Annotated in this window: 55 protein-coding genes (2 of these 55 cut by a window edge); 35 read left to right on the top strand and 20 right to left on the bottom strand. The window is 62.8% G+C overall.

Features of this window, described 5'->3' with window-relative positions; genetic code table 11:
- The 4 genes from IE125_RS11175 to speB all read left to right on the top strand — a co-directional run.
- Positions 1-540, top strand: partial view of an isopenicillin N synthase family dioxygenase gene (locus IE125_RS11175; RefSeq protein WP_189444729.1) — the 3' portion only. The gene continues 528 nt to the left of window position 1, outside the view; the window shows 540 of its 1,068 coding nt (coding positions 529-1,068); its start codon lies beyond the left edge, outside the window; the stop codon is at positions 538-540.
- A 75-nt stretch (positions 541-615) separates the two neighbouring features.
- The gene (locus IE125_RS11170) at positions 616-1,503 is read left to right on the top strand and encodes an ABC transporter substrate-binding protein (protein ID WP_229809058.1); all 888 of its coding nucleotides are present in this window, start codon (positions 616-618) and stop codon (positions 1,501-1,503) included.
- Between the two features lie 68 nt (positions 1,504-1,571).
- Positions 1,572-3,095: an amino acid ABC transporter permease/ATP-binding protein gene (locus tag IE125_RS11165; protein WP_189444728.1), complete on the top strand. Its 1,524-nt coding sequence runs from the start codon at positions 1,572-1,574 to the stop codon at positions 3,093-3,095.
- A gap of 44 nt (positions 3,096-3,139) precedes the next feature.
- Positions 3,140-4,108, top strand: coding sequence for an agmatinase (gene speB, locus IE125_RS11160; protein ID WP_189444727.1), 969 nt, complete (start codon positions 3,140-3,142; stop codon positions 4,106-4,108).
- A 112-nt stretch (positions 4,109-4,220) separates the two neighbouring features.
- Here the strand turns inward: speB and IE125_RS11155 are convergent, their stop codons facing one another.
- Positions 4,221-5,015, bottom strand: a complete 795-nt coding sequence (locus IE125_RS11155; RefSeq protein WP_189444726.1) for an inositol monophosphatase family protein — start codon at positions 5,013-5,015, stop codon at positions 4,221-4,223.
- Between the two features lie 148 nt (positions 5,016-5,163).
- Between IE125_RS11155 and IE125_RS11150 the strand changes: the two genes are divergently transcribed.
- The 13 genes from IE125_RS11150 (at position 5,164) to der (ending at position 18,293) form a co-directional block, all read left to right on the top strand.
- Positions 5,164-5,928, top strand: a complete 765-nt coding sequence (locus tag IE125_RS11150; RefSeq protein WP_189444725.1) for an RNA methyltransferase — start codon at positions 5,164-5,166, stop codon at positions 5,926-5,928.
- A 200-nt stretch (positions 5,929-6,128) separates the two neighbouring features.
- Positions 6,129-6,614 (top strand): Fe-S cluster assembly transcriptional regulator IscR, encoded by a 486-nt coding sequence (gene iscR / locus IE125_RS11145; protein ID WP_189444724.1) that lies wholly within the window; start codon positions 6,129-6,131, stop codon positions 6,612-6,614.
- A gap of 115 nt (positions 6,615-6,729) precedes the next feature.
- Positions 6,730-7,935, top strand: coding sequence for an aminotransferase class V-fold PLP-dependent enzyme (locus IE125_RS11140; RefSeq protein WP_189444723.1), 1,206 nt, complete (start codon positions 6,730-6,732; stop codon positions 7,933-7,935).
- 43 nt (positions 7,936-7,978) lie between these two features.
- Positions 7,979-8,305: a HesB/IscA family protein gene (locus IE125_RS11135; RefSeq protein ID WP_189444722.1), complete on the top strand. Its 327-nt coding sequence runs from the start codon at positions 7,979-7,981 to the stop codon at positions 8,303-8,305.
- A 265-nt stretch (positions 8,306-8,570) separates the two neighbouring features.
- Positions 8,571-8,999, top strand: coding sequence for a nucleoside-diphosphate kinase (gene ndk / locus IE125_RS11130; protein ID WP_189444721.1), 429 nt, complete (start codon positions 8,571-8,573; stop codon positions 8,997-8,999).
- 87 nt (positions 9,000-9,086) lie between these two features.
- The gene (rlmN, locus tag IE125_RS11125) at positions 9,087-10,223 is read left to right on the top strand and encodes a dual-specificity RNA methyltransferase RlmN (RefSeq protein WP_189444720.1); all 1,137 of its coding nucleotides are present in this window, start codon (positions 9,087-9,089) and stop codon (positions 10,221-10,223) included.
- Between the two features lie 196 nt (positions 10,224-10,419).
- Positions 10,420-11,175 carry a type IV pilus biogenesis/stability protein PilW gene (pilW, locus tag IE125_RS11120; RefSeq protein WP_189444719.1) on the top strand — a complete coding sequence of 252 codons (756 nt, stop codon included), beginning with the start codon at positions 10,420-10,422 and terminating at the stop codon, positions 11,173-11,175.
- A gap of 51 nt (positions 11,176-11,226) precedes the next feature.
- Complete coding sequence (locus tag IE125_RS11115; RefSeq protein ID WP_189444718.1) at positions 11,227-12,300, top strand: RodZ domain-containing protein; 1,074 nt, start codon at positions 11,227-11,229, stop codon at positions 12,298-12,300.
- An 8-nt stretch (positions 12,301-12,308) separates the two neighbouring features.
- Positions 12,309-13,424: a flavodoxin-dependent (E)-4-hydroxy-3-methylbut-2-enyl-diphosphate synthase gene (gene ispG / locus IE125_RS11110; RefSeq protein WP_189444717.1), complete on the top strand. Its 1,116-nt coding sequence runs from the start codon at positions 12,309-12,311 to the stop codon at positions 13,422-13,424.
- Positions 13,425-13,486: 62 nt separating this feature from the next.
- On the top strand, positions 13,487-14,764 hold the full coding sequence (gene hisS, locus IE125_RS11105; protein WP_189444716.1) for a histidine--tRNA ligase: 1,278 nt from the start codon (positions 13,487-13,489) through the stop codon (positions 14,762-14,764).
- A gap of 81 nt (positions 14,765-14,845) precedes the next feature.
- On the top strand, positions 14,846-15,502 hold the full coding sequence (locus IE125_RS11100; protein ID WP_189444715.1) for a YfgM family protein: 657 nt from the start codon (positions 14,846-14,848) through the stop codon (positions 15,500-15,502).
- Positions 15,502-16,665 (top strand): outer membrane protein assembly factor BamB, encoded by a 1,164-nt coding sequence (bamB, locus tag IE125_RS11095; RefSeq protein WP_189444714.1) that lies wholly within the window; start codon positions 15,502-15,504, stop codon positions 16,663-16,665. The genes IE125_RS11100 and bamB overlap by 1 nt, the downstream gene beginning before the upstream one ends.
- Positions 16,666-16,889: 224 nt before the next feature.
- Positions 16,890-18,293: a ribosome biogenesis GTPase Der gene (gene der, locus IE125_RS11090; RefSeq protein ID WP_189444713.1), complete on the top strand. Its 1,404-nt coding sequence runs from the start codon at positions 16,890-16,892 to the stop codon at positions 18,291-18,293.
- Between the two features lie 54 nt (positions 18,294-18,347).
- Here der and IE125_RS11085 read toward each other — a convergent pair whose 3' ends face one another.
- The 4 genes from IE125_RS11085 to IE125_RS11070 form a co-directional block, all read right to left on the bottom strand.
- Positions 18,348-19,982, bottom strand: coding sequence for a diguanylate cyclase (locus IE125_RS11085; RefSeq protein WP_189444712.1), 1,635 nt, complete (start codon positions 19,980-19,982; stop codon positions 18,348-18,350).
- Positions 19,972-20,361 carry a response regulator gene (locus IE125_RS11080; protein ID WP_189444711.1) on the bottom strand — a complete coding sequence of 130 codons (390 nt, stop codon included), beginning with the start codon at positions 20,359-20,361 and terminating at the stop codon, positions 19,972-19,974. The genes IE125_RS11085 and IE125_RS11080 overlap by 11 nt, the downstream gene beginning before the upstream one ends.
- 240 nt (positions 20,362-20,601) lie before the next feature.
- Positions 20,602-24,108 (bottom strand): ATP-binding protein, encoded by a 3,507-nt coding sequence (locus IE125_RS11075; RefSeq protein WP_189444710.1) that lies wholly within the window; start codon positions 24,106-24,108, stop codon positions 20,602-20,604.
- 175 nt (positions 24,109-24,283) lie between these two features.
- A complete protein-coding gene (locus tag IE125_RS11070; RefSeq protein WP_189444709.1) occupies positions 24,284-25,156 on the bottom strand; it encodes an ATP-binding protein in 873 nt (290 codons plus the stop codon).
- 364 nt (positions 25,157-25,520) lie between these two features.
- On the opposite strand from IE125_RS11070, the gene IE125_RS11065 reads away from it, so the two are divergent.
- The 3 genes from IE125_RS11065 (at position 25,521) to IE125_RS11055 (ending at position 28,016) form a co-directional block, all read left to right on the top strand.
- Positions 25,521-26,255 carry an SDR family oxidoreductase gene (locus IE125_RS11065; protein ID WP_189444708.1) on the top strand — a complete coding sequence of 245 codons (735 nt, stop codon included), beginning with the start codon at positions 25,521-25,523 and terminating at the stop codon, positions 26,253-26,255.
- Positions 26,256-26,465: 210 nt separating this feature from the next.
- A complete protein-coding gene (locus IE125_RS11060; RefSeq protein ID WP_189444707.1) occupies positions 26,466-27,083 on the top strand; it encodes a hypothetical protein in 618 nt (205 codons plus the stop codon).
- 126 nt (positions 27,084-27,209) lie between these two features.
- Positions 27,210-28,016 (top strand): M48 family metallopeptidase, encoded by an 807-nt coding sequence (locus IE125_RS11055; RefSeq protein WP_189444706.1) that lies wholly within the window; start codon positions 27,210-27,212, stop codon positions 28,014-28,016.
- Between the two features lie 78 nt (positions 28,017-28,094).
- On the opposite strand, the gene aroE is transcribed toward IE125_RS11055, so the two are convergent.
- The 3 genes from aroE to tsaC all read right to left on the bottom strand — a co-directional run bounded on the left by aroE (position 28,095) and on the right by tsaC (position 30,500).
- A complete protein-coding gene (gene aroE / locus IE125_RS11050) occupies positions 28,095-28,919 on the bottom strand; it encodes a shikimate dehydrogenase (RefSeq protein WP_189444705.1) in 825 nt (274 codons plus the stop codon).
- Between the two features lie 63 nt (positions 28,920-28,982).
- Positions 28,983-29,897: an oxygen-dependent coproporphyrinogen oxidase gene (hemF, locus tag IE125_RS11045; protein ID WP_189444704.1), complete on the bottom strand. Its 915-nt coding sequence runs from the start codon at positions 29,895-29,897 to the stop codon at positions 28,983-28,985.
- 54 nt (positions 29,898-29,951) lie between these two features.
- Complete coding sequence (gene tsaC, locus IE125_RS11040) at positions 29,952-30,500, bottom strand: L-threonylcarbamoyladenylate synthase type 1 TsaC (protein WP_189444703.1); 549 nt, start codon at positions 30,498-30,500, stop codon at positions 29,952-29,954.
- Positions 30,501-30,755: 255 nt separating this feature from the next.
- Between tsaC and IE125_RS11035 the strand changes: the two genes are divergently transcribed.
- Positions 30,756-31,661: a 5'-nucleotidase, lipoprotein e(P4) family gene (locus tag IE125_RS11035; protein WP_189444702.1), complete on the top strand. Its 906-nt coding sequence runs from the start codon at positions 30,756-30,758 to the stop codon at positions 31,659-31,661.
- Between the two features lie 108 nt (positions 31,662-31,769).
- Here the strand turns inward: IE125_RS11035 and dprA are convergent, their stop codons facing one another.
- Complete coding sequence (gene dprA, locus IE125_RS11030) at positions 31,770-32,936, bottom strand: DNA-processing protein DprA (RefSeq protein WP_308430139.1); 1,167 nt, start codon at positions 32,934-32,936, stop codon at positions 31,770-31,772.
- The gene (locus IE125_RS11025; RefSeq protein ID WP_189444701.1) at positions 32,933-34,042 is read right to left on the bottom strand and encodes a LysM peptidoglycan-binding domain-containing protein; all 1,110 of its coding nucleotides are present in this window, start codon (positions 34,040-34,042) and stop codon (positions 32,933-32,935) included. Before IE125_RS11025 ends, dprA begins: the two co-directional genes overlap by 4 nt.
- Before the next feature lie 189 nt (positions 34,043-34,231).
- On the opposite strand from IE125_RS11025, the gene def reads away from it, so the two are divergent.
- From def to IE125_RS10980, 9 genes are all read left to right on the top strand, one after another.
- Entirely contained in the window at positions 34,232-34,738 is a 507-nt protein-coding gene (def, locus tag IE125_RS11020; RefSeq protein WP_189444700.1) for a peptide deformylase, read from the top strand.
- Positions 34,739-34,822: 84 nt separating this feature from the next.
- The gene (fmt, locus tag IE125_RS11015; protein WP_189444699.1) at positions 34,823-35,818 is read left to right on the top strand and encodes a methionyl-tRNA formyltransferase; all 996 of its coding nucleotides are present in this window, start codon (positions 34,823-34,825) and stop codon (positions 35,816-35,818) included.
- The gene (gene rsmB, locus IE125_RS11010) at positions 35,815-37,167 is read left to right on the top strand and encodes a 16S rRNA (cytosine(967)-C(5))-methyltransferase RsmB (protein WP_189444698.1); all 1,353 of its coding nucleotides are present in this window, start codon (positions 35,815-35,817) and stop codon (positions 37,165-37,167) included. The genes fmt and rsmB overlap by 4 nt, the downstream gene beginning before the upstream one ends.
- 112 nt (positions 37,168-37,279) lie before the next feature.
- On the top strand, positions 37,280-37,975 hold the full coding sequence (pncA, locus tag IE125_RS11005; protein WP_229809057.1) for a bifunctional nicotinamidase/pyrazinamidase: 696 nt from the start codon (positions 37,280-37,282) through the stop codon (positions 37,973-37,975).
- A gap of 52 nt (positions 37,976-38,027) precedes the next feature.
- Positions 38,028-38,234, top strand: a complete 207-nt coding sequence (locus tag IE125_RS11000) for a dodecin (protein WP_189444697.1) — start codon at positions 38,028-38,030, stop codon at positions 38,232-38,234.
- 360 nt (positions 38,235-38,594) lie between these two features.
- On the top strand, positions 38,595-39,968 hold the full coding sequence (gene trkA, locus IE125_RS10995) for a Trk system potassium transporter TrkA (RefSeq protein WP_189444696.1): 1,374 nt from the start codon (positions 38,595-38,597) through the stop codon (positions 39,966-39,968).
- A 79-nt stretch (positions 39,969-40,047) separates the two neighbouring features.
- Positions 40,048-41,496, top strand: coding sequence for a TrkH family potassium uptake protein (locus tag IE125_RS10990; protein WP_189444695.1), 1,449 nt, complete (start codon positions 40,048-40,050; stop codon positions 41,494-41,496).
- A 104-nt stretch (positions 41,497-41,600) separates the two neighbouring features.
- Positions 41,601-42,815, top strand: coding sequence for a TraB/GumN family protein (locus IE125_RS10985; RefSeq protein ID WP_189444694.1), 1,215 nt, complete (start codon positions 41,601-41,603; stop codon positions 42,813-42,815).
- 577 nt (positions 42,816-43,392) lie between these two features.
- Positions 43,393-43,869: an Hsp20 family protein gene (locus tag IE125_RS10980; protein ID WP_189444693.1), complete on the top strand. Its 477-nt coding sequence runs from the start codon at positions 43,393-43,395 to the stop codon at positions 43,867-43,869.
- A gap of 115 nt (positions 43,870-43,984) precedes the next feature.
- Here IE125_RS10980 and IE125_RS10975 read toward each other — a convergent pair whose 3' ends face one another.
- A complete protein-coding gene (locus IE125_RS10975) occupies positions 43,985-45,571 on the bottom strand; it encodes a BCCT family transporter (protein WP_189444808.1) in 1,587 nt (528 codons plus the stop codon).
- 242 nt (positions 45,572-45,813) lie between these two features.
- On the opposite strand from IE125_RS10975, the gene IE125_RS10970 reads away from it, so the two are divergent.
- Positions 45,814-46,092, top strand: coding sequence for a hypothetical protein (locus IE125_RS10970; protein WP_189444692.1), 279 nt, complete (start codon positions 45,814-45,816; stop codon positions 46,090-46,092).
- Between the two features lie 26 nt (positions 46,093-46,118).
- Here the strand turns inward: IE125_RS10970 and IE125_RS10965 are convergent, their stop codons facing one another.
- Complete coding sequence (locus tag IE125_RS10965; RefSeq protein ID WP_189444691.1) at positions 46,119-46,421, bottom strand: hypothetical protein; 303 nt, start codon at positions 46,419-46,421, stop codon at positions 46,119-46,121.
- Between the two features lie 157 nt (positions 46,422-46,578).
- On the opposite strand from IE125_RS10965, the gene IE125_RS10960 reads away from it, so the two are divergent.
- On the top strand, positions 46,579-46,839 hold the full coding sequence (locus IE125_RS10960) for a type B 50S ribosomal protein L31 (protein ID WP_189444690.1): 261 nt from the start codon (positions 46,579-46,581) through the stop codon (positions 46,837-46,839).
- Positions 46,840-46,896: 57 nt separating this feature from the next.
- Here IE125_RS10960 and IE125_RS10955 read toward each other — a convergent pair whose 3' ends face one another.
- From IE125_RS10955 to IE125_RS10945, 3 genes are all read right to left on the bottom strand, one after another.
- A complete protein-coding gene (locus tag IE125_RS10955; RefSeq protein ID WP_189444689.1) occupies positions 46,897-47,403 on the bottom strand; it encodes a GNAT family N-acetyltransferase in 507 nt (168 codons plus the stop codon).
- Positions 47,404-47,586: 183 nt separating this feature from the next.
- Entirely contained in the window at positions 47,587-47,790 is a 204-nt protein-coding gene (locus IE125_RS10950) for a cold-shock protein (RefSeq protein ID WP_189444688.1), read from the bottom strand.
- A 274-nt stretch (positions 47,791-48,064) separates the two neighbouring features.
- The gene (locus IE125_RS10945; RefSeq protein WP_189444687.1) at positions 48,065-48,478 is read right to left on the bottom strand and encodes an SRPBCC family protein; all 414 of its coding nucleotides are present in this window, start codon (positions 48,476-48,478) and stop codon (positions 48,065-48,067) included.
- 217 nt (positions 48,479-48,695) lie between these two features.
- Between IE125_RS10945 and IE125_RS10940 the strand changes: the two genes are divergently transcribed.
- Together IE125_RS10940 and IE125_RS10935 are read left to right on the top strand one after the other, a co-directional pair.
- Positions 48,696-49,340: a LysE family translocator gene (locus tag IE125_RS10940; protein ID WP_189444686.1), complete on the top strand. Its 645-nt coding sequence runs from the start codon at positions 48,696-48,698 to the stop codon at positions 49,338-49,340.
- Complete coding sequence (locus IE125_RS10935) at positions 49,337-50,143, top strand: AraC family transcriptional regulator (RefSeq protein ID WP_189444685.1); 807 nt, start codon at positions 49,337-49,339, stop codon at positions 50,141-50,143. The genes IE125_RS10940 and IE125_RS10935 overlap by 4 nt, the downstream gene beginning before the upstream one ends.
- Positions 50,144-50,522: 379 nt before the next feature.
- Here the strand turns inward: IE125_RS10935 and IE125_RS10930 are convergent, their stop codons facing one another.
- The 4 genes from IE125_RS10930 to IE125_RS10915 form a co-directional block, all read right to left on the bottom strand.
- A complete protein-coding gene (locus IE125_RS10930) occupies positions 50,523-52,544 on the bottom strand; it encodes a DUF3732 domain-containing protein (RefSeq protein WP_189444684.1) in 2,022 nt (673 codons plus the stop codon).
- Entirely contained in the window at positions 52,541-52,993 is a 453-nt protein-coding gene (locus IE125_RS10925; RefSeq protein ID WP_189444683.1) for a three component ABC system middle component, read from the bottom strand. Before IE125_RS10925 ends, IE125_RS10930 begins: the two co-directional genes overlap by 4 nt.
- Entirely contained in the window at positions 52,990-54,117 is a 1,128-nt protein-coding gene (locus IE125_RS10920) for a hypothetical protein (protein ID WP_189444682.1), read from the bottom strand. Before IE125_RS10920 ends, IE125_RS10925 begins: the two co-directional genes overlap by 4 nt.
- A 620-nt stretch (positions 54,118-54,737) precedes the next feature.
- Positions 54,738-55,136, bottom strand: a complete 399-nt coding sequence (locus IE125_RS10915) for a MerR family transcriptional regulator (RefSeq protein ID WP_229809056.1) — start codon at positions 55,134-55,136, stop codon at positions 54,738-54,740.
- A 65-nt stretch (positions 55,137-55,201) separates the two neighbouring features.
- Here IE125_RS10915 and IE125_RS10910 point away from each other — a divergent pair, with 65 nt between their 5' ends.
- Positions 55,202-55,903: a cation efflux transmembrane domain-containing protein gene (locus tag IE125_RS10910; protein ID WP_189444680.1), complete on the top strand. Its 702-nt coding sequence runs from the start codon at positions 55,202-55,204 to the stop codon at positions 55,901-55,903.
- Here the strand turns inward: IE125_RS10910 and IE125_RS10905 are convergent.
- Positions 55,889-56,754, bottom strand: partial view of an alpha/beta fold hydrolase gene (locus IE125_RS10905; protein WP_189444679.1) — the 3' portion only. Its footprint extends 19 nt past the window's final position; only the last 866 of its 885 coding nucleotides appear in the window; its start codon lies off the right edge, out of view; the stop codon is at positions 55,889-55,891. The two genes, IE125_RS10910 and IE125_RS10905, sit on opposite strands and share 15 nt — an antisense overlap.

Raw genomic sequence — 56,754 nt, 5'->3', positions numbered from 1 at the left:
GAGAACTATTTCGAATCGCTGGTGACGGCCCCGCCCTCCAAGCTGCGCCTGATCCACTACCCGTTCGACGGCGAGGCCCAGGATGCCCCCGGTATCGGCGCCCATACCGATTATGAATGCTTCACGATCCTTTACTCGCGCACCCCGGGCCTCGAGGTCATGAACGATCTCGGCGAGTGGATCGACGCCCCGCCGGTCGACAACGGCTTCGTGGTCAATATCGGCGACATGCTCGAGATCATGACCAACGGCGCCTTCGTCGCCACGGCGCACCGCGTGCGCAGTGTCAAGGAGGAGCGCTACTCCTTCCCGCTGTTCTACGCCTGCGACTACCACACCCAGGTGAAGCCGCTGCCACAGTTCGCCGAGAGCAGCACGAACTACGAGGCCGTCGCCGTCGGCGATCACATGTGGAGCCAGGCACTGCAGACCTATCGCTATCTGCAGCGCAAGGTCGCGAACGGTGAGCTGGCGCTGCCGGAGGGCTCACGCAAACCCTCGAGCTTCGGCCACCTCAAGCATGCACAGACCGATGAGTAAACGCCGCCCCCGCGGCACTGCGACCTCGCGCGCGGCGAAAGGCCGAACGGCCCCTCGTCGGGGCCGGCCTCGGCAATGACAGCGCACCAGACAGACAACGCTGGATCCCATAGCCAACAACAAGCCAACAACAAGCCAACAGGAACCACTGCCATGACATTCGACATTCGCAAGACCGCTCTCTCCGCCTTCAGTGCCGGCCTAATCGGCCTGCTCACCGCCGCGCCGAGTCTAGCAGTCGAGACGCCGCCGACGCTGAACGACGGTGTACTGACCGTGGGCATGGAGATCGCCTATCCGCCGTTCGAGTCCTACGACGGCGACGACGTGGTCGGCTTCGACCCGGAAGTCTCCGAAGCACTCGCCGATCGCCTGGGCCTCGAGGTCGACTACTTCGACACCCGCTTCCCCAACCTGATCCTGGGTCTCAATAGCGGCCGCTTCGACACCATCATTTCCGGCATGTATATCCTGCCCGATCGCACCAAACAGGCCGATGCCATACCTTACGCAAAAACCGGGGCAGCGATCATGGTCCTGGCCGACAGCAGCGTACAGCCAAAGGAGCCCGAAGATCTCTGCGGTCTGACAGTCGGTCTTCAGCAGGGTACATCTTGGGTCGCCAAGCTCAGTAAACTCTCGAGCGACTATTGTGAGCCCAATGGCAAGGGACCGGTTCAGGTTCGTGAATATCCGACTTCGTCGGAGACTTCTCAGGCGCTTCTGTCCGGCAATATTCAAGCCCACATGGAGATCGTGAGTGCATCTAACGCCATCGCCGAAAAGTCTCGCGGCCGCATCACTATCAGTTCGGACCATGCTCTCTATCCGGAAACTCTCGGCATCTACGTCAAGAAAGGAAACCAGCCTCTCTATGACGCTTTGAAAGACGCCGTCGAAGCCTTCAAGGCCACCGATGAGTACCGAACGCTGTTAAAGAAGTATGACCTAGAACCTGCCTGATTCCGGTTCTTGTCCAGCCGCTCGTTTGCGGCTGGAGCCTGCTCATCCAACACGTTTCGGGACCTCTGATGCAATTCGATTGGCCCTACTTCCTGTCGCTATTCTCGGTGGGCGATTTCTGGCGCGCCTGCCTGACCGTCATCCAGCTGAGTCTGCTCTCCTGGCTTATCGGCATGGGCATAGGTTTCGTGCTGGCCCTCGCCAAGCAGTCTCGCCACGCGTGGCTGCGCTGGCCCGTTTCGCTCTACATCTGGTTTTTCCGCAGCGTACCGCTGCTGGTGCTGCTGATCTTCGTCTACAACTTGCCTCAGCTAGTGCCCTCATTGCGTGGCTTGCTGTCGCAGTCGTTCTATGCCGGCCTTATCTCGCTGATTCTGACTGAAGCGGCCTACATGGCGGAGATTCACCGGGGCGGCCTGCTCTCGGTGCCACAAGGTCAGCGTGAGGCCGCCCGTGCCCTCGGTATCCGCGCCCTCGGCATGCAGCGGCTGGTGGTGCTGCCGCAGGCGTTTCGCATCGCGCTGCCGACGCTGACCAACGAATACATCACCATCGTCAAGCTGACTTCGCTGGTCTCGGTGATTTCCCTGACAGAGATCCTGCTCGTCGGTCAGCGCCTCTACGCCTCCAACTTCCTGGTCCTGGAGACGCTGGCAGCAGTGGCCATCTACTACGTGATGATCGTCACCGTGGTCGGCTGGCTGCTGCAGTGGCTGGAGCGTCATCTCGACCTGCAGAAGCGCCGCGCCCCGACCCTGAGCGACGCCCAGGTAGCAAAGCTTCGTGACCAGCTTCCGCCGCCGCCGCGTGCCGCCGGCGTGACCCCCAGCGCCGGGCAGCCCCCCGCCCTGCAGCTGCGCGATATTCATAAGCGCTACGGCGATAATGAAGTCCTCAAGGGCATCGATATCCAGGTCGGCGCTGGTGAGGTAATCACGATCATCGGCCCGTCCGGCAGCGGCAAGACCTCGCTGATTCGCACCGTCAACGGGCTCGAGCCACTGGATGGGGGCGAGATCGTGCTCTTCGGCGAAAGCTTCCTGAAGGCGGGTGAGCGCCAGTCGGCCAGTTTCCGTGCCGGCATCCACCGCGTCGGCATGGTGTTCCAGGGCTTCAATCTGTTCCCGCATCGCACCATCGCCGACAACGTTCTAATGGGGCCGCGCTACCACGCCATGGGCGAGGGGGCCGCCAAGCGAGACACGGCGCTTGCGCTGCTCGACAAGGTCGGCCTGCTGGCCCACGCCGACAAGTACCCGCACCAGCTCTCCGGTGGCCAGCAGCAGCGCGTCGCCATCGCCCGGGCGCTGGCTATGCAGCCCGACATCATGCTGTTCGACGAGCCGACTTCGGCGCTCGACCCGGAGCTGGTCGGCGACGTGCTCAAGGTCATTCGCGATCTGGCGGAAGAAGGGATGACGATGCTGATCGTCACCCATGAGATGGAGTTCGCGATGTCGATCGCCGACCGCGTGGTGTTCATGGAACACGGCGAGGTACAGACCGACGCTCCGCCCGCCGCCATTCGCACCAGCGCGGATGCGCGCCTCAAACGCTTTATCGGACTCGAGTCGACGCTCGCCGACGCGTGACACAAGACACGGCGGCACCGACGTGCCGCCCCAGGAGAATCCCCATGATAACCCCACATCCGGACGCCTCGAGCCTCAACCAGCCCTTGGGCGGCAACGAGATGCCTCGCTTCGGCGGCCCCGCCACCATGATGCGCCTACCGACACAGAAAGATGCCACCGGGCTGGATGCCTGCTTCGTCGGCATCCCCATGGACATCGGGACCTCCAACCGCCCCGGCACCCGTTTCGGCCCGCGCCAGATTCGCGATGAATCACGCATGCTGCGGCCGTTCAACATGGCGACCCGCGCCGCCCCCTTCGAAAGCCTGCAGGTGGCGGACATCGGCGATGTGCCGATCAACACCTTCGATCTCAAGAAGAGCGTCGGCATCATCGAGCGCTACTATAACGACCTGCTGACGCACGACGTCATTCCCCTGACCCTGGGCGGCGACCACACCATCGCCCTGCCGATCCTGCGCGCCATGGCCAAGAAGCACGGCCCGGTCGGCCTGATTCATGTCGATGCCCACGCCGATATCAACGAGCATATGTTCGGCGAGGAGATCGCCCACGGCACGCCGTTTCGTCGCGCGGTCGAAGAGGGGCTGCTGGATACGAACCGGGTCGCCCAGATCGGTCTGCGCGGCACCGGCTATTCCGCCGAGGAGTTCGACTGGGGGCGCGAGCAGGGTTTTCGTGTCGTCCCCGCCGAAGAATGCTGGCACCAGAGCCTGACGCCGCTGATGACGGAGATTCGAGACAAGGTCGGCGGCGGGCCGGTCTACTTGAGTTTCGATATCGACAGCCTCGACCCCGCCTACGCGCCGGGCACCGGCACGGTCGAGATCGGCGGCCTGACCATCCCGCAGGCGCTGGAGATCATTCGCGGGGCGTACGGTCTCGATATCGTCGGCTGTGATCTGGTCGAGGTCTCACCGCCCTACGATGCCCACGGTCAGACGGCCGTCGTCGCCGCCAACCTGCTGTTCGAGATGCTCTGTATTCTGCCGGGCGTCGCTCGCCGCTAGAGCCTTGCGCCCTGACGGGACCATGAACCGGCATTGCCGCCAACGAAAACACCCCGCCGGCAGTCGCCGACGGGGTGTATGAGCAGTTACGCGGCCATTCGACAGTCCTGAATCAGACGCTCGCCTTCAGCTGCTGCGCCAGCGCCTTGTAGAGCCTCGGCCCGGCGGCCATGAGGCTGCCGCCGTCTTCCAGACTGGGCGAGCCATCGATACCGCCGGCCAGCGCGCCAGACTCTTTCAGCAGCAGCGAGCCGACCCAGCGATCCTGCTCTTCCAGACCCAGCACGAAAGCGGCATCGGTACGGCCAGCGGCGAACTCGATGATGTCGAGCAGGGCACAGCCGCTGCCGATCAGGGAGTCGATCTGCGGGCCGAGGCGCTCGACGACCGTGAGGTACTGAGGCAGCCAGCGCGAGCGGTACTCGACGGTCGGCCATGAGAGCGAGACACGAGCACCGTTGACGCCGCCCGCTTTCGAGACGCGCATGCGCTTGCCGTTGCCCTGAGCGCCGCGCCCGCGGCTGATCAGGAACTCGTCATCGCTGAACGGACAGACGACGATGGCGTGCTCGGGACGCCCCTTGACCAGACAAACCATCGAGATCGCGAACTGGCGGCTCGCCACGCCGAGATTGGACTCGCCGTGGAAAGGCTCGATGTGCCACACCGTGTCACGCTCTTCGCCTTTGCCTTCACGATAGGGCGTGAAACGTCCGGCGACGCCGTGCTGGGGATAGCCACGGGAGAGCTGATGCACGATCAGCGTTTCGGCGTTGCGCGCCGTATCCTCGAGCAGACTGGCGGTCGCCTGCTCGTCGTGGCTGACTTCGAGTCGGTCGCGAATGCGAACGAACTGCTCAGCGGCGCTGCGAGCGGCACGCAGCGCGTATTGAACCATAGGATGCATGGATCTGGCCTTGGGGTGTCGAGAGCTGTTAAAGAACGCGCGCAGTCTAGCAGAATCGACTCATGCTAGACTACGGCTTTTGCCGGCGCCCCGCCCGCAACGGGTCGCGCCATCCCGTCATTTTTCATCGGACCTGCTCTCGCCTCCCATGCTCGACCGACTTCGTATCGTTCTCATCGGCACCAGCCACCCCGGCAACATCGGCGGCGCCGCCCGCGCCATGCGCAACATGGGCCTTGACGATCTCGCCCTGGTCACGCCGCGCTGCGACCCTCAAGACCGTGAGGCCTACTCCCGCGCTTCCGGGGCCAACGCGATCGTCGAATCCGCCAGCGTATTCGAGTCGCTGGAATCAGCGGTCGAGGCCTGCACACTGGTCGTCGGCGCCAGCGCGCGCTCGCGAACCCTGCCGTGGCCGATGATCACGCCCCGCGCGCTGGCCGAGAGCCTGCCCGAATCGCTGGCTCAGCCATCGAGTCGCGTCGCGCTGGTCTTCGGCCGCGAAGATACCGGGCTGACCAATGCCGAATTGCAGCGCTGTCATCGGCATGTGCACATCCCGACCAACCCCGAATTCAGCTCCCTGAACCTGGCCGCTGCCGTGCAGGTTATCGCTTATGAATGCCGACAGGCGTTTCTCGCCCATGAAGAGATCACGGCCCAAGCGACCGATCCGGAAACCGCGCAGCCCTTCGGCGTCGCATGGGACAACCCACCGGCGACGCACGCCGACATGGAGCGTTTCTTCGATCACCTGGAAAAGACGCTGATCGCGCTCGAGTTCCACGATCCGGATAACCCTCGCCAGCTGATGGCCCGTCTGCGCCGGCTGTTCATGCGCGCGCATCTCGACAGCATGGAGATGAACATCCTGCGCGGGATACTCGGCACGATCGACAAGCGCCTGCGCTAGCGGCGACAACCGCCAGCGCTGGCGAGCAGGCGAGCAGGCGAGCAGGCGAGCAGGCGAGCAGGCGAGAATCGTCGTCATCATGAGCACAGGTGATCGGCACTGATGATCGGCGCTCGTCGGGCCGCCGGCAGAATGGTTGACCGTTTCACTCGGTTTTTCCATAATGCCGGCATCTTTTCCGCGACCGCCGATCTCCGCCGATGCGTCTGACCACGAAAGGCCGCTACGCCGTCACCGCCATGCTCGATCTAGCACTCAACGCCGATCAGGGCCCTGTCTGCCTGGCTGATATTTCCAGGCGCCAGGACATATCGCTCTCTTATCTCGAGCAGCTCTTCGCCAAGCTGCGCCGTGCCAAGCTGGTGACCAGTGTGCGCGGTCCCGGTGGTGGCTATCGGCTCGGCCGCGAGACCGCGGAGATCTCCGTGGCCGGCGTCATCGACGCCGTCAACGAGTCGGTGGACGCGACTCGCTGTCATGGGCAGGCCGACTGCCAGCAGGGCAGTAAATGCATCACGCACCATTTGTGGTGCGATCTATCCGACGAGATCCAGCGATTTCTGAGCGATATCAGCCTGCAGGAACTGGTGCGCCGCGAAGAGGTCCGCACCATCGCCCAGCGCCAGAAAGCAGCGCTAGACTCGCTCGAAAACGACCCGGCCACCATCACGGTATCGTCATCGTGACCCTTCACGTGAGCTACGCAGCAAGCCGCTTGAGCTACGCTGAAGCGAGACCCGGCTGGACCGGGCAACAGCACCTTGCGCCGCGCGCGACCGTCCGTCAGGAAACTCTCTTGCCATGAGCGCTCCGATCTATCTCGATTATGCCGCGACCACACCTGCCGATCCTCGTGTGGTCGACAAGATGATGCGTCATCTCGGCCAGGATGGTGTCTTCGCCAATCCGGCCTCGCGCAGCCACATGCCCGGCTGGCTCGCCGAGCAGGCGGTCGAGGGCGCTCGCCGACAGGTCGCCGATCTGATCAACGCCGACCCGCGCGAGATCGTCTGGACCTCCGGCGCGACCGAGGCGGACAACCTTGCCCTGATCGGTTTCCTGCGCGCCAACCGAGCACGGGGCCGCCACCTGGTGACCTCGACGATCGAACATAAGGCGATCATCGACACCGCCATCGCACTCGAAGCCGAAGGCTTCGAGGTCAGTTGGGTCGCACCGGAGAGCGATGGCCGTGTCTCGCCCGAGGCGCTGCGCCGCGTCATGCGTCCCGACACGGCGCTGGTGTCGCTGATGGCGGTCAACAACGAGCTGGGCAGTATCAACGACCTCGCCGCGCTGTCAGCCGTCTCGCACGAGTTCGGCGCCCGCTTCCACGTCGATGCCGCTCAGGCTTCCGGACGCCTGGCGCTGGATGTCGAGGCGATGGGGATCGATTTGATGTCGCTCTCCGGCCACAAGGTCTACGGGCCCAAAGGGGTCGGCGCGCTCTATGTCAGACGCGACCCGGATCTGCGACTCGAAGCACTGATCCACGGCGGCGGCCACGAACGCGGCATGCGCTCCGGTACGCTGCCGACCCACCAGATTGTCGGTATGGGCGAAGCCTTCGAGCTGGCGCGCGACGAACGCGAGCGCGATGCCAGGCATGTCGACGCCCTTCGTCAGCGTTTTCTCGATGGGCTCAGCGAGTGCCAGGGCATTCACAACCACTCGCCACTGGCTGACAGCGTGCCGAACATCGTCAATCTGGCGTTCGACGGTGTCGATGGCGAATCGCTGCTGATGGCGCTGCGCGGGCTCGCCGTCTCGACCGGCTCGGCTTGCAACTCGGCCAGCGTCGAGCCCTCCTATGTGCTCAAGGGCATCGGAATTCCCCGGACCCAGGCGCTGGCATCGATCCGTTTCAGCTTCGGTCGTTTCACGACGGCAGACGAGATCGATCGCGCCGTCGACGAGATCCGGCGCGCACTTGCCGGGTTGCGCCGGGAATCCGAAACGCTTGCCGACACTGTGCCCAACCGTCAGACAGCCACGAATCACCGTTGAGAGGCGGCGATCGGTCGCCGCCTCTCACGCAGGGAGAAATGCCATGCAAAACATCACGATCAGCGAAGCCGCTGCCGACCAGATTCAGCAAGTGCTCAAAGAGCGAGGCAGCGGTCTCGGACTACGCGTCGCGGTCAAGCCGAGCGGCTGTTCCGGCTTTAGCTACGTGCTCGACATCGCCGATGAGCTCCAGGAAAGCGATGTGGCCTTCGAGGCCCGCGGCGTCAAGGTGCTGGTGGACAGAGAGGCTCTCGAGATCCTCGATGGCACCGAAGTCGACTACGTCAGCGAAGGCCTGAATCGCTTCTTCCGCTTCAACAACCCGAACGTGACCGACGAATGCGGATGCGGCGAGAGCTTCAACGTCTAGGTTCACCGGAGGACCGCCAAGGCGAAGCCCGATCGCGCGGAGGCGGCCCTCTTCAAGGCAGCGTCGCCCGGGGTGCGCAAGTCGAGCGCTTGGGCTACAATGGCGCGCTTTTCCGGCTGGCGCGCCCTCGACGGTAGCGTCACCGACATGAGGATTTCGAACGACGCGCCACCGCTCTCGATGGCGCGTCGTCTCACATCATCCGATCGAAAATCGCGAGCGCGACCGTCGCACTCGCTTCATCATCAGCCAGGAGACCGAAGTCATGGCCACCGAGCGTACGCTTTCCATCATCAAGCCCGATGCCGTTGCCAAGAACGTGATCGGCGATATCTACAGCCGTTTCGAAAAAGCCGGTCTGCAGATCGTCGCTGCCAAGATGCTGCACCTCTCCAAGGCGCAGGCAGAGGGTTTCTACGCCGAACACGCCGAGCGCGGCTTCTTCAACGACCTGGTCGCGTTCATGACGTCCGGCCCGGTCATGGTCCAGGTGCTGGAAGGTGAAGGCGCCATTGCCAAGAACCGCGAGCTGATGGGCGCGACCAACCCGAAAGAAGCCGCACCCGGCACGATCCGCGCCGATTTCGCCACGTCCATCGACGCCAACGCGGCTCATGGTTCCGATGCACCGGAATCCGCGGCACGCGAAGTCAGCTACTTCTTCAGCGACGACGAGATCTGCCCGCGCGGCTGAACCTTGCGCTGAGCGAGATCCGGGCCGGCGCCTAGCGCCGGCCTTCGTCGTCCTCCCATACCTCCAACCCCATCCCGAGCCGTTGCCATGAGCGCTGCTACCGCCACCACTCCCCGCACCAATCTCCTGGGGCTCTCTCGCGAGCAGATGGAGACCTTCTTCGTCTCGCTGGGCGAGAAAAAGTTTCGCGCCGCCCAGGTCATGAAGTGGATTCACCAGGAGGGTTGCAACGACTTCGAGTCGATGACGAACCTCTCCAAGCCGCTGCGCGCGCGCCTGGCCGAGCACGCCGAGATTCGCGGACCGGGCGTGGTGTACGAGGGCACATCGAGCGATGGCACCCGCAAATGGGTGCTCGAGGTCGAGGACGGCAGCTACGTCGAGACGGTGCTGATTCCGGCGGACAATGGCACGCGGCGAACGCTGTGTGTCTCGTCCCAGGTCGGCTGCTCGCTGGACTGCAGCTTCTGTTCGACCGGCAAGCAGGGGTTTCAGCGCAACCTGACCAGCGCCGAGATCATCGGCCAGGTATGGGTGGCGCAGCAGCGTGCCGGTGGCCGCATGAGCGCCGCGGATGGCCGCCGTGCGATCACCAACGTGGTCATGATGGGCATGGGCGAACCGCTGCTCAACTATGACAACGTGGTGCCGTCGATGAAGCTCATGCTCGACGACAACGCTTACGGTCTATCCAAGCGCCGGGTCACGCTGTCGACTTCCGGCGTCGTGCCGATGATCGACAAGCTCGGCGACGAGATCGACGTCAGCCTGGCGATCTCGCTGCACGCGGCCAATGACGAGTTGCGCAACGAACTGGTGCCGCTCAATCGCAAGTACAACATTCAGATGCTGCTCGAAGCGTGCAAACGCTACCTTGGCAAGCTCGGTGACGCGCGCCACATCACCATCGAGTACACCTTGATCAAGGACATCAACGATCAACAGGAACACGCACGGCAGCTGATCGAACTGCTAGCCGACATTCCGTGCAAGATCAACCTGATCCCGTTCAACCCTTTCCCCCATTCGGGTTACGAGAAGCCATCGCGCAACCAGGTCATGCGCTTCCAGAGCTGGCTCTACGAGCTGGGACACACGGCAACGGTGCGCACCACCCGCGGTGACGATATCGATGCCGCCTGCGGCCAGTTGGTCGGCCGCGTCAAGGATCGCACTCGTCGTCATGAGCGCTACATCCAGTCCATTCAGCTCGACGCCGACTGAGGCAAGGGGGCGCCAAAGTCGTCAGTGCGGCGCCTGACGTAGGATCGAGCGGGTTCCAGCGCTAGCGCCGACGGTCCGTCGCCTTGACTTCGACCGGGCTCGGCGCTTTGATGGGAGCCCCAAAACTGCTTTATTTTCAGCCGCTCGGGACACGACATGCACCGCCGTCGTCGTTTCGGCTCCGGGAGAGTCTTACATGGTCCGTCATTTCACCCCATCCTCGATACGCGGTGCCGGTATCGCGATGGGCGTGGCGTGGCTGTTGAGCGGCTGTGCCACGGCGGTCTCCTCCAACGGCCCGAAGCCGAGCGACCCGCAGGATGCTGCGGCGGCCTATACCCGATTGGGCAAGGCCTACCTGGCGGAGAACAATCAGCCCCGGGCCCAGCAGGCGCTCGAACACGCGCTGGAGCTGGATCCGGGCGACGGAGATGCGCTCGAAGGATTGGCGCTGCTCTATCAGCGTCAACGCGAATTCGAACTGGCCGACACCTTCTTCCAGCGCGCGCTCGAGGCGGCGCCGGAAACGACCCGTATCCGCAACAACTACGCCGCACTGCTCTATCAACTCAAGCGCTACGCGGCCGCATGCGAACAGCTGGACATCGCAAGCCAGGACATTACCTATACCAACAGAGCCCAGCTCTTCGCCAATCTGGGCCAATGCCGGATGACCACCAACGATATCGACGCCGCGCAGGCCGCCTACCGGCGCGCGCTCGACATCAACGGCAGCGACGCACGCAGCCTGCTGGCTCTGGCAGAGATCGATCATACGCAGGGCGACGACGAACGCGCCTGGGAACGCTTGCAGCGTTATTTCACCGTGGCCGGCACCAGCGCCGACAGCCTGCGCCTGGCGAGCGACATCGCCAGCGCCCAGGGGGACGCAACGCGTGCCGCCTTTTATCGTCAGCAGCTAGACGGTTCCCGTGGCGAACAGACCCCGTAATCGAGAGCGGGCCGAACCCGGCCTCGAGAGAGATCAGAAGGATTTTCGCCCATGAGCGAAACGAACGAGTCGACACCGAAGATCAACGAAACGCCCCGCGACGCGCACGAGACGGCGGGCATCATGCTCAGACGCGAACGCGAGCGCCAGGGACTGAGCCTCGACGAGATCGCGCTCCAGCTCAATCTGCGCCCCATCGTCGTCACCGGCCTCGAGGAAGATCAGTTCGACCAGGTGCCGATTGCCGCCTACCGACGCGGCTACGTACGGGCCTACGCGCGCCTGCTCGGCATGGACGAAACCCTCGTGGTCGGCGCCTACGACGCCAAGCACGGGCGCGCCGACATCGACCGCAAGCTGTCGCCGGTCAACACCGCGCGACCGCCTTCACGCGTCGGCGCCTGGGTATTCCGGCTCTTCACGCTGCTGGTGATCGTCGGGCTTATTGCCCTGACACTGCTGTGGTGGCAGAGCCGCGAAGGCAATGATGTCTTCGGCGGTGGCGACTCACCTGCCGCCACCGACTCGCTGGGCAGCGGTGACAGCACGATGACGCCCAACAGCGACACCGCCCTGCCGCCGACCTCGACCCCGCAGAATACGCCGGCCGCCACTGACGCAAGCGACCTCGATGCGCCCGGCACCGGCAATCTCGACAGCGGCGGTGTGGCGGCCAGTGCCGAGACTTCCACTCCGGACGCCGGCGAGCGGCAAGCCGAGCAGATCGACGACAGCGCCGTGAGTGGCACCGCGACGACGGCAGACTCGACAGCCGCGAACAGCGACGGCACCGCCGAGAGCGGCAGCGATGGCGAATCGAGCGATACGACTGCCAATGCCAGCACCAGTAGCGAAACGACCGATCAGGCTGCCACCGCGAGCGCCAACACGCTGTCCCTGACCTTCAACGAAGAGTCATGGACGGAAATCTATGATGCCAACGACGACCGGATCTTCAGCGGCTTGCAGTCCGCCGGCAGCCAGGCGACGGCCGAAGGCACTCCGCCCTTCCGCCTGACCATCGGCAATGCCAGCGGCGTCTCGCTCGAATACCGCGGCGAGCCGGTCGACCTTGGCCAATACACGGGCGGCAACAACGTCGCCCGCTTCACACTGGGAGACTGAGAAGCGCCATGCATACGCCATCTCCGATCACCCGCCGCCCTTCCCGACAGATTCACGTCGGCAAGGTCGCCGTCGGCGGCGGCGCACCGATCGCCGTGCAGAGCATGACCAACACCGACACGCTCGACGTCGACGCCACGGTCGCCCAGATCGAGCGTCTGGAACTGGCCGGCGCGGACATCGTGCGCGTGTCGGTACCCGACATGGATGCCGCGGAAGCCTTCGGCAAGATCAAGCGCCGCGTCAACGTGCCGCTGGTCGCCGATATCCACTTCGACTACCGGATCGCGCTGCGCGTGGCGGACCTGGGCGTCGACTGCCTACGCATCAATCCCGGCAATATCGGTCGCGAGGATCGCGTGAAAGCTGTCGTCGATGCCGCCCGCGCCAACGGGATCCCGATCCGTATCGGCGTCAATGCCGGCTCGCTCGAGAAGGACCTGCAGAAAAAATATGGCGAACCGACGCCGGAAGCGCTGGTCGAATCGGCGATGCGGCATATCGATCATCTCGACCGGCTCGACTTCCCGGACTTCAAGGTCAGCGTCAAGGCCAGCGATGTGTTCATGGCGGTCTCCGCCTACCGCCTGCTCGCCAAGCAGATCGAGCAGCCGCTGCACCTCGGCATCACCGAGGCCGGCGGCCTGCGCTCGGGCACGGTCAAGTCGTCCATCGGACTCGGCATGCTGCTGATGGATGGCATCGGCGATACCATTCGCGTATCGCTCGCCGCCGACCCGGTCGAGGAGATCAAGGTCGGTTACGACATGCTCAAGAGCCTCAAGCTGCGCGCCAAGGGCATCAACTTCATCGCCTGCCCGAGCTGTTCGCGCCAGAATTTCGATGTCATCGGCACCATGAATGCGCTCGAGGAGCGCCTCGAAGACGTCATGACCCCGCTGAACGTCTCGGTGATCGGCTGCGTGGTCAACGGCCCCGGCGAAGCCAAGGAGACCGATGTCGGTCTGACCGGCGGTAGCCCGGCCAACCTTGTCTACATCGACGGCAAACCGGCGAGCAAGTTGCGCAACGATCATCTGGTCGACGATCTCGAAGCGCTGATTCGCGAGAAAGCGAAAGAGAAGGAAACCAGGGACAGCGCCGTGATCACCCGCGAGATCTGATCGACCCAGCGTCAACGATCGCCCCCGAGAACACCAGGTTCCGTATTGAGTCAGGAGTGTCAGTGAGCAACAAGATACAAGCCATTCGCGGCATGAACGATCTGCTGCCGGATCGATCGCCCGTGTGGCAGTACGTCGAGCGCCAGCTGCGCTCCCTGGTCGATCGCTACGACTACCGCGAGATTCGCACCCCGATCGTCGAGCAGACGGCGCTGTTCGCGCGCTCCATCGGCGAAGCCACCGACGTGGTCGAAAAGGAGATGTATACCTTCGACGACCGCAACGGCGAAAGTCTCACCCTGCGCCCGGAAAACACCGCCGCGGTAGTCCGCGCGTCGATGGAACATGGACTTCTGCACAACCAGACCCAGCGGCTCTGGTACATGGGGCCGATGTTCCGCTACGAGCGTCCGCAGAAAGGCCGCTATCGGCAGTTCCATCAGATCGGCATCGAAGCCTACGGCATGACCGGCCCCGACATCGACGCCGAGATCATCCTGTTGACCGCCCGTCTGTGGCGCCAGCTGGGCATGTCCGATCAGGTCACGCTGGAGCTCAACTCGCTAGGCTCGCCGGAGGCCCGCGCGGCTTACCGCCAGACGCTGGTCGACTACTTCGAGGCGCACCGCGACGTCCTCGACGAAGACTCTCTACGCCGCCTGGTCAGCAATCCACTGCGTATTCTCGATTCGAAAAATCCGGCCATGGCCGACATGCTGGCCGGCGCGCCTCGATTGCTCGAACATCTCGACGATGCGTCGCGCGAGCACTTCGAACAGCTCAAGGCAACGCTGGATGCCGCCGGCATCGAATACCGCATCAACCCACGGCTGGTGCGCGGGCTCGATTACTACTCCCGTACCGTGTTCGAGTGGACCACCACGGCATTGGGCAGCCAGGGCACCGTCTGCGGCGGCGGTCGCTACGATGGCCTGGTCGAGCAGCTCGGCGGCAAACCCACCCCGGCGGTCGGTTTTGCGATCGGCCTCGAGCGATTGATTCTGCTGCTGGAAACGCTCGACCTGATTCCGCAAGAGGCCCAGGCCGGCGCCGACGCCTATTTGCTCGCCATGGGCGAGGCGGCCGAGCGCCAGGCCCTGCTGCTCGGCGAGCGCCTGCGCGACGCTCTGCCTGACCTGCGACTTCAGGTACACTGCGGCGGCGGCAGCTTCAAGAGCCAGATACGGCGCGCCGATCGCAGCGGGGCGCGGGTCGCGCTCATTCTGGGCGAGGACGAGATCGCCAATGGTCAGCTGACGCTCAAGCCGCTGCGCGATGACGGCGAGCAGCAGACGCTCTCCATCGACGATGCCATCGCCGAACTGTCACGGCATGCGTAGCTTGTGCTCGTAGCGATTATCTACCGCGCCCCGGAACCGGCGCAGTCGAAGCTCGTAGTCAATTGTGTAAGGAGACCGCCCGTGGCGGAGCTGAGAACCGAAGAAGAGCAGTTGGATGCCATCAAGCAGTGGTGGAAATCCAACGGAACCGCGCTGCTGATCGGCATCGTTGTCGCCGTGGCGGTCGTGCTCGGCTGGCACGCCTGGCAGCGCCATCAGGAGAGCCAGTCTGCCGCAGCCTCCGTGGCGTATCAGCAGCTGCTATCGATTGCGGCCGCCGACGATGTCGACGACCATGCCCGCGACGAGGCCTACAACCTGGCCGACGGCTTGCAGAGCGACCATGGCGGCACGCTCTATGCCGATCTCGCCGGCCTGCTGGAAGCCAAGATCGCGGTCAATGCCGATGACGATACACGTGCGACCCAGGCCCTGAACGACGTGCTCTCGAACAGCGAGCGGCCCTACATGCAGGGCGTGGCACGCCTCGACCTGGCGCGCCTGCAGATCGCCGGCGGCAGCCCGGATGCCGCGCTGGACACGCTCAATGATAACGTGCCGGATGCGCTCGAAGCCCAGCGCCAGAGCGTGCTTGGCGACGCCTACGTCGCACTCGAGCGCCCCGACGACGCTCGTGACGCCTATCAACAGGCCCAGACGCTGGCGCAGGATGCGGACCAGACGATCTACGGCCTTCAGTTCAAGCTCGACGACCTCGGTGTGGAGGACGCCTCCTGATGAAATTGACTCACCTGCTTCTGCCTCTGGGCCTGACCGCAACGCTGCTGACCGGCTGTGCCGGCAGCGTTGAACCGCAGTATCCGCCCAAGGAACTGAAGGACTTCACCGCCAAGGTCGACCTCGACGAGCGTTGGGACCAGAGCATCGGCGAAGGTCTTGGCCGCGCTCGCTATCCGCTGGTGCCTCTGGTCGACAGCGGCACCATCTATGCCGTCGACGAAAACGGCGACCTGCGCGCGATCGCCACGGACAGCGGCGACACCGAGTGGGAAGTTCAGCTGGGCACGCAGATCTCCAGCGGCATCGGTGGCGATTCCGGTCGTCTCTACCTCGGCACCCGCAACGGCGAAGTCATGGCCGTCGATCGCGACGATGGCAGCGTCGAGTGGACCTCGCGAGTCTCCAGCGAAGTGCTGGCGCCGCCGCAGGTCAACAGCCAACTCGTCGTGGTTCAGAGCGTCGACGGTGCCGTCACCGCGCTCGATCGCGCCAGCGGCGAAGAGCGCTGGGTCTACTCAAGCTCCCAACCGGCGTTGACACTGCGCGGCACCGGCGCGCCGCGCACCATCGAGCCCGTCACATTTGCAGGCTTCGCCAACGGACGCCTGGTGACCCTCGACAACCGCAGCGGCCAGACACTCTGGGACATGCGTGTTGCCGTGCCCAAAGGCCGTACCGAAGTCGACCAGCTCGTCGATCTCGACGGTCAGCCGGTGCTGACTCAGGACGGGCGTCTGTTCGTGACCAGCTACAATGGCCGACTGCTGGCGCTCGAGGCGACATCCGGCAAGGTGCTGTGGGAGCGCGACGAATCCAGCTATCTGACACCGCTGGTCGTCGGCAACTATCTGTTCACCGTCAACGCAGCAAGCCACGTTCTCGCGATCGACGCCGATACCGGTCGCGTGATGTGGGATTCCGACACGCTGGAAGGCCGCTCGCTCACGGCGCCGGCGTTCGTCGACGGCAATATCGCCGTGGGCGACTACGAGGGCTATATCCACCTGCTCGACGCTTCCACCGGCGAACTCACCGGCCGTGTCGAGCTGGGCGATGACGGCCTCAGCGTACCGCTGCTGACCGGCGAGCGCCGCATCTATGCCCTCGGTAACGATGGCACGCTGGCGGCCTACGATCTCGAGGATGTCTCGAGCGACTGAGCACGAGCCCGCGCCTCGAGTGCAAGCATGCGTCGAAGCCGACGCAGCCAATAGAGACCCCGCCCCGGCGGGGTCTCTGTCGTTGGGCCGCGGCATCGGGGTCCGGGCGCCGCGCCGACAATCCATCCACGCGTCTCCCGGTTCGCTTGTGCTAGAATCGCCGGTCAACGCCGTCGGCCTGGCCGCCGGTGACACTTCGATCAAAGCCCCATTTGCGAATCGCCATGACCCCCGTTATCGCCCTGGTTGGCCGACCCAACGTCGGCAAGTCGACGCTTTTCAATCGCCTGACTCGCTCCCGCGATGCGCTGGTAGCCGATTTTCCCGGCCTCACCCGTGACCGCAAGTACGGGAATGGCCAGCTGGGCGACAAGGTCTATACGGTCATCGATACCGGGGGGATCAGTGGCGACGAACAGGGCATCGATGCCGCCATGGCCGAGCAATCGCTGACGGCGATCGACGAGGCGGATATCGTGCTGTTCATGGTTGACGGCCGCGCTGGCGTGATGCCGGCCGATCAGGCGATCGCCAACCACCTGCGCGTCAACCAGAAGAAGACCTGGCTGGTGGTCAACAAGACCGACGGCCTGGATGAGCTGACCGCGACGGCGGATTTCTTCAGCCTCGGGCTCGGTGAGCCACACCCGATCGCCGCCGCCCATGGTCGCAACGTGACCGCGCTGATCGACGAGGTGCTCTCACCCTTCCCCGAGCGCGACCCGCTGGCCGGCCCTGCCGGCAGCCATCCCGGCGTGCACATCGGTGTCATCGGCCGGCCAAACGTCGGTAAGTCGACGCTGGTCAACCGCATGCTGGGGGAGGATCGTGTCGTCGTCTTCGATGAGGCCGGCACCACCCGCGACGCGATCGAGATCCCGTTCGAACGGCGCGGCAAGCCCTATGTGCTGGTCGACACCGCCGGGATTCGCCGACGCAAGAACGTCAGCCTGATCGCCGAGAAGTTCTCGATCATCAAGACACTGGATGCGATCAAGGAGTGTCACGTCGCGATCATGGTGCTCGACGCGCGCAGCGGCCTGGTCGAGCAGGATCTGCACCTGCTCGACTACGTACTGTCGAGCGGCCGGGCACTGGTGCTGGCGGTCAACAAGTGGGACGGGCTGGAGCAGGAGGCGCGCGAGAAGATGCGTGCCGACATCAAGCGCCGCCTCGGTTTCGCCGATTACGCCGATCTGCACTTCATCTCGGCACTGCACGGCACCGGCGTTGGCGATCTCTACAAGTCGGTCGACAAGGCGTTCGACAGCGCCAACAGTCACTGGTCGACCAATCGCCTCACCACGATTCTGCAGGACGCGGTCAGCGAGCATCAGCCGCCGATGATCAACGGTCGCCGCATCAAGCTGCGCATGGCCCACCAGGGTGGCAGCAACCCGCCGATCATCGTCGTCCACGGCAATCAGACGAGCTCGCTACCGGAGGCCTACAAGCGTTACCTGACCAACACCTTCCGCAAGGTGCTCAAGGTCAAGGGCACGCCGATTCGTTTCGAATTTCGCTCGGGCGACAACCCCTACGACAACCAGGCCGGCGCCAGCGACCGCGAGAAGGCACGCTCGCGTCAGCTCAGCCGCACCCGCGAGGCGCGCAAGAACCGGCGCTAGGCCGGTTCCTCCATCACTGTCTTCAGGTCGCGGGAATCGAACTTCACGCCGGACTCAAGCCTCGGGCTTGGCGAGACGCACCTGGTTGCGTCCGCCCTGCTTGGCCTCGTACATTGCCCTGTCCGCCGCCTCGAGCAGCAGTTCCGCATCTGCCCAGCCAGTAGTGCTGGCAATTCCCGCGCTGAACGTGACGTTGAACGTCTGCTCGGCCGCCACGCACTCGAGCTGCGAGAAACTCACGCGAATCCGCTCGATCGCCTCGCGCGCGTTTTCCAGCGAGCAGCCAGGCAGCACGGCGACAAACTCCTCCCCGCCATAGCGCCCGACGTGGTCGACCCGGCGTAGACGCTGGCGCAGCAGGTTGGCCAGCAGCCGAATGACATAGTCGCCGGTCCCGTGGCCGTAGGTGTCGTTGATCGACTTGAAGCGGTCGATGTCGATCATCACCACGCACGCCTCGGAGTGGCTGCGCTGGGAGCGCGACATCTCGATCTCGATGAGTTCCTTGATCGCCGGATGCTTGATCAGTCCGGTCAAGCCATCACGCGCCAGCGCCAGGCTCAGCTGGCGCGAGCGCTGCGCCCGCGCCGTGACCGCCGTGACCAGCGCAATATCCGAGATGGGCTTGACCAGGAAGTCGTCGCCGGCCTGCGCCAGTGCCTGCGCCTGACGGTGAGTATCCGATTCGGCGGAGAGATAGACGAGCGGAATGCGCAGCCAGTCATCGTCGAAGCGGATGATGCGCGCCAGCTCCGGCCCCGAGCAGCCCGGCATGTTGATGTCGATCAGCACCAGATCGGGGACGAAGTCGCGAAGCCCCTGCAGAACGTGACGCGGCTCATCGATCACCCGCGACTCGATGCCGGCGCCCTTGAGAATCAGGCGGAAGTGCTCCGCCAGATCGACGTCATCGTCGACGATCAGCACCCGGTAAGGGTCCTGCTGCGGCAGATTGACGAGGTAGCGCAGGCGGTGCTCGAGCGAGGGCACGTCGATCGGATGGGTGAAGAAACCGCGAGCGCCATCACGCACGGCCTTTAGCCGCGTCTCGAAATCACCCGAGGCGCTGAGCATGATCAGCGTCGCTTGCGGCACGCTGGCGACCGCCGGTTTCCAGGCGGATTCGGCAATCTTTGCGGTGTCGACGATGATCACGTCCGGCGCGCTGTCGGCCCAGGCGTCGGCCGCCGAAAGCGTGCGGCAGTCGTAGCCGAAACCGCCCAGTGCCTGCATCAGTGTCTCGGTATCGCCATCGGCCATGATCGCCACGCGTATCGCGCGCTCTCCGCTGGCCAGGTCGTAGCTGCCCCCCGGCTCGCTCACCGCTGGCGTCGCGCCCACTTCGAGCTGCCGATAGCAATCCTCGAGCCGATCGAACAGCGCGGTGAGCATCGCCGGCGTCGGCTGCGTGGCTTCTTCGATCACGGTCTGGACCCACAGCTCCATCTCGCGGGCGTCACGACTCAGAGCCGGATAACCGAAAGTCCCCGCCGAGCCGGCGATACGGTGAAGCCCCTGGCGCAGCGTCTGCATCGACTCGACATCCACACCGGTCTGGCGTGTACTGAGCTCGCGTGCCTGCGCCATCAGCGTCTGCAGATCGTCGCTCAATCGACGACTGTACTGCTCACGCAGCGCCGCCAGCCGGGCGGCGACGTCGGCCGCGGCGGGTGTCTTGCTATCCGACATCGGAACGCTCCCAGATCTCGCGAAGCTGCTCGGCCAGCGTCATGGGATCGAACGGCTTGATGACCACATCCAGCCCGCCGATCGCACGGTAGTGCTCGATCTCGCTGGGCTGCACCTTGGCGGTCATGAACACGACCGGAATGGCCTGGGTCGAGGCCTGCTCGCGTAGCTTGGCAAGCGTCGTCGGGCCATCGATACCCGGCATCATCACGTCCAGAAGAATCAGATCGGGCTGCCACTCGGCGGCTTGCGAGAGCGCCGCCTGCCCGTTGTCACAGCTCGAGACCTCGAACCCACCGACGATCTCGAGCGCCACTCGCGCAACTTCCTGAATTGAGACGTCGTCCTCGACGTGCAGGATGCGCTGAAGGGGTTTCATGCTGAAGCTCTCCTATCCAGTCCTTATTCAACTGCCTGTATCGGGTCATTATCCCACGGTCTGTCTCTGGTCCTCGACCACGGCCTGTCTCTGGTCCTCGACCCACAGCCTGTCTCTGGTCCTCGACCCACGGCCTGTCTCTGGTCCTCGACCCACGGCCTGTCTCTGGTCCTCGACCCACGGCCTGTCTCTGGTCCTCGACCCACGGTCTGTCTCTGGTCCTCGACCCACAGTCTGTCTCTAGTCCTTGTCCGAACGACCGGACTCGGGCGACGCGACCGAATGCGCATGGTTGAGTTGCCGATCGAAGGCTTCCATCAAGGCCTCGGCCGACAGCCCGGGCTTGGCAATCGCCGTATCGACCTTGCCCAGCAGCGATGGCGCCAGGGCCTGGTCGGAAAGAATGATCACCGCCGGCTGCTGCGTGGTCTCGCTGAGCAGCGGTATCAGCTCCCAGCCCGGCCCGTGGGTGCCGGTCAGGTCCAGCGAGATGAGTCCGTACTCGTTGCTGTCCAGCAGGTAGCGGGCTTCCTGCATCGAGCGCGCCACGTCCAGCGTCATGCTCGGCGCCAGCTGTGCCGCGATACGCCGGGTCAGCTCGGCGTCGCTCTCGACATGCATGATGCGCTGACGACGACTGCTCAAGCGCAGCGACGACTGTAGCGAGGCGGCCAGACGCTTTTCATCGAACGGCTTGGCCAGCCAGTCGACCGCGTTGAGCTGGCCGCCGATCTCGAGCTGCCCCTCTTCCGCCGTCGCCGACACGACCAGCACCGGCAAATCCCGTGTCTGCGGCTGCTCCCGCAGCTGACGCAGTAGTGTTAATCCGTTGCCGTCCGGCAGCATCAGATCGAGCGTGATGGCATCGAAACTGCGCCTTTCGAGCCAGCCTAATGCCTCGTCCAGCGTGTGCGCGACCTCGGCGCGATAACCCCACTGGCGCACGAGGATCGCCAGCAGCGTGGCGGTGTCGGGGTCGTCCTCGACGATCAGCAGGCGTGACCCGGGCGCGGGAAGCGTCTCGGCGGCCTCGACTCTCTCCGGGTCGCCCGTGACTGATGCCGCGCCCGCTGGAGCGGGCTGCCGGTCGAGGCGCGGCAGCTCGATGAAGAAACAGGCGCCGTGCCCCTCTTCGGAGAAGAAGTTGATCGTACCGCGCATGCGCTCGACCAGCTCCCGCGTGATCGCCAGCCCCAGACCGGTGCCGCCCTGCTTGCGGGTGCTGGAGCCGTCCGCCTGCGAGAATTTCTGGAAGATCCGGTGGTGGAACGCTTCGGGAATGCCCGGACCGTGATCGATCACGCTCACCCTCACCCGATCAGCGATCGGCTCGACGCGCACCTCGACCTGACTATCCGGCGGCGAGAATTTGGCGGCGTTGGATAGCAGGTTGCTCATGACCTGCTGCAGGCGCATGGCATCGACATTGACGTCGACGTGATCCATGCGCTCGGTGACCACGTAGTGCGCCCGGTACTGATCGGCGTAGGCCTGATTGGACTCGATGGCGTGATCGATCAGCGCCATCAGCGGCTGTTCCTGCATCTGGAACGTCATCTTGCCGGCGACCAGCTTCTCCATGTCGAGCAGGTCGTTGATCAGCAGGATCAGGCGCTGGGCGTTGCTGTGGGCAACGGTGAGCATCGAGCGCATGGTCTCCGGCGGCTGCCCCAGCGCCCCGCCCTGGATCAGGCCGAGAGAGCCGGAAATCGATGTCAGCGGCGTGCGCAACTCATGACTGACCGTCGAGATGAACTCGCCCTTCAGGCGTTCGTTGCGCTTGCGCTCGGTCACGTCATGGAGGAAGCCGTGCCACAGCGTACCGCCATCCGGCTCGCGTTCGGGAATCGACTGCCCCGCCAGCCAGATGAGGTCGCCATTCTCCTTGCGCACCCGGTACTCGCCGTTCCAGGTGGTCAGCGTCACTCTCGACTCCTCGATCGACGCGGACACGCGTTCGAGATCTTCCTCGACGATGCGTTCGAACACCTGCGATGCATCGGCTGCCGCCTCCGCCGGGGTCAGGCCGTAGAACGTCTTGATGGCATCACTGGCATAGGGAAAAGAGGGCCGACCATCGGCATCCTGACGATACTGGAAGATCATGCCCGGCGTCTGCGACGCGATCTTGGCCAGTCGCCGTGAGATCTCTTCGCGAGCCTGCACGTCGCGCCAGCGCGTCAGCGTCGCGCCGACCCAGCGAGCGAGCAGGCGCACGAACTCCTCGTCGATTTCGTCGAAGCGACGCGGGTGAGGCTGGTCGCTGCTGAATGCCAGCGCGCCGAATCGCTTGCCCTGCACCCAGATGGGCGCGCCAATGTAGCTCTTGAGTTCGTAGCGCAAGCGACACCGATGATCGGCGAGCCCATCCGCGTCGGCGTCGGCGAACGCGACGACGTCATCGCTCGCCATAGTGAGCGAGCAGAAGGTGTCGCTGGTCGCCAGATGCTGACCTGGTTCGAAGCGCTGGTCCGGCGAGTAGGCCGCCTCGATCAGATAGTCCTCGCCCTCGATGCGGTTGGCCACCGCAAACGGCATGCCGAGATGCTCGGCACCCGCCTGCAGCGCTTTCTCGACGAGACGCTGGAATGAGGTCTCCTGCAGCGCGGCGATATCGTTGAGTGTCTCGAGCGTCTCCTTCTGCGCCTCGAGTCGACGATTGAGCGACTCCAATGCCTGCGTCTGGCTCTCGAGCCGCCGCTGATGCGCCAGCATGGTGTCACGCGTGGCGCGGCGCGTGCCCCACAGCAGGAGCAGAAGGCAGGCTTCGGCGATCAGCCAGGCGAGCCCCCAGCGCACCCAAGTGTTGACGACCAAACCATCACGCTGTGCTACTTGTGTCGTAATGTCCTTCCACACCGCCACCGCGGCTACCGGCGAACCCTGCGCGTCTCCGCTCTGTGTCAGCGGAATCAACGTCAGCAGATAGCTGGCACCTTCGGGAGACTGGCGTTCGAGATGGGTCTGGGCATTGCCGATCGCCAGATCTTCGCGAAGCCACGTTTGGATCAGTGGGCCCGATGTCTGGCTGATCCGCCAGTCACCGGCATCACCATCCGTACCGTCCGCCGCCGAGCGGTGGCGCAACACGGCTACGCCACCACCGAGCTGCTGGGCCAGGAGATCGACGTTGGGAATGACATCGAACCGCAGCGCCAGCAGCCCCGCCACTGTGCTCTCCTCGTCGTCCTCGACGCCGCCCATGATCGGCGCCACGCCGATGGTGCTCGCATGGCGCCCGTCGTAGCCGATACCGAAAACCGTCTGCTGCTGAGACCGACTCTCGCGCAGCAGGTGGTCGCTGCCCCGGTCATTGACCAGACCGCCATCGATCATCGGCCGGTCCAGCTCGAGGAACGGCCGTGTGACGTCCCCGGCCTGACGGGCTACCGCCAGCGAGAGCGCACCGCTCGACTGCAGCGTCTGCCAGTAGGGCGAGAGCTGCGCCGCCAGTTGTCGGCGCAGAGTGGCCAGTTGTGCGGTGGAGTCGACGCCAGCCGCCTGCTCGACGATCGACCGCACCGCCGGGTCGGTGGCGAGCGTCGTCGCCAGCGCCTTGACCCGGCGTTCGAGCCCCGCGCGCGAAGCGCTGACGGTGATCCCCTGCTCCTGCGCCTGGAATTCGAGGTCACGCTCGTAGGCTCTATCGTCGTTGTGCAGCGCCTGCCACAGCATCCAGCCGAAGAAGATCGTCAATGCCAGACTGCCAAGCAGAATCAGCAAGGTCGGTAAACGGGAAGCTTTCACAGATTCGGTTCCTTAACGCCGCCGCGACAAGGCCGATGGCGCTCCCGCCGCTGCCTCGTCATTCGATTGCCGCTCATCCCCCGTCAGGACGGCGCCGATGAGCGCCTCCGCGAGATTCACTGAAGCCGGGATAGATGACTGGATGAGAAAACTCATCCAAGCCTAACGCATTCGCTCAGCTTTTGGACGCACGAATAGCACGAGAACCGACCCACTGACAGGCGAATTGCCACGCCGCGCGTCCGCTGCGCACACCTCGCAGCGTCGCGTAGCGGACGGCGGCTTCGCGCGCGCTGTCGTTCCAGGCGCTGTCATCGGTCAGATGCGCGACCCAGTGGCGGCAGGCCTCCAGATAGGCCTGCTGGTCGAACGGATGAAAGGCGAGCCAAAGGCCGAAGCGATCGGAGAGCGATATCTTCTCCTCGACCGCGTCACCATGATGCAGCTCACCCTCGACCAGCCGCGTCTCCTGATTGTCGGACATCGACTCGGGCAGCAGATGACGCCGATTGGACGTGGCGTAGAGCAGCACGTTGTCGGGTGGCCCGGTCAGCGTGCCATCCAGAACGCTCTTGAGCGCCTTGTAGGCGTCATCGCTGCCCTCGAACGACAGGTCATCGCAGTAGACCACGAAGCGCTGCGGGCAGTCGCGCAGACGCTGGACGAGTACCGGCAGCGCCACCAGATCGTGACGGTCGATCTGGATCAGGCGCAGTCCTTCGCCGGCGAGCGTATTGAGCAGCGCCCGCACCATCGACGACTTGCCGCTGCCGCGCGCCCCCCAGAGCAGCGCGTGATTGGCGGGATAGCCCTGCAGGAAGGCGCGCGTGTTGTCGAGCAGTGCCTGTGTCTGCCGCTCGACGCCAATCAGGTCGTCAAGACGTACACCGTCACGGGGGGCGACCGCGATCAGCTGGCCGCCCAGCGGGTGAGAGTGCCAGAGCGCGGCGACGTCCCGGTTCCAGTCGACCGTGGCCGGCTGCTCGGGCAGCCAGCCCTCGACCCGATCGAGCAAGCGACTCAGGCGTTGGGCCAGATCCTCATCCATCTTCGATTCTCCTCGCGGATTGGCTCGTCGCATCGTGCGACGAGGCAGAGTCTTGAGACCGGCTATCTAGAGCCTTGAGACCGGCTATCTTGTGACGCTTCTCCGGTTCGGGTCCAGTCACCGGGCCGATTCCTCGCCTGAGAGTCGGTGTCGGGAATGCGCCGTGGCACTGCTCGAACCACGCAGCCAGTAGGGTCTACTCGACCATGGTATCGGTCATGCCTATCGATGAGCGCGCTATCATCCAGACTCGATTCACACCCGACTTGGGTCGCCGAGCCCTGGCGCCGGCGACACCTCTCCCGCTGTTTTACTTGCCACAAGTTCACTTGCCACGAGTTCACTTGCCACGAGGAAACCTGACATGCCATCTATCGTCATCACCGGGGCCGGTTCCGGCATCGGACGGATTACCGCGCGCCGCTTTCTCGAGGCAGGCTGGCAGGTCGGTCTGATCGGTCGGCGGCAAGACGCGCTGGAAGAGACCGCCGGCGATCACGGGCAGGCACGGGTCCTGCCCTGCGATGTCACCGACGCCAACCAGGTGGAGCAGCGCTTCTCCGAGGCGGCGCATCAGTGGGGACGCATCGATGCGCTGTTCAACAACGCAGGGCGCAACGTGCCGACCGGGATGATCGACGAGATCGCGCTGGAGGACTGGAAAAGCATTCTCGAGGTCAACGTTTCCGGCATGTTCCTCGCCGCGCGGGCCGCGTTTCGTCAGATGCGCGCGCAGACACCCCAGGGCGGACGCATTATCAACAACGGCTCGATCTCCGCACACGCGCCGCGCTACGGCTCTTCGCCGTACACCACGACCAAACACGCGGTGACCGGGCTGACCAAGGCGCTCTCGCTGGACGGGCGCGCATTCGATATCGCCTGCGGCCAGATCGATATCGGCAATGCGCTGACCGACATGGCCGAGCGAATGGCACGAGGCGTGCCGCAGGCCGACGGCCATATCGCCGTGGAACCCCTGATGGACGCTTCACACGTGGCGGAACAGGTTCTCGCGATGGCGAGTCTGCCGCTGAACGTCAATACCCAGTTCGTCACCCTGATGGCCAGCGCCATGCCGTTTGTCGGGCGAGGCTGAGGCTCGGGCCTCGCGCCGAGATCGCTATCGGACCTCGCGCCGAAATCTCTATCGTGCCGGGCGTGCCACGTCGTATCATGCCGTCCGCCCGGCCCGGCCTGCCCTGCCTGTTTCGCTATCCCTGTTTCCCGCCGGCGGGCAGCGGCGTTATTTGCCGATGCCGATTCTCCCCATCGCTCTACCGTTTCCCGACGATTCACTGGAGTCGCCATGCGTTATCGTGCTCGCCCGCTCCTCGCGCTGGTTCTAGCAGGTCTGCTCGGCGGCTGTATCGCGCTGCCGCAGGTCGGATTCATGCTCGGGCGCATCGCGCTATCGTCCATGGGCGTGGAGGACGTTCGTGTTGGCAACTACCACTTTTCGCCGGGACTGGAGGGGATCGATGAACTCTCGCTGCTCAGTTCCGGGCTGGCGCTGGCGGGCCTGCCGGTCAATCTCGATCTTCCTCTGGCCCTGACGCTGCCCGCCAGCGCGCCGAATATCGAGCTGCAGGGATTCGACTGGCAGCTCCAGGTTCCCGGCGCCGAGACGACCACGGGCAAGGTCGATGAACCGATCGCCCTGCGCGGCGGAGAGCCGGCAACGGTCACGCTGCCGGTGGCACTCGAGCCTGCCGGGCTCGACGCCCTCTCATCGAAAGCGGCGCGCGTCTCATCGCTGCTGGCGCTGGCCCGTGAATTGAGCCGCACCGGCGAGCTACCGGCCGGCAGCCAGCTTTCATTGACGCCCACGCTGCCAGCGGCACTGGGGGGTATCGTCACCGCGCCGACACTGACGCTGGATATCGGCGAGCAGAAAACCGAGCTATTGGGCGCCCCCGCCGGTTGACCGCCAGCCCGACACCAGTATCTTGAGCGCAACGGGCCCGTCTTCGCCGGCCGAGGCACCGGTGAACGACAGATTCCCGGCGGATAGCGGCCCATCATGACGAGAGACCAGACCTGGAGACCACACATGCTCGCCCGACCCGCCCACCGCCTGATCGCCGCCGCCGGCCTGACGGCACTGCTCGCGGCCTGCAGCACCTCGCCGATGGGCCGCCACCAGCTGGCGTTCTACTCCAACGATGAACTGTCACAGATGGGCGAGCAGAGCTTCGCTCAATATCAGCAGGAGCTGCCGACCGTCGGCGGCAAGCAGGCCAACTACGTGCAGTGCGTGGCCAAGGCGATCACCGCCGAGATTCCCGCCAGCGAGGGAATCGGCAGCTGGCAGGTAAAGGTGTTCAAGGACGATACCGCCAACGCCTTCGCCCTGCCCGGCGGCTATATCGGCGTCAATACCGGTTTACTGGACGTCGCTACCAATCAGAACCAGCTCGCCGCCGTGATCGGTCACGAGGTCGGCCACGTGCTCGCCCATCACGCCAACGAACGCGTCTCGACCCAGGCGGCGACGCAGACCGGGCTCTCGGTACTGCAGACGGCCGCGGGGCTGAGCGGCGCGGGCGGCGAGCAGCTCATGGGGCTACTTGGCGCCGGCGCCCAGTACGGCGTGATTCTGCCGTTTTCTCGGCAGCAGGAGTCGGAAGCGGATCTCGTTGGACTGGACCTGATGGCCGACGCCGGTTTCGACCCCCGCGTCAGCATCGATCTATGGCAGAACATGTCGGCCAGCGGGGGCAGCGAGGCGCCGGAATGGATGTCGACCCACCCCAGCAACGCGGGGCGAATGGAAGCGCTGCGTAACCGGCTCGACGAAGCCGTGCCTCGCTATGAGGCCGCCAAGCAGAATGGACGGCGTCCCGACTGCAAGGCGTGAACTCCGGATACGCGCCGATCCCAAGCGACAGCGTCCCCCGACGCGGGCGGGCGCCGCCGACTGGAATCGACGCAGACGCTACAGCTCGCTTCTGAGCGATTCGCGAATCGTCGCCGTCTCCGGGCGCACGCCGCGCCACAGCCAGAACGACTCGGCCGCCTGTTCGATCAGCATGCCCAGCCCATCGACCGTGCGCGCGCCGCGCTCGGCCGACCAGCGCAGGAAAACCGTTGGCTGCGCGGCATACATCATGTCATAGGCCATACCACCCTCGCGGAACAGGCGCTCCGGCAGCGGCGGGAGATCGCCGGCAAGGCTTGCGCTGGTGGCGTTGATCACCAGGTCGAACTCGCCCGTCACCGCCTCGAACCCGCAACCGTCGACGGCGCCCTTGTCGGCAAACAGCTCGGCAAGCTGCTCTGCCTTTGTGACCGTACGGTTGGCGATAGTCAGGGCTGCTACGCCCGCCTCCAACAGCGGTTCGACGACCCCGCGGGAAGCGCCGCCCGCACCGAGAAGAAGCACCCGCGCGCCCTCGAGCGGCGCGGCGTGGGCGACGAGATCGCGCACCAGACCGATGCCGTCGGTCGTATCGCCGTGAACGCGTCCGTCGGCGCCCACCTGCAGCGTGTTGACCGCGCCGGCCAGCCGGGCGCGAGCGCTCAACGTGTCGGCCAGCGCAAACGCCGCCTGCTTGAACGGCACCGTGACGTTGGCGCCGCGCCCGCCCCTCTCGACAAAGGCGCGCCAGGCACCCGCAAAGTCATCGACCGGCGCTTCGATCGCTTCATAGTACATGGCCTGGCCGGTCTGCTCGGCGAAGGCGGCGTGGATGCGCGGCGATTTCGAATGGCCAATGGGGTGGCCGAACACGGCGTAGCGATCTACGGCAATCTGCGTCATGCGGGGTGCATCTCCTCCTGGGTCTTTTTCGCGCCAGTCCTTGGCGGGCCGGCGCTCGCCGAACTAGCTTTCTGCCAACCAATCGTGCGGCTTGAGAAATGGCTGCAAGCGGGCTTCTTCGCTTCCTTCCGCCGGTGCCCACTGATACTGCCAGCGTGCCATCGGCGGCATCGACATCAGGATCGACTCGGTGCGGCCACCGCTCTGCAGCCCGAACAGCGTGCCGCGATCCCAGACCAGATTGAACTCCACGTAACGCCCGCGACGGTAGGACTGGAACTCGCGCTCGCGCTCCCCGTAGTCGGTTTCGCGGCGACGTTCGGCAATCGGCGAGAATGCCGGTAGAAAACTGTCACCGACCGCGCGCTGGAATGCGAAGCAGGTCTCGAATGGCCACTCGTTGAGGTCGTCGAAGAACAGCCCGCCGACCCCGCGCGTCTCGTCGCGGTGCTTGAGATAAAAGTACTCGTCGCACCAGGCCTTGAAACGCGGATAGACGGTGTCGCCGAACGGCGCACAGGCGTCCCGCGCCGTGCGATGCCAGTGGCGCACGTCTTCCAGATAGGCGTAATAAGGCGTCAGGTCGTAGCCGCCGCCAAACCACCAGACCGGCGCCTCGCCGTCTTTGTCGGCAATGAAGAAGCGCACGTTGCCGTGGACCGTCGGGACGTGCGGATTGCGCGGATGCAGCACCCAGGAGACGCCGACGGCATGGAAACTGCGCCCGGCCAGCTCCGGTCGCGCCGCGCTGGCCGATGCCGGCAGCCGCTCGCCGAACACGTGGGAAAAGTTCACGCCGCCCTTTTCGAACAGCGCACCCTCCTCGATCACCCGCGAACGGCCGCCGCCGCCCTCCGGGCGATCCCAGGTCTCCTCGCGAAACTCACCGCCGCCGTCGAGCCGCGCAAGCGAGTCGCACAGCGTGTCCTGCAACGTCAGCAGATAGTCCTTGACCCGTTCGAGATGGGGATGTGCCACGGTCGACGTCCTCCGGAATGACGGTAATGAGACGGAAAATGTAGAACCTTGCGCTCAGGCGCGCAGAACGCGATTGCTGAGCAGATCGCGAATGGTGCTGGGGCGGTCACGACCGCCGAGCTCGCCCTCGACGACGGCATCGAGTGCGTCGCCGAACGTCTGGCGAACCGCCTCGGCGCTCATCGCCGGCGCTTCGCCCGCGCGATTGGCGGAGGTCGAGACCAGCGGCCCGCCCCAGGCGGCGCAGAGCGCCTGGACCAGTGGATGATCGGTGACGCGCACGGCGAGCGTCGGATGCGAACCGCGCAGCAGCCGCCGCGCACGCCCGTTGTCAGGAATCAGCCAGGTGTTGGGGCCGGGCCATGTCTCGCGCAGTCGCGCCATCGCTTCGTCGTCGACGCCCGCGAGCCACTCGTCCAACTGCTCCAGGCTGCCGGCGATGAGGATCAACCCTTTCTCGCTGGCACGTCCCTTGAGCGCGATCAACCGGCGCAGCGCCATCTCGTTGTCGGGATCGCAGCCCAGCCCCCAGACGCCCTCGGTGGGATAGGCGATGATGCCCCCCTGCGCGAGTGACTCGATGACGCATTTCCAATCCCGCATGGCCGATCCCCTGCTGACGATGACGTGCTGTCGCCGACGCCCCGTTGACGACGCCCGGATTCTATCACGCTGACCCGACGCGGCGCCGCGTACACGCTGTCGCACTGCGGCGCGGCGCCAATCGCGACCCTCGAGCCCGAGCCACGCCGTCGACTGGCGATGATGGAGCCGCGACGCCATAGTGAGTGACCGGGAACCGCTGACCCGTCCATTTCACTCACACCCGTGCATTCGATCGATAACGAGGAGCGACACATGGTGCGATTTTCCCTGACGCGAACGCTGCTCATGCTGGCCCTGGCCGGGAGCCTCGGCGCCTGCGCCCAGCAGCCGGCGCACTCCACAGCGCCAGACCCCGCGCTTTCTGGTCAATCTACAGCGCCCGACCCCGCGCTTTCTGGTCAACCTACAGCGCCCGACCCTGAGCTTTCCGATGGCCTGATCATGGCGACCGCATGGATGCAGACCTCCGCCGAATACGCGGCGCTCAGTCATCAGGCGTTCAATCTGGCGCGGATGAATCTGGATCGCGCCCTCGACGAATCGCCCAGCGCCCAATCACGTCCGCCGGCCATCATCGTCGATGTCGACGAGACGGTGCTCGATAACACGCCATACGAAGCGTGGCTCATCGCCAGCGGCGAAAACTACGAAAGCGATAGCTGGCACCAGTGGGTAGAGAAGGCCAGCGCCGTGCCGACGCCCGGTGCCAAGGCGTTTCTCGACTATGCCCACTCGCGTGGCGTGGAGGTCTATTACGTCACCAATCGCAAGGCGAGCGAGGGCGACGCGACCCTGCGCAACCTGCGCCAGGTCGGCTTCCCCGATGCCGATGCCGCGCACTTCCTGCCGCGTACCGACTCGAGCGACAAGACCGCGCGGCGCCAGCGCGTGGCCCAGTCTCACTGGGTGGTGCTGCTGATGGGAGACAACCTCGGTGACTTCTCCGCCGGTTTCGATCGCGAAACCGCGCAGGCACGTCGTGCCGCCGCCGATGCCCAGGCGGATGCGTTCGGCAGTCGCTACGTCGTGCTGCCCAACCCCGCTTACGGCGCCTGGGAAGAAGCGATCTACGGCGGCGACTGGAGCTTGAGCGATGCCGAGAAGTTGCGCGCCCTGCGCAACCACATGGAGACCTGGAGCGGACCGAGCACGCCCTGAGGCCACGGCAGAACAGTCCACCGCTCGGCGACCCGTCGTCGGCGAGCGGTGTGACGATCCCGCACCCTGGGTTAGCGAACCCTGTGTCGACTGAAGACCCGGCCCGCGCTAGCGCCCTCGTCTCACCCAACCGCCGGCAGCGTGGCCGGCAAGCCCCTCGAGCTCCAGCTCCAGCAGCATGAGCTGCAGTGACGCGACCGACTCACCGGTCAGTTCGACCAGCGTATCGACCGGTGTCGGATCATCGCTCAGCGCCGCCAGCAGCGGCGATTCCGGCTCGTGACCTTGCACTAGCGTATCCGCCGTCTCGGCGGGGGGCGCGATCTCGGTGTCGGCTCTGATGGCCGCGTCATTGGCGTCATTGACGTCGGGAGCGCTCGACTGCCAGTGGGTGAGTTCGGCGAGCATATCCTCGACGTGACGCACCAGTGCAGCCTCCCCCTGGCGGATCAGGTGCAGACAGCCGGCCATCTGCGGATTGTGGATCGAGCCGGGCAGCGCGAACACCTCACGGCCCTGCTCCAGCGCCAGCCTGGCGCTGACCAGAGAACCGCTCTTCTCGGCCGCCTCGACGACCAGGACACCCTCCGAGAGCCCCGTGATCAGCCGGTTACGGCGCGGAAAGAATCGCGCGTGGGCGCGGGTCTGCGGCGGATGCTCCGAGAGCAGCAGACCACCGCCCTCGAGCAGCGCGCGATAGAGCGATGCATGACTTGGCGGGTAGACCACATCGACGCCGCAGCCCAATACCGCGACGGTGGCACCGCCCGCCGTCAGCGCGGCCTGATGCACTACGCCGTCGATCCCGAGCGCGAGACCACTGACGACACAGAAGCCGCGCTCGACCAGCTGCCGCGAGAAGCTGGCCGCATTGTCGCGCCCTTCCCGGGTCGGCCTGCGCGTGCCGACCATCGCCATGGCCGCCCGCGATAGCGGCGCCAGCTCGCCGCGCGCCCACAGCACCGGCGGCGGGTCGGGCAGGTGATCGAGCAACGGCGGCCACGCCGGGTGTCCGACGTGCAGAAGATGGTGATTGTCTGCCGCCGCTTCCCAGGCCAGTGCCGCCTCGATCGGCGCGTTCAGCGGGCTCTTGGCGGGGTGATCCAGCCACAGACGCAGCGGCTTGGCGAGATTGGCCGGCAGCGCCGCCAGCCAGCCGTGCGGCCAGCTCGGCTCACCCTCTTCACGCCAGCGTCGTACCAGCGGCGCCAGCCGCAGCGGGCCGAGCCCCGGCAGAAAGTGGAGCGCCAGCCAGTCACGCGTCGTCAGCGTCAACGCTCGCTCCCGCCGGCCACGGCGTCGCGCAGATCGGCCGGCACGACCAGTCGATCGCCGACCGCCAGCGCCTGGGACGCCCGCATGACCAGTGCATAGCTGACGTGATCGAAAACCCGAAAGACCATGACCGCTCCCGCTTCGGTATCCGGCAGCGTAACCCAGGTGTCACGGACGTCGTCATGCACTCGCTCCCCCTGGCGCATCACCTGCAGCACGTGACCGACCTCGACACCGTCGTCTCGACCGCGATCGATCGCCACGACGTCGTTGCGACCGATGAAGCGCACGCCGCTGGGCACCGAAAGGATCGTGGCGACCAGCGGCATCTCGGGGGCGCGCGGCAGAAACCGCGTCGCGATGCCGCCTTCGTCCAGGGCCATCAGCAGGTCACCGCCGCGAATCTCCTGCACGGCATCGAGCACCTCCAGCTCACCGACATCACCGACGTTGCGCACCACGCTGGCATGCCCCAGCCGATGCAGTTCGAAGCCCAATGATGCCTCGCCACCGGGCGCGTGATAGTCATTGCCGACTCGGTAGACGCCGAGACGACTCCCGGCCGCCGGCAGGTCGCCGTGAGCGTAGAGCGTGTCCCCGGCGCCGCTGAGCAGCCGTTGCGCCTGACCGGCGACCACGGTCGGCGCGTTCTCCAGACGTGCGGGATCGACGATCTGGTAGGCGTCGAGAAAGACTTTCACCCGATCCAGCGGCAGGCTTGGCACCGCCTCCCGTGTCGGCGCCCGGCGAACCGTCGGCGAGAGCCTGACCGTCTGACCGCGACCGCGCTGCAGATCGAGCGTCGGCGCGTCGCCGGCAGCGATGGTCAGCGTGATCACGTCGCCAGGGTAGAGCTGGGTCGGTGAATCGAGCTGCGGGTTGTGGCGCCACAGCTCACGCCACTGCCACGGCGAATCGAGATAACGGGCGGCGATACTCCATAGCGTATCGCCGGGCTGCACCCGATATTCCGCGGGCGCTCCCGGCTTGAGCGCGAGCGCCCAGCTGACGCCAGGCCAGGCGAGAAAAATCAGCCACGCGCCCATCAGCGCCAGCCGCCAGCCACGCCCGCCCGCGTCGGCGGTTACGCGATTCGATCGGATCATTACCGTTTTCGGCTCCGCAAAAGGGATATCTCATGTTGAATCGGCCATTGCTGGCGAGACTTGAGTGCGACCACGCGACCAAAGACGGCGGTTTTCCCGCCCGGCGGCGCGCACTACAATAGGCCCATAGCACGCCAGGGCGACAACACGCCGACTGGCGCCGATTCAGAAGATTTCGTCCGGACACTCATGGCCACCAGAACCATCCTCGAATACCCCGATCCCCGTCTGCGCACCAAGGCCGCCCCGGTCGCCGAAGTCGACGACGAGATCCGCACGCTCGTCGACGACATGATCGAGACCATGTACCACGCCTCGGGCATCGGTCTGGCGGCGACACAGATCGACGTTCACCAGCGCGTGATCGTGATGGACGTCAGCGATCAGCACGACTCACCGCTGGTCCTGATCAACCCGAGCTACGAGCCGCTCGACGACGAGCGACAGCCGCTGCAGGAAGGCTGTCTGTCGATTCCGGACTACTATGCCGAAGTGCCGCGTGCGCTGCGGGTGCACCTCAAGGCCACGGACCGCGACGGCAACGACTACGAGCTCGATGCCGATGGCCTGCTGGCTCACTGCATCCAGCACGAGTGCGATCACCTGGAAGGCGTGCTGTTCGTCGACTATCTCTCCCCGCTCAAGCGCGATCGGGTGCTGAAGAAGATGCAGAAACGTCACCGACAGGACGCCTGAGCCTCACCGCACGCCGTCAGTCTTTTCCAGAGGCCGGATCTCTCTCGAGACACCGGCCTCTCGTCATTCGAAGGAACTCGCCGCATGAGCCATCACCCGGACGGCAACGCGCTTCGTATCGTTTTCGCCGGTACGCCCGACTTCGCCGCCGAGAGCCTGGAAGCGCTGCTAGCCACCCGCCATCACGTCGTCGGCGTCTACACCCAGCCGGACCGCCCCGCCGGCCGTGGGCGCAAGCTGACCCCCAGCCCGGTCAAACGGCTCGCACTCGAGCACGATCTGCCGGTGGAGCAGCCGACCTCGCTCAAGGCAGCGGAGGCCCAGCGCACACTGGCCGCATTCGAGGCCGATGTGATGATCGTCGTGGCCTACGGGCTGTTACTGCCGCAGGCGGTGCTCGATATCCCGCGGCTTGGCTGCCTCAACGTGCACGCCTCCTTGCTGCCGCGCTGGCGCGGAGCGGCGCCGATCCAGCGCGCGATCGAGGCCGGCGACGACGAAACCGGCATCACGCTGATGCAGATGGATGCGGGACTGGATACCGGCGACATGCTCGCGATCCGGCGCACGCCGATCGACGCCGAGACCACGGGCGGGTCGCTCCACGACCGGCTGGCGGCGCTCGGTGGCGAGACGCTGGTGGCCGGGCTCGAGGCACTTGCCGCGGGCAAGCTGACGCCGACCCGACAGCCCGAGGAGGGCGTCACCTACGCGCATAAACTCTCGAAGGCGGAAGGGGCGCTGGATTTCAGCCAATCAGCCGTGGCACTGGCGCGACGCGTTCGCGCCTTCAATCCCTGGCCAGTGGCGTGGACGCGACTCGACGATGAGCCGCTGCGCCTGTGGCTGGCCGAGGCAGAAATGCCCGCGAACCACGCCACCGAAACGCTACCCGGCACCCTGCTCGAGCCGGCCGCCGATGCCCTGCGCGTCGCCTGCGGCGAGCGGGGACAGGAGGTCCTGCGCATCACGCAGCTGCAGCTTCCCGGTGGCAAACCGCTGGAGACACGAGCGCTGCTCAACGCTCAGGGCAGCCGTTTCGAACCGGGCAAGCGCCTGGATAGCGAGGTGAATTCATGAACACTTCTGCACGCAGCGCGAATGCCAGAGCGGTTGCCGCGCGACTGCTGGTCCCGGTGCTCAATGGCCAGGGATCGCTGGCGTCACTGGAGGCCGACCTCGCCGCCAGCGGCATCGCCGAGCGGGACCGCGGCTTCGTCAAGGCGCTCTGTTATGGCGTCTGTCGCCATCATCCACGACTGGACGCGCTGGCAGGCGAACTGCTGAGAGCGCCGTTCAAGCAGCGCGACAGTGACATCCAGGCACTGCTGCTTGCCGGTCTCTATCAGCTTCTGCACATGCGAGTGCCGCCCCACGCGGCGGTGAGCGAGACCGCCGGCGCGGCGAAAAGCCTCGGCAAGGCGTGGGCGACCCGCGTGCTCAACGGCTGCCTGCGCCGCTTCCAGCGCGAGTCCGTGGCGCTGCAGGGCAAGGTCGATCGCGACTCCGCCGTGGCGCTCAATCATCCCGCATGGCTGCTGCGCGAAATTCGCGACGCCTGGCCGGAGCAGTGGCGCGAGATCTGCGAGGCCAACAACGAGCCCGGTCCGATGACTCTGCGCGTCAACCGTCAGCGGGTGACGCGCGATGACTATCTCGCCCGCCTGCACGATGCCGGCATTGCCGCGACCGCCTGTCGCTTCTCGAGCGACGGTGTACAGCTCGACGCACCGCGTGACGTCCGCGAGATTCCGGGCTTCACGGCGGGCGAGGCCAGCGTGCAGGACGAATCCGCCCAGCTTTGCGCCGATCTGCTGGGCCCGGCCCTCGAGGGCAAGGCAACCGCAGAACGCTCGCCGCGCGTGCTCGATGCGTGCAGCGCCCCCGGCGGCAAGAGCGCGCATCTGCTGGAGCGCTTTGCACCCGCACTGACGGCGCTCGACGTCGACCCAGCGCGCCTGTCGCGAGTAGAAGCAACGCTCGAACGCCTTGGCCTGAAGGCGACGCTGCACGCGACCGATGCCAGCGACGTGAATGCCGACGCCGACTGGTGGGATGGCGTTGCCTTCGAGGCCATCCTGCTCGACGCGCCCTGCTCCGGCACCGGCGTCATCCGGCGTCATCCGGACATCAAGCTCACTCGCCGCCACGCCGATATCGCCGAGCTCGCGGCGCTGCAATCGCGGTTGCTCGACGCGTCATGGGCCAAGCTCGCGCCCGGTGGCACGCTGCTCTACGCCACCTGTTCGGTACTGCCACGAGAAAATGCCGAGCAAATCGCGGCGTTTCTCGCGCGCACGCCAGAGGCCAGCGCGGATCTCCCCACCGATCTGGCGTGGGGGCAGCCCGCCGGTGTCGGTCGCCAGCTTCTGCCGCGGGTCGCGGGCAACGACGGCTTCTTCTACGCCAGGCTCATCAAACGCCGCTGAGATCAGATCAAGTGCCGGTGAGATCAGGCGCCGGCGCCAGCGACTTGCGACTTGCGACTTGGATGACGGCCTTCGATACTGGGTAGGCCAACGCCACGCAGGAACCACCATCGTGTCCGATCCCGAACTCACCGATGAAGCCTTGCGCGAGGCCACCCAGCCCGCCGCGCTCTCGCTTGGCAACATCGCGACGGAAAGCGCGCTGATCGTCGTCGACCTGCAGCCGGATTTCATGCCCGGAGGCGCGTTGGCATGCGCCGAGGCCGATGCGGTGCTGCCGGGTATCGACTGGCTCCTGAATCAGCGCGCCTTCGGCCATGTCGTCGCGACCCAGGACTGGCATCCCGCCAATCATGTCTCGTTCGCCTCTCGTCATTCGCCCCATCAGCCCTTCGAGGCCATCGAACTCTACGGGCACTCGCAGACGCTGTGGCCGGATCACTGCATTCAGCGCACGGAAGGTGCCGCCCTGCACCCGTCGATCGACTGGTCGATCTGCGATGCGATCATCCGCAAGGGGAGCGATCCGGGCATCGACTCCTACAGCGCCTTTCGCAACAACGTCGGCCCGGACGGCCATCGTCCCGCCACGGGACTCGCCGGCTGGCTGCGCGATCGCCGAGTGACCGATGTCTACCTTTGCGGCCTGGCACGTGATGTCTGCGTATTGTGGACCGCCGAAGATGCCGTCTCGGCTGGTTTCAACACCCATTTTCTCTGGTCGCTGACGCGCCCGGTGACCTTCGAAACCGACGAGATCACCCGTCAGCGGCTGACCGAACTGGGCGTCGCCATCGTCGACGCCTGAATCCAGACGCCCGCAGGACGCTCGGGCGCCAACCCTCGAAAGGAGTTCTCTCATGAGCGATCACGTCTACAAGCAGATCGAGCTGACCGGTTCTTCACCGAAGAGCATCGAAGACGCGGTGCAAAACGCATTGAGCAAGGCAAGCAAGACGCTGCACGGCATGCGCTGGTTCGAGGTGACCGAGACCCGCGGCCATCTCGAGAATGATCAGCTGGCCCACTGGCAGGTGACGATCAAGGTCGGCGTCACGCTGGACTGACGCCACCAGGGCGGGGCATTGTTGCCTCGCTGGCGGTTGCGAATGCCGGCGCGTCGAGAGGCGCGCGGGCATTCTCGCATTCGTCTCTGTCATACACCCCAGTCATACACCCCAGTCATACACCCCAGTCATCCCCCCTATCACTCGCCCTCTATCCATCGCCTCTATCCATCGCCCTCTATCGTTCGCCCCTGTCATTCAACCCCGAGGCTGGTTATGCTACGCGCTGATTTCGGCGCATTCACCCGCGCCCTTCCAACGACGATGGCGGCAAGGCTTCGTCTGAAAAATCGCCGTGCGCGATACGTTTCAGGCCGGGCCCGGAACTGCCTTCACTCAGCGCTTCCGTGACGATCTCGCATGAAGATAATCATTCTGGGTGCCGGCCAGGTCGGCGGCACACTGGCCGAGCATCTGGCCCACGAAGAGAACGACATTACCGTCGTCGACATCAACGAAGAGCGCCTGCGCGAGCTGCAGAACCGGCTCGATATCCGCACCGTCGTCGGCACCGCCTCCTATCCCAACATCCTGCGTCAGGCCGGCGGGGAAGATGCCGACATGTTGATCGCGGTGACCAGCTCCGACGAGATCAACATGGTCGCCTGTCAGGTTGCGCATACGCTCTTTCGCACGCCGACCAAGATCGGCCGCGTGCGATCCACCGCTTACCTGACCCGCAAGAGCCTGTTCTCCAACGATGCCATTCCGGTCGACGTACTGATCAGCCCCGAGCAGGTGGTCACCGACCACATTCGCCGGTTGATCGAGTACCCCGGCGCGCTGCAGGTGCTGGATTTTGCTGGCGGGCTGGCCCAGCTGGTGGCGGTCAAGGCGTACTACGGCGGCCCGCTGGTCGGTCAGGAGCTCGGCTTCCTGCGGCGCCACATGCCAGACATCGATACCCGCGTCGCCGCGATCTACCGCCGCGATCGCCCGATGATTCCCAAAGGCGATACCATCATCGAGGCCGACGACGAGGTCTTCTTCATCGCCGCGCGCAAGGACATCCGTACGGTGATGGGTGAGCTGCGCAAGGTCGATCGGGATTTTCGCCGCGTATTGATCGCCGGCGGCGGCAACATCGGCGAGCGCCTCGCCGAAACGCTGGAGCACAAGCACCAGGTCAAGATCATCGAACACGATCTGCACCGCTGCGGCACGCTTTCCGAGAAACTCGATCGCACCGTCGTCCTGCATGGTAGCGCCACCAGCAAGCGGCTGATGCTCGAAGAGAACATCGAGGACTGCGATATCTACTGCGCGCTGACCAACGACGACGAGGTCAACATCATGTCGTCGATGCTGGCCAAGCGGCTCGGCGCCAAGAAGGTGCTGACGCTGATCAACAACGCCGCATACGTCGATCTGGTTCAGGGCGGCGAGATCGATATCGCGATCTCACCCCAGCAGGCCACCATCGGCAGCCTGCTGACCCACGTCCGGCGCGGTGACATCGTCAACGTGCACTCGCTGCGCCGCGGCGCCGCCGAAGCGATCGAGGCGATCGCTCATGGTGACAAGCGATCCTCCCGCGTGGTTGGTCGCGCTGTGGCGGATATCGATCTACCCGGCGGCACCAGCATCGGCGCGGTCGTGCGCGGCAAGGAAGTGCTGATGGCGCACGACGACGTGGTGATCGAAAGCGGCGATCACTTGATCCTGTTCGTGATCGACAAGCGACGCATTCGCGATGTCGAGCGGCTGTTCCAGGTCGGGCTGACGTTCTTCTGATGCCATCGATCCACCGCTTCACGACACTGCCGATCGCCACGCTCTCCCAGCCGCGCCGCCGCGCCGGGAATGCTCGCCCATGAGCGTTTTCGTGATCCTGCGCATCCTCGGGCTACTGCTGGTGCTGTTCAGCCTGACGATGGTGCCGCCGATGGTGATTGCGCAGATCTTCCACGACGGCAATTGGCATGCGTTCGGTGTCGGCATGGCCATCTCGGTGGTCACCGGTGCACTGCTCTACTGGCCCAATCGGCACGCCAGACGCGAGCTGCGCACCCGCGACGGCTTCATCATCACGGTGCTGTTCTGGAGCGTGCTGGGGCTGTTCGGGTCGATCCCGTTCATCGTCTCGAGCGACCCGGATCTGACCTTTACCGACGCTGTGTTCGAGTCCTTCTCCGGCCTGACCACCACTGGTGCCACGGTGCTCAGCGGCATCGATCATCTGCCGGACTCGATCCGCTTCTATCGCCAGCAGCTGCAGTGGCTCGGCGGCATGGGGATCGTCGTGCTGGCGGTGGCGATTCTGCCGACGCTCGGCATCGGCGGCATGCAGCTCTACCGCACGGAGATCCCCGGCCCGCTCAAGGACTCAAAACTGACGCCGCGCATCACCGAGACGGCCAAGGCGTTGTGGTACATCTACGTCATTCTCACCGTCATCTGCGCGCTGGCGTATTGGCTCGCGGGCATGAACTGGTTCGATGCCATCGGCCATAGCTTCGCCACGGTCGCGGTGGGCGGCTTCTCGACCTACGATGCCAGTATCGCGCATTTCGATAGCGCCACGATCGAGATGATCTGTGTCTTCTTCATGATCGTCTCCTCGGTGAGCTTCGGCCTGCACTTCGCGGTCTGGCGCGAGAGACGCCTTTTGCAGTACATCCGCGATCCCGAGTTTCGCTTCTTCGTGACGTTTCTGGGGGCGCTGGTCGCGATCACTATCGTCACGCTCTTCGCCACCGGCACCTACCACGATGCCACCGGCATTCGACACGGCATATTCGAAGCGGTGTCGGTCGCGACCACTTCCGGATTCAGCGTGGCGGACTTCACGCTGTGGCCGGGCGTACTGCCGATCATGCTGTTCATGGCGGCATTCGTTGGCGCCTGCTCAGGCTCCGCCGGTGGCGGCATGAAGGTGATCCGCATCCTGCTGATCTTGAAGCAAGGCATCCGCGAAGTGCATCGTCTGATTCACCCCAACGCCGTGTTCGTGGTCAAGCTGGGCAAGATGCGGATTTCCGAGGGCGTCGCCGAAGCGGTCTGGGGCTTCTTCTCGGTCTATCTGATGCTTTTCGTGGTGATGCTGCTGGCACTGCTCGCCACCGGACTCGATCAGGTCACCGCATGGTCGGCCGTGGGCTCCGCGCTCAACAACCTCGGCCCGGGGCTCGGCGCGGTCTCCACCGACTACGGCGGCATACCGACCGTCGCCAAATGGATTCTGGTGCTGGCGATGATGCTGGGTCGTCTGGAAATCTTCACGATCCTGGTGCTGTTCTCGCCGGCCTTCTGGCGGCGCTGACGGGCGTCGATTTGCGCCCGGCAATCGAAGCTCGGCTTGGGAAACGACACTCGGCAAGGCACACTGCTGCAAACACCCAATACCTGCCAGGGAATGCTCGCTTCATGTCAGACTCCGCCACGGGACCGCGTCAACGCGTCGAGCTCGCCGATCATCAGCTGACGCTTTTGGGCACCGCCCACGTCTCGCAAGCCAGCGCCGACGAAGTACGTGACATGACCCGCTCCGGCGACTTCGACGCCGTGGCGATCGAGCTCTGCGCTTCGCGTCATCAGAGCCTGACCCAGCCCGATGCCATGGCCAAGCTGGATCTGTTCCAGGTACTCAAGCAAGGCAAGGCCGGCATGGTCGCTGCCAGTCTGGCGCTTGGTGCCTTCCAGCAGCGTGTGGCCGAGCAGTCCGGCGTCGAGCCCGGTGCCGAGATGCGCGCCGCCGTCACCGAAGCCAGGCGAGCGGGCCTGCCGCTCTATCTGATCGACCGCGAGATCGGCATCACGCTGAAACGGATCTATCAGAACGTGCCCTGGTACAAGCGATTCGGGCTCATCTCCGGCCTGCTTGGCAGCGTGCTGTCGCGGCAGAAAGTATCGAGTGAAGAGATCGAGAAGCTCAAGGAAGGCGACGTACTGGAGTCGACCTTCGCCGAGTTTGCCGAGCAGTCGCAAGCGCTTTACGAACCGCTGATCAGCGAACGCGACGAATACATGGCGCTCAAGCTGGTCGAGCAGTTGCCGCATGGCGAGGCGAGGCGCGTGCTCGTCGTGATCGGCGCCGGCCACCTCAAGGGCATGAGCGAGCATCTACAGGCACTCGACGCGCAGCCGCCGTCGCCGAGCGAGGTCGTCGAGTCACGCTCGCGCCTGGAGCGTACCGCGCCGCGCTCGCGCTGGTGGAAGGTGATCCCATGGGTCATCGTCGCGCTGATCCTCACGGGGTTCGCCATCGGCTTCAGCCGCGACACCGCCTTCGGCTGGTCACTGGTCACCGAATGGGTGTTGATCAACGGCAGCTTATCCGCGCTGGGGGCACTCATCGCGCTCGGGCATCCGCTGACCATCGCCGCCGCCTTCGTCGGCGCGCCGCTTACTTCGCTCAACCCGACCATCGGCGTCGGCTTCGTTACCGCCGGAGTCGAGCTCTACTTCCGCCGCCCCACCGTCGGCGACTTCTCGCGGCTGCGCAAGGATGTCAGCCACTGGCGCGGTTGGTGGCGCAACCGCGTCGCCCGCACGCTGCTGGTCTTTCTGCTCTCCAGCCTCGGCTCCGCCATCGCGACCTGGGTCGCTGGCCTGCGCATCGCCGGACAGCTATTCGGCTAGCACACGCCCATCACCACCCCGTTAGTGAGCAGAGCTCCCTCCTACCAAAACCGCCCCCCATTTCGTGAGCAGAGCTCTCTCCTACCAGTGCCGGCTCAGATCCGGCGGAAACGGGCCCTTCGAATCGGGCTTCCTCGGCGGTAAGCCCGCCAAACCGAAGTTCTGTGGGAGCGAGCCCGTCAAACCGGGGTTCCGTGGGAGCGAGCTTGCTCGCGAAAAGCACAGGCCCCCATTCCTGCCCTGAGCTCTCTCCAACCAGAACATTCACGGTCGCTAGAAAAGCAGGTCGTTGGCGAGCCGTTGAAACCCTGCGAATCACCTCCACCTTTCCCCTGACCATCACGCGGTCTTGGCCGCGTGACCGGTCAAAAAATTCGGCCGCTGATGAATTACCCCTTGAAACTCGATCACGTGACCCTATTTAACATAATATCGAGCGGCGACACGGCAGCGAGAGCCATTGAGCGCCGAGCGCGTGCCAGCCGATCGATAGCGGATGCCGCCAAGCGGGTCCGCAGCGACGGTCCGGAATGGGTCCGGACGTCACGGTAACTTTGCTGAAACCAGGAGGTTCACCATGAACACCATGTCACTCTCTCCGCTGTTTCGCCGTTCCATTGGCTTCGACCGTCTCAACGACCTGTTCGAAGCCTCGCTGCAGAACGACGTTCCCAGCTATCCGCCCTACAACGTCGAGAAGCACGGCGAGAACGACTATCGTATCGCGGTCGCCGCTGCCGGATTCAGCGAGAGCGAGCTCGATGTCAACGTCGAGAAGCGCGTGCTGACCATCAGCGCCGGCAAGGGCGAGCGCAACGACGGCGCGCAGGTGCAGTATCTGCATCAGGGCATCGCCCAGCGCGCTTTCAAGCTCTCGTTCCGCCTCGACGAAAATATCGAGGTCCAGGGTGCACGACTGGAGAACGGTCTGCTGGTCGTCGATCTGCTGCGCGTGGTGCCCGAAGAACAGCGCCCGCGTCAGATCCCGATCAACGGTAGCCAGCGTCAGTTGACCGATTCCCAGGAGACGCGCGCTGACAGCGCCGTCGTCTGACGAAGCACCGAGTCGGTCACGGCTTGCACGGCGAACCTGGTTCGCCGCGCTGAAACAGCAACGCCCCCGGCGGAGCCTTCCGCCGGGGGCGTCGTGTTTTGCAGTACCAGACGATCTATCGCGATTCGCCGGCGGCCGCCTGCTCCGATGTTTCCGGCAGCACGCCCTGCGCCCGCGCCATCGCGTAGGCCGCTTTCGGTCCATGCCACAGTGTTGGAATCAGCATCAGCGCCACCGGCACCGCCGGTATCACCAGGAATTGCTGCAGTACACTGACCTGCCCCGCGCCCATCGACAGCAGAATCGCCGCCATCAGCGCGAAAACGACGCCCCAGAACGCGCGCAGCGCTCTGCCGGGATGCTCGTGGCCGGCGCACACCACGGCAACGGCGTAGCTCATCGAATCACCGGTCGTGGCAACGAAGACCGTCGTCAACACGAGGATCGCCAGCGCCATCCAGGTGCCACCGGGCAGCGCCTGTGCCACCGTCAGGGTCGCGACGTCGAACTGGAAGTTCTTCAACGGCTCGGCGAGATCGATCAACCCATTGAGCTGATAGAAGATGCCGGAACCGCCGAGCAGCGTGAACCAGATGGTCGTTACCACCGGTGCCATGACCGCCGTCGCCAGGATCATTTCGCGGATCGTACGCCCGCGCGAGATGCGCGTGACGAAAATCGCCATCGGCGGCGCAAAGCCGACGAACCAGGCGAAGAAGAAGATCGTCCACCATTTGAGCCAACTGGCGTCGGCGGTCACGGCCGTCATGGTCGACATCTCGAAGAAATGGCTCATATAGGTACCGAAGCCCTGGAACCAGCTGTCGACGAGGAACTGCGTCGGCCCCAGCAGCAGAATCGCCGCCCCGATCAGCAGGGCCAGAATGACGTTCAAACGGCTCAGAAACTGGATACCGCGATCGATACCAGTCACCGCCGAAGTGACATAGATCACCCCCAGTACCGCCAGAATCACCAGCTCGACTTCGTAGCCTCCCGGCAGGCCGAACAGATCGTGGAGCCCGAAGCTCACCTGCGTGGCGAGAAAGCCGAGCGGACCCACCGTGCCGGCCGTGACCGCAATCGCGCAGATCGCATCGGCGATACCGCCGAGAAATCCGCCCGCCAGACGATCACCGAGTAGCGGCACCAGCAGCGTTCGTGGTTGCAGCGGCATCCCGCGCTGGTAGTGCTGATGCGACAGAATTGCCACCGGCAGCGTGCCGAGAATCGCCCAGCCCGTGAATCCCCAATGGAAGAACGCCTGCGCCAGCGCGTTGGGTACCGCCGCTGCCGTGCCGGGCTCGGAATCGAATGCGGGTGGCGTCACCACGAAGTGGTAGATCGGCTCGCCCGCGGCAAAGAAGACCCCGCCACCGGCCAGCAACGTACACAGGATGATCGAGACCCAGCGAAAGGTGCTCATGTCGGGGCGGTCGTGCGAGCCGATACGCGCCTTGCCCGCTGGCGAGAGCGCCACGCCGATCGCGATGAAGAAAGTCAGCAGCATCAAGAGCTGGAAGGTGCTCCCGAACGTTCGCGCAGACCAGGTGAAGCCGGCACCGATCCAGTTCGCGACGGTGTCCGGCGCAATCGCCGACCCCGCGAGAAAGAGAACGATGAAGCCAATGGTAAGAACGAGAACAACCGGATCGCCAAAACGGCCACCCCGATTCGATGGCGCGTTGGGTTTAGAGGTCATATTGGAGGGGTATTGTTTGGGCATGAAGCGCGCCACACTACAGACCTTCGTCGCAGACGGCAAATGCGAAAAACCGGATTGCCCCCTCTCCATGCGCCCGGCATCCGCGTTCTCCGGACCTCGGACGTCGAACTGGGCGACGACGTCTACACCCAATAGCCAATGGAGCGGCAGTGAGAGAGAGTTCTAGTCTCGACAGAGTGGACAGGGAGAAATGGACCGGTCACGAGGAGAAGCCTTCCATGAAAAGCAGTCCCTTCATTACCGATAGCCTGCTGCTTCGCTGCCGCAAGGAGCAGGCCAATCAACTGCAGCGCGCGCGCCAGCAGTTCGATCCTGCGTCGCTCGAGGATCGCAAGGAGCTCTCGCTACTCGTCGAGCAGGCGATTCGCGAAGGCGAAAACTACACCTCCATCGCTCGCGGGCACGCCCACCTCGGCCTGACCGAGCGCGACCTGAGCGAGCTGCTCGGCCCGGAGGCGGCGATTCGTGAGCGCATCGACCGCTTCCAGCAGATATGAAAGCTCGGTACCGAGGATCGAGAAACTCAGTGCTGGCAGTGATTGCGGTAGCGAAATGAAGTGGTATCCAGCGTGACGCGCTCGTTCACCTTGCTGTAGTAGAACGGCGCGTACGCATCGCTGCCGCTGGCACGATACTCTCCGCAGGTGCCGTATCCCTTCTGCACCGTCTTCAGATTCCGCAGCTCGATCCCCTCGGCATCAGGCTGCTGCTTAGCGATCAGCGCCGAAATGTCGTCATCGACATGGCTTTCCGAAATTGCCTCCCCGCCGAAGATCAGCAGTGCCGCCAGCGCAATCGCGACAACGGGGATGAGGGCATTATGCATGGTGAAGACCCTGAAGCCGTTCAAAAGGAAACATCACACGTTCGTCAGCGCCTGATCATACCGGAAAGCGGGAGCCGCAGGGGCCTGGTGCGATAATGCCTGTGGCTCGCCACGCGAGGTACGTGATAACATAACAATAAATTCACCGGAGGTTCTCATGAAAGACGGCATCCATCCCGACTATCGCCAGGTCATCTTCCACGACACCAGCGTCGACCAGTACTTCAAGATCGGCTCGACCATGTCGTCCGACGAAACCATCGAGTGGCAGGACGGCAACACCTACCCGCTCGTACGCCTGGAAATCTCCTCGGCTTCTCACCCGTTCTACACCGGCAAGCAGCGCGAAGTCGGCACCGAAGGCCGCGCCGCGCAGTTCAAGCGCCGCTTCGGCAGCGTCACCACACGCCGCAGCTAAGCATCAGCAAGCGCAGTTCGAACACTGGCCGCCCTGGCCGGTGTTCACGTTTCTACCTCAGCTTTTCCCCAGCGGTTTCTGCATCCAGACCGTGCTGATATAACGCCCGTTCTTACACGCATACTGATCGAACACGCCCACCCTCTCGAAGCCAAACTTTTCATGCAGCGCCACGGACGCCGCATTGGGCAGCGCGATTCCCGCCAACGCCCGGTGAAGGTCTTGCCCGGACAATCGCTCGAAAAGCTCGCCGTAAAGCTGACTTCCCAATCCACGTTTTTCGCCGTACGCCGGAGCCAGATAGATCGTCGTCTCGAGCGTCTGCCGAAAGGCTTCGCCCTCGCGGTAGCGCTGCGCGCCGGCAAAACCGAGCACGTCGTTCCCCTCTTGTGCGATCAGCATGCAGGCTGGCGTTGAGTCATCGAGAAACTGAGAAAACCATTCCCGACGCCCCTCCACGCTCAGCGGCATCGTCTCGAAGCGGGCGTAGCTGTTGAGGATGTAGTGGTTGAGTATGTTGACGATGGCCGGGAGATGGCGCGCGTCTGCGGAAATGATCTGCATAGCTCGGATACGCTTTCTTCGTGTCGGGAGGCAGAGACCGCGTACTGCAAGCGCCGGCAGAACGCGTGGATATGGCCCGTTATTGCCGATGGGCGGCAGATACCCCAAATAAAAACACCGAGGCCCGCACTAGGCGGGCCTCGGTGAGCAAGATTCCGCGCCGTGGCGCGAAGTCTAGAAGTCTTACAGCGGCTTGATGTTCGAAGCCTGCAGACCTTTCTTGCCCTGAGTCACGTCGAAGGAGACCTGCTGGCCGTCCTGCAGGGACTTGAAGCCTTCAGCCTGGATCTCGGAGAAGTGAGCGAACAGGTCGTCACCGCCGTCTGCCGGAGAGATGAAGCCGAAACCTTTGGTGTCGTTGAACCACTTGACTGTGCCAGTTGCCATTGTCGTATTCCTTTAAGCGCTGAGCGCGAAATTTCTGATGCCGGGTGCTACCCGATGTAGTGGGCAAAACAAGGGGATATAACCAGGCTACCGAATGATTCGACTGCAACTGACAATATTCGACTTGCTACCTACCGAGTGCATGGTGGGCCTACTGTCGGCTGGAGTCAACGAATAGTTTACTTGCCGCGATGAAAGTTCAAGGAAGAAACGATGACAGCACGCCACCGCCGCTCCCCAGCGTACCGCTACCCAGCAGGTCGGCTTGCCAGGCTTAGACGACCGCCCCGCCCTCAGCCAGTGCCTGCAGCGTGAGCAGATCCTTACGTACCCATTCGACATCGCGCTGAAAAGCGGTCTCGGCCTCAGCGCCACCCCCGGGGCGAAATAGCGTCAGCATGACCTCGGCCCTGAAGCCATTGGCCACGACACGCAGCGGGATATAGACCTCCGCGCCCGACGTCAGCTCGACCCAATGGTCCATCACGCCAAACGCGTTGTACGGCGAGAACCGGATCAGCACGCTGCCCTCCGGTCCATCGGCCCGCCAGCGATTTCCCTGACGCATCAACCGAGAGCGGCTCAACCCGGAGGCCCAGCGCGGAAACGCTTCTGGCGGCCAGAACGCCTCGTAGAGCTCGCGACAAGGACAATCGATCGTCACGGCGAGCGTCACTGAATCGTTCATGGCCGTCCTCTTCTCATCTATCGCCTAGCGAAGGACCAAAGCTCCATCCTGAACCGAAAGCCTCATGAGCGGCATTGCGCAATGGTCACAGCCGGCAATCATGGCACCCGCCGAGTGGCCTCGCACGCTCTTAGCCCCCTGCAGGATCATTCAAGATCGGAACCGCCGCCTCCGCTAGCCTGTCGCCTCGACTGAACCGAAAGGCACGAGGCGGAACATGGAGCGGAACATCGAGATAGTGCTGTACGCCTTCACGGTGATGTACACGCCCGGGCCGGTGAACCTGCTGGGTCTCAACGCCGGGCTGAGTACGCCACTCAGGCGGACGCTGGGCTTTTTCGCCGGCGTCGCGCTCGCGATATTTTGCTGGTTTGCGGTCATCGGACTCGCCGGGCAACTGATCGTGGTCGAACGGATCATCCCCGTCATCGCGCTCGCCGGCAGCCTCTATATTCTCTATCTGGCCCTCAAGGTCTACCGCGCCGCACCCCCGAACGCCACCGAGCCCGCCGATGGCGCCAGCGCCCAGGGCGCAGCCGGCCAGCTTCGCTTCCGGGACGGCTTTCTCATGCAGCTGCTCAACCCCAAGAACTCTGTGCTGGTGATCCCCATCACCACGGTGATGTTCCCGACACATAACATTGCCGGGCTTTCGCTCATAGCGGCATCGGCGCTGATCGCGCTCGGCGGCGGTGGCGCGCCGTTGCTTTACTGTCTCGCCGGCAGGACACTGGGCAAACGCATCGCCCGGCCCGAGGTGCTGGTGCGCTGCAACCGCATCATGGCCCTGCTGCTGGTCGTGGTCGCGGTGCTGCTGCTGTATGACTACGTGCTGTCTCCCCTGAGGGAAGCGATAACATGACGCTCGACAATGACTGGTGTGTCGTCGCGCCCACGACGAGGATCGAACGCATCGAGGCGCGCTTTCACGGCCACGCCTACAGCATGCACCGCCACGACACCTTCGCCATCGGCATCACGCTTTCCGGCGTGCAGAGCTTTCATTATCGTCGCGGCCACCGGAGCAGCCTGCCGGGCACCGTCATCGTCATTCATCCGGACGAGCCCCACGACGGTCACGCCGGGAACGACAGTGGCTTTCAGTACCGCATGCTCTACGTCTCCCCGGCGCTGATTCAGACCATGCTGAACGGCGAGGCTCTGCCCTATGTGAGCGGCGGCCTGACGCGGGATGCCAACCTGCAGCGCGCCGTCAGTGCGCTGCTCTGCTCGATAGACGCACCGCTGGATACGCTGGAAGAAGACAACGGCCTCGCCGATCTCGCCAGCGCGCTTCAGGCCAATAGCGATGCCCGGGGCCAACGCCAGCGCACGACGCTGGATGCCCGCGCCGCGCATCGCGTTCGAGACTATCTCGACCTCCACTATCGGCACCCCGTCTCGCTCGACGAGCTCGAGCGAATGACCGACCAGCCGCGATGGACACTGACGCGAGATTTTCGCGCCCTGTTCGGCACCAGCCCATATCGATATCTCACGCTGAGACGGCTCGACTTAGCCCGCCAACTGATCACCAACGGCGCGACCCTGTCGGACACGGCGCTAACGGCCGGGTTCTCCGACCAGAGCCATCTCACCCGAGCCTTCAAGCAAGCCTTCGGCGTCACGCCGGCCCGTTGGCGATCGCTACTGTCGGGGCGGTGATCACGCGCTCGAAAGAATGGAGCGAACCAGGGATGAGCCAGGACTATAAAAAATCATATCCTGTTTATTATATTGAATAACAAGAAATTATTGACCATCAGGTATGCCGCCGGGCATACCATTCAATACAATCGGAGGCTCGACCCACAGCATATGGTGCCTCCTGGCTGCTTTCGGCCAAGAGCCGACGTTCAGCCAAAAGTAGATATAACGCCGCGCTCTGCGGAAATTTTGGAGCGCCAGTGAGAAAATTTTCCGTAGCAGCGCCTTGTTATATGTCACTCTGTTCTCGTTTTACCAGTTAGAACAAGGGCAAAAAAGTTATTTTCCAAATCTGACTCGACGCTCGCAACTACCCCATAAGCTGATTATCGCGTATTTACTCTCCTGTAGGATAAATTAAGCCGCGCGTTCGCCATCTGTTGCCGTTAACCAAAGACTCAAACGACTCCCCGTTTGACAACGTCAAATTGTCCGCGTGATCAGTCACGATGATTTGTGGACTAAAACCGTTCTTCTGCTCAAGCTCATTGCAATAAATCGAGAGCTGGCTGAATAGATTTTCGACAGCCTTGATGTCTTCATCAATATTTTTATCAACATTTAGCGTCTTACGCTGTTCAGCCTCTTGGCTTTTCTGCTCCTCAAATGTTTCAGAGTTATCTCGATTAAAGTTAGGGAAATATACTTGGGTTGGCTGATCAAGAAACAGTATCGATGGAATAGCGCACTTATTACCCAGTTCAGCAAAATATTTATGCAATGATAAAAATAGCGTTACGTGGCAGTATAGCCAGTTTGCGCCACTACCCATTGATCTTAAGTAGATCTTTTCATTCTCTTGCGATAAATGGTAGAGGTCGAATGTCTCAAACGAAAAACGGAGGTTAATAGGTTTATAGCTGGCTTCAAATTCAAAATGGCTTCCAATTTCGGCCATATACCTATTTACTTTTGCAGAAGCGTTTTCTAGTCCTTTTTGCACATCGTATTTTTTAAGATCTCTATTGATACCTGCGAGCTGCTTGTTTAGCTCTTTGATTTGATTCTCAAGCTCAACATCATCAGCCATGTTGAGAGTGTCGAGAAGTATAAATAGCTTGGCCTTCTGCATCAAAATGCTTTCATACAGGCTCTTTTGTTCCGTCAACTTCTTTTCTGTTTTCTCAATTTCCGTTATTTGCTGGTTTAACGCAGTCAACTCCCTACTAATAACTTCAGTGCTGCGTTGCACGTCAACCAAGGACGATTCAAACTTTGCTTTCATAGGACGTGCTTGCGCAAGGTTACCCGACACTTTAGTGATGGCTTGCTGTAGTTTTTCTGCACTTTCTCGTAACGTGTCTTTTTCAGTATGGCAAAATGGGCAGACTGAAGCGGATATATAGACATGCTCTGGCGAGCTAAACGTTTTTATGTTATCAACAAAACGCTTTTCTTCTTGAATATGTTTTTTAATTGATACAGCTTGGCGTTGCAATTTTCTTAGTTCGGCCGTCTTTTGGTTACGCGCCTGCTTGAGTTGACTGTAATATTGGGTGGCAGTATCAGAGTTATGATTGATTTTTTCAGGTACGATAATTCCGTCCAACTGGTCTTTGGTATCCTGCGGGTGGCGTAGCACCTTTTCCAAAGATATCGGCTCATCTTTAAACCCCATCAAAGCATATAGTTGGCTTAAAACCGGACCAACATTTTTCTTATAGCTTTCAGAGGTACGTTTGTTTGTCTCTTTTTGACGCTCCAAACGTCTGACATCAGTGCCTAATCGCTCTTTCTCTTGTGACAAGTGAAAGTATTTCTGGTCAACTAAACCTAAAAATATCTTAGTATGATCAACCGCTTGATCACGCTTTTCCTTTTCATCGAATCGGTAAAACAACGCATGTTTATTGGCAACAAGGTTTTGGTGCTGGAGCATAAACGATGAAAAACTGCGTATAGATGGAGTGGCCGCCTTAGCGTTAAACCGTCTATTGGCTCTGGCGGCCAAAGATTCATCCACATCATCTATATCCAGGAAAAAGTCTCTTAGATGCTTCTTGAACTCGTCTAACGGACGGAAATAGGTGCTATTAAAATAATCGCGAACAATATCCTCTGAAATAAACGACCCAACGCGGCGAAAGAAGGCCTTAGTCGCTATGTCAGGATCACGCGCAATCACCATGTCTTGTTGATTGACAGAAAGCGCAACATAGTAAATAGCTGCATTCGTGGTAATAACGCCTTTGGGAATGGTGTTTTCACCACTACCAAAGCAATAATCAAATATTTCAATTAGGGCACTTTTACCTGTGGATGACCTCCCAGTGACAACATTTAGCCCCTCTTTAAAATCAACAGGGTGCTTATTTCCTTGCTTATCAATAACGCCGATTTCATAAACTAATGTTTTCATCGCGGCTTCACTCCTAAAAACGCATAAACCTCGACCACTGAGTGACCGCTGAATAACCGCCCCAATTTCTCTGCATTTTTTTGATAAGTAAACTCTGAATCAGAACCATCACACGGCAGGATGGATAAACTTTGTTCATTTACCGATAACCAATCATTGATTAAGCAATATTGAATGCATTGCTCTGTCAATGTTTGAAAGCCATGAATTCTTTCTTGTAGATCATAGAGCTTGGTACGATCATCAAAAACCGACCAAATTGTACTTCTCTTGTTAGAGTTGAATAACTTTTGGCCAAAAATGGGGTGACTGCATAGAGGGATCACCAAAGGGGCGAGTAAAAGATTGTTTTCTGATTCGCCTGTGGCTGTGTAAAACGAAGCAATATGTGGCCCATATTCAAACGGGTTGTATTTTAATTGATAAAGGGTATCGACAATGCTGTTCATGGCCCAACCTTCCATTTTAGGTCACGTTCTTCGTCATCCATGGCATCATGTATTAGGCCATTCTTGTATTCAATAGGCGGTATATCATTGCCCAGGTTCAGCGGCTGCTCGCCTATGGTTTTGTTGTAAAGCAATTTTGCGCTTTTAATTGTATCAGTTGCTTCAAGTTGCGCACTTGAATAGGCAAGCTTATATTTTTTGACCAATTGGTTCTGGTAACTAATTGTTTTATCTTTATAGAGTGCAGACTCATCGAGCTCTTCAAGCAGTGAGTTTTGTAGCTCAAGCCAGTTACCTACTGCATCAGGAATCATTTCGTGATGCTCAATTTCAGCAATTTTTTGTACAAATGGTCTGTATTCGTGTAATTCAATATCTGGTTCAGATGCCGCATAGCCGGAAAACACTGGAAAGGTGAACTCTTTTTTGCAAAAAAGCGCTGTTAACTCTTCGCACTTCGCTGAAAATTCTTGGTGTTTGATGCTCCAAGATTGCTGATTTGCTTGTGCGTAAACAAAGCCAATAAGTCCATCGAGGTAACTCTTTAGATTGTTTTTCGGAATGCCTAATGGTTGGGAAAGTATCTGCTTTTCCAGTTCTTGGGCACTATCTGATTGCGTAAACAATATTACCTTTCCAAGCACGCTTTTAAGCAGCAGCTTATCAGCTGCCATTACCGCTTTCTGTAGCTTTATTATTTGTGATGGCTTTTCGGCATTAAGTTGTTCTTCGGTGCGCTCCGCAAAAATGGTCTTTATCACTTCCAAGCGTTGTTCTTCACTTTGAGTATTCCAGTCCTTTAGGCGAGTCGTCGCTCCAAATGCTTGAGTGGTGTGGAGCACTAAAACGCCGTATTGAGTGTGGTCAAACGCTGGATCTAGCCAGTTCTTCAGCGTTTTCCAGAGGTTTTCATGGTGGTCAGTCAGTGGTGCTGCGTAGTCTTTCACTTCAGTTTGTATTGATGTCAAGGCATCTGACGAAATCAAGCTGACATCACCGTCCTTTTCGAACCAAATCGACTGGCCATCTTCAAGTGAGAAGCATTTATCTAAGCCAATTAGCACCTGATAATGAAAGGCTAGGGCGGTAGTTAACGCTGCGTTTTCGGTTTGACTTCCGCTCATAACTGCCAGTTCCTTTTATTCATTTCTGATATTTTTTGTGTAGTTAGCTAATTAAAATTCGCCTTAATTCAAATGATTACAATAGGCTCTTCGTCGTATAACAGGTATTAGATAGCGCGATCGTTTGCAAATTTGAACGCGCACGCGCGTTCAACAATGTTATCTAGCACACCATTCGCACCCCAATCTATTGAAATTACAGGCTATTAACTATAGCTCGGCAACATAACACCAATAACCGCGCCTGCTGTATAACACCCTCAAACGTGGTTACGACCGTACTCGCCCCGTCCGCTTTGGGTCGGAACCTTTCAGCCGTCTCAATCCCTGTTAGGAATACCTTTTGTATCAAACTGCCACATTTAGTTTCAATTCTCCACTAACCACTCCCTGCCTTTTAGTCGAGGCCGCTTCAAAGCGCATCATTCCGCATCGTTTTTCAGGACCCGGAATCGCCCTGCGGACCCAGCACTGGCGCGGCTTGGCACCCTCTGCAACGCTGCATCAAAACCGACCCATTTAGCGCGCAGGCGGGCGGAGAGTCGACAATGCGCCGGCAGGTTGCAACGAGATAAGGGCAGGATGGTGGCCACAGGAGCGCGGACTTCCACTAGCCGCTATCAGCGCGACAACGACTCGATAATCTTGCAGTCGGCCACGGTATCGGCCTGGCAGCATCGCTCGAGCCGGTCGAGTTCCTGCTCCAGTTGCTGCAAATCCTTCAGCCTCGACCTGACTCGCTCCAGTTGCTCGTGGATGATCGAGTCGACTTGTTCGCAGGGGGCATTATTGTCATCGGCGAGCCCCAGCAAGGCTTTAACGTCATCCAGATTCAGCCCGAGATGACGAGCTCGCTTGATGAAGATCAGGCGATCCCGCTCCTGCTCCGTATAGAGGCGATAGCCGGCTTGCGTTCGCGTCGCTGGGGCGATCAGCCCGACACTCTCGTAATAGCGAATGGTGACCGCTTTGGTGTCGGTAGCCTTGGCAAGCTGACCGATGGTGATTGGCGAAGTCATGACGGTTGACCTTATAGCCGCTAGAACCTTCATGCTATCAACCAATCACTTGAGGAGGCACTGGCATGGATTCGTGCTGCGAGAACAAGGCTGGCGAGCTGGCGCAGTTGCGGGGCGCGCAGGCCAAGGTGTTGTACTGGGTACTCGGCATCAACGGCTCGATGTTCGTGATCGAGTTTGTGGCGGGTTGGCTGATCGGCTCGACGGCGCTGCTGGCTGACTCGCTCGATATGTTCGGCGACGCCACTGTCTATGTGCTGACGCTTTACGCGCTCAATCGAAGCGACAAGACACGAGCCGGCGCGGCGCTGGTCAAGAGCGGATTCATGTTCGTTTTCGGTCTGGCGGTCATTGCCGAGGCGATCCACAAGAGCGTGGTCGGCAGCGTTCCCGAGGCCGGGGCGATGGGCATCATGGGAGTGCTGGCGCTGGCCGCCAACACGGTCTGTTTCGTCATGCTGCTGCGCTATCGCTCGGCGGATCTCAACATGCGCTCGACCTGGCTCTGTTCGCGCAACGATCTCATCGCGAATACCAGCGTGGTGCTGGCCGCCATCGCCGTCGGCGTGACTGGTTCGCTCTGGCCGGATGTGATCGTCGGTCTGGCCATTGCAGCACTGTTCCTGCATTCGGCCTGGCAGGTCTCGGCCGAGGCCATTGTGGAGTGGCGACGCACGGGTTCGAGCGAGACCGTAGAGATTACGCGTCCTTCAAAAGAGGCGACCACGGGAAGGTGCTGCAAATCCAACCCGTCATGTTGTGAATGATGAAGAGTCGACATCGCCATGGAAGAAGTCCAGGAGCGCGCTGGCCAATGCCTCCGGCGCTTCCTCTGCCATATGATGGCCGCAGTCGAGCCCATGCCCCACTACCAATGTCGTCCAGGGACGCCACACTTCCAACACGTCGCCATAGAGTCGCTCCAGGTCGTCACGTAATGACCACAGCACCATGGCCGGGCACTGAATCCGTCTGCCCTGCTTGCGGTCTTCGCGGTCGTGCAGATGGTCCACGCTCAGGCCGGCGCGGTAATCCTCGATCATGCCGTGAACGGTGGCCGGATCGTGAATGGCTCTCTGGAAGTCGGCGAACGACGCCTTCCCCATCGCTTCGGGATCGCCGCCATACCACGCATCCGGATCGGCCAGGATAGCCCGCTCAGGCTTTTCCAACTGCGTGAAGAAGAACCAGTGCCACCACTCGGTCGCGAAAAGCGCGTCGCAGCGTTCGAGTGCCTCGAGGATCGGCACGCCATCGAGCATGACGGCTTTTTCGATAGTCTCGGGGTGATCCATCGCCATGCGGAAGGCCGTATAGCAGCCTCGATCATGGCCGACGACGCTAAAACGGTCGAACCCGAGATAACGCATCAGTTCGATGCCATCTCGCGCCTTGGCGCGTTTGGACGATCCAGAATGGTCGGACGTGTCGGCCGGCTTAGAAGACACTCCGAACCCTCGTAGATCGGGGCAGACAACGGTATGGTTAGTAGTCAGAAGCGGCGCGACGCGATGCCAGGTCGTATGCGTTCGTGGATGGCCGTGCAACAGCAAGATTGGCGGCCCCGAACCACCGTGCCGCACACGCAATGTGGCCTCCGAGAGTGCCACCGTCTCCA

The sequence above is a fragment of the Salinicola rhizosphaerae genome (assembly GCF_014652715.1).
GTDB lineage: Bacteria > Pseudomonadota > Gammaproteobacteria > Pseudomonadales > Halomonadaceae > Salinicola > Salinicola rhizosphaerae.
Note: the sequence above shows the minus strand (reverse complement) of the source record. Positions and strands in the feature narration are given on the sequence as shown.

What these genes read in the sequence shown, in the direction of transcription:
- IE125_RS11170 (WP_229809058.1), top strand. Translation starts at nt 616, where the DNA reads ATGACAGCGCACCAGACAGACAACGCTGGATCCCATAGCCAACAACAA.
- IE125_RS11165 (WP_189444728.1), top strand. Translation starts at nt 1,572, where the DNA reads ATGCAATTCGATTGGCCCTACTTCCTGTCGCTATTCTCGGTGGGCGAT.
- speB (WP_189444727.1), top strand. Translation starts at nt 3,140, where the DNA reads ATGATAACCCCACATCCGGACGCCTCGAGCCTCAACCAGCCCTTGGGC.
- IE125_RS11155 (WP_189444726.1), bottom strand. Translation starts at nt 5,015, where the DNA reads ATGCATCCTATGGTTCAATACGCGCTGCGTGCCGCTCGCAGCGCCGCT.
- IE125_RS11150 (WP_189444725.1), top strand. Translation starts at nt 5,164, where the DNA reads ATGCTCGACCGACTTCGTATCGTTCTCATCGGCACCAGCCACCCCGGC.
- iscR (WP_189444724.1), top strand. Translation starts at nt 6,129, where the DNA reads ATGCGTCTGACCACGAAAGGCCGCTACGCCGTCACCGCCATGCTCGAT.
- IE125_RS11140 (WP_189444723.1), top strand. Translation starts at nt 6,730, where the DNA reads ATGAGCGCTCCGATCTATCTCGATTATGCCGCGACCACACCTGCCGAT.
- IE125_RS11135 (WP_189444722.1), top strand. Translation starts at nt 7,979, where the DNA reads ATGCAAAACATCACGATCAGCGAAGCCGCTGCCGACCAGATTCAGCAA.
- ndk (WP_189444721.1), top strand. Translation starts at nt 8,571, where the DNA reads ATGGCCACCGAGCGTACGCTTTCCATCATCAAGCCCGATGCCGTTGCC.
- rlmN (WP_189444720.1), top strand. Translation starts at nt 9,087, where the DNA reads ATGAGCGCTGCTACCGCCACCACTCCCCGCACCAATCTCCTGGGGCTC.
- pilW (WP_189444719.1), top strand. Translation starts at nt 10,420, where the DNA reads ATGGTCCGTCATTTCACCCCATCCTCGATACGCGGTGCCGGTATCGCG.
- IE125_RS11115 (WP_189444718.1), top strand. Translation starts at nt 11,227, where the DNA reads ATGAGCGAAACGAACGAGTCGACACCGAAGATCAACGAAACGCCCCGC.
- ispG (WP_189444717.1), top strand. Translation starts at nt 12,309, where the DNA reads ATGCATACGCCATCTCCGATCACCCGCCGCCCTTCCCGACAGATTCAC.
- bamB (WP_189444714.1), top strand. Translation starts at nt 15,502, where the DNA reads ATGAAATTGACTCACCTGCTTCTGCCTCTGGGCCTGACCGCAACGCTG.
- der (WP_189444713.1), top strand. Translation starts at nt 16,890, where the DNA reads ATGACCCCCGTTATCGCCCTGGTTGGCCGACCCAACGTCGGCAAGTCG.
- IE125_RS11085 (WP_189444712.1), bottom strand. Translation starts at nt 19,982, where the DNA reads ATGTCGGATAGCAAGACACCCGCCGCGGCCGACGTCGCCGCCCGGCTG.
- IE125_RS11080 (WP_189444711.1), bottom strand. Translation starts at nt 20,361, where the DNA reads ATGAAACCCCTTCAGCGCATCCTGCACGTCGAGGACGACGTCTCAATT.
- IE125_RS11070 (WP_189444709.1), bottom strand. Translation starts at nt 25,156, where the DNA reads ATGGATGAGGATCTGGCCCAACGCCTGAGTCGCTTGCTCGATCGGGTC.
- IE125_RS11065 (WP_189444708.1), top strand. Translation starts at nt 25,521, where the DNA reads ATGCCATCTATCGTCATCACCGGGGCCGGTTCCGGCATCGGACGGATT.
- IE125_RS11060 (WP_189444707.1), top strand. Translation starts at nt 26,466, where the DNA reads ATGCGTTATCGTGCTCGCCCGCTCCTCGCGCTGGTTCTAGCAGGTCTG.
- IE125_RS11055 (WP_189444706.1), top strand. Translation starts at nt 27,210, where the DNA reads ATGCTCGCCCGACCCGCCCACCGCCTGATCGCCGCCGCCGGCCTGACG.
- aroE (WP_189444705.1), bottom strand. Translation starts at nt 28,919, where the DNA reads ATGACGCAGATTGCCGTAGATCGCTACGCCGTGTTCGGCCACCCCATT.
- tsaC (WP_189444703.1), bottom strand. Translation starts at nt 30,500, where the DNA reads ATGCGGGATTGGAAATGCGTCATCGAGTCACTCGCGCAGGGGGGCATC.
- IE125_RS11035 (WP_189444702.1), top strand. Translation starts at nt 30,756, where the DNA reads ATGGTGCGATTTTCCCTGACGCGAACGCTGCTCATGCTGGCCCTGGCC.
- IE125_RS11025 (WP_189444701.1), bottom strand. Translation starts at nt 34,042, where the DNA reads ATGATCCGATCGAATCGCGTAACCGCCGACGCGGGCGGGCGTGGCTGG.
- def (WP_189444700.1), top strand. Translation starts at nt 34,232, where the DNA reads ATGGCCACCAGAACCATCCTCGAATACCCCGATCCCCGTCTGCGCACC.
- fmt (WP_189444699.1), top strand. Translation starts at nt 34,823, where the DNA reads ATGAGCCATCACCCGGACGGCAACGCGCTTCGTATCGTTTTCGCCGGT.
- rsmB (WP_189444698.1), top strand. Translation starts at nt 35,815, where the DNA reads ATGAACACTTCTGCACGCAGCGCGAATGCCAGAGCGGTTGCCGCGCGA.
- IE125_RS11000 (WP_189444697.1), top strand. Translation starts at nt 38,028, where the DNA reads ATGAGCGATCACGTCTACAAGCAGATCGAGCTGACCGGTTCTTCACCG.
- trkA (WP_189444696.1), top strand. Translation starts at nt 38,595, where the DNA reads ATGAAGATAATCATTCTGGGTGCCGGCCAGGTCGGCGGCACACTGGCC.
- IE125_RS10990 (WP_189444695.1), top strand. Translation starts at nt 40,048, where the DNA reads ATGAGCGTTTTCGTGATCCTGCGCATCCTCGGGCTACTGCTGGTGCTG.
- IE125_RS10985 (WP_189444694.1), top strand. Translation starts at nt 41,601, where the DNA reads ATGTCAGACTCCGCCACGGGACCGCGTCAACGCGTCGAGCTCGCCGAT.
- IE125_RS10980 (WP_189444693.1), top strand. Translation starts at nt 43,393, where the DNA reads ATGAACACCATGTCACTCTCTCCGCTGTTTCGCCGTTCCATTGGCTTC.
- IE125_RS10975 (WP_189444808.1), bottom strand. Translation starts at nt 45,571, where the DNA reads ATGACCTCTAAACCCAACGCGCCATCGAATCGGGGTGGCCGTTTTGGC.
- IE125_RS10970 (WP_189444692.1), top strand. Translation starts at nt 45,814, where the DNA reads ATGAAAAGCAGTCCCTTCATTACCGATAGCCTGCTGCTTCGCTGCCGC.
- IE125_RS10965 (WP_189444691.1), bottom strand. Translation starts at nt 46,421, where the DNA reads ATGCATAATGCCCTCATCCCCGTTGTCGCGATTGCGCTGGCGGCACTG.
- IE125_RS10960 (WP_189444690.1), top strand. Translation starts at nt 46,579, where the DNA reads ATGAAAGACGGCATCCATCCCGACTATCGCCAGGTCATCTTCCACGAC.
- IE125_RS10955 (WP_189444689.1), bottom strand. Translation starts at nt 47,403, where the DNA reads ATGCAGATCATTTCCGCAGACGCGCGCCATCTCCCGGCCATCGTCAAC.
- IE125_RS10950 (WP_189444688.1), bottom strand. Translation starts at nt 47,790, where the DNA reads ATGGCAACTGGCACAGTCAAGTGGTTCAACGACACCAAAGGTTTCGGC.
- IE125_RS10945 (WP_189444687.1), bottom strand. Translation starts at nt 48,478, where the DNA reads ATGAACGATTCAGTGACGCTCGCCGTGACGATCGATTGTCCTTGTCGC.
- IE125_RS10940 (WP_189444686.1), top strand. Translation starts at nt 48,696, where the DNA reads ATGGAGCGGAACATCGAGATAGTGCTGTACGCCTTCACGGTGATGTAC.
- IE125_RS10935 (WP_189444685.1), top strand. Translation starts at nt 49,337, where the DNA reads ATGACGCTCGACAATGACTGGTGTGTCGTCGCGCCCACGACGAGGATC.
- IE125_RS10930 (WP_189444684.1), bottom strand. Translation starts at nt 52,544, where the DNA reads ATGAAAACATTAGTTTATGAAATCGGCGTTATTGATAAGCAAGGAAAT.
- IE125_RS10925 (WP_189444683.1), bottom strand. Translation starts at nt 52,993, where the DNA reads ATGAACAGCATTGTCGATACCCTTTATCAATTAAAATACAACCCGTTT.
- IE125_RS10920 (WP_189444682.1), bottom strand. Translation starts at nt 54,117, where the DNA reads ATGAGCGGAAGTCAAACCGAAAACGCAGCGTTAACTACCGCCCTAGCC.
- IE125_RS10915 (WP_229809056.1), bottom strand. Translation starts at nt 55,136, where the DNA reads ATGACTTCGCCAATCACCATCGGTCAGCTTGCCAAGGCTACCGACACC.
- IE125_RS10910 (WP_189444680.1), top strand. Translation starts at nt 55,202, where the DNA reads ATGGATTCGTGCTGCGAGAACAAGGCTGGCGAGCTGGCGCAGTTGCGG.